Annotated in this window: 49 protein-coding genes, 3 tRNA genes and 1 other annotated feature (2 of these 53 running past the window's edge); of the genes, 37 read left to right on the top strand and 15 right to left on the bottom strand. The window is 58.9% G+C overall.

The genetic code is table 11. The annotated features are described in order from the left end of the window. Positions 1 to 368, bottom strand: partial view of an N-acetyldiaminopimelate deacetylase gene (locus tag F591_RS0102955; RefSeq protein WP_019533095.1) — the beginning only. 775 nt of this gene lie to the left of the window's left edge; only the first 368 of its 1,143 coding nucleotides appear in the window; its start codon is at positions 366 to 368; its stop codon lies beyond the left edge, outside the window. A gap of 79 nt (positions 369 to 447) precedes the next feature. Continuing rightward, positions 448 to 1,164, bottom strand: a complete 717-nt coding sequence (gene dapD / locus F591_RS0102960) for a 2,3,4,5-tetrahydropyridine-2,6-dicarboxylate N-acetyltransferase (protein WP_019533096.1) — start codon at positions 1,162 to 1,164, stop codon at positions 448 to 450. Between the two features lie 403 nt (positions 1,165 to 1,567). Between dapD and pyrR the strand changes: the two genes are divergently transcribed. The 7 genes from pyrR to pyrE all read left to right on the top strand — a co-directional run bounded on the left by pyrR (position 1,568) and on the right by pyrE (position 10,622). After that, complete coding sequence (pyrR, locus tag F591_RS0102965; RefSeq protein WP_019533097.1) at positions 1,568 to 2,152, top strand: bifunctional pyr operon transcriptional regulator/uracil phosphoribosyltransferase PyrR; 585 nt, start codon at positions 1,568 to 1,570, stop codon at positions 2,150 to 2,152. Then, positions 2,137 to 3,042 carry an aspartate carbamoyltransferase catalytic subunit gene (locus F591_RS0102970; protein WP_019533098.1) on the top strand — a complete coding sequence of 302 codons (906 nt, stop codon included), beginning with the start codon at positions 2,137 to 2,139 and terminating at the stop codon, positions 3,040 to 3,042. Before pyrR ends, F591_RS0102970 begins: the two co-directional genes overlap by 16 nt. Before the next feature lie 60 nt (positions 3,043 to 3,102). Beyond that, the gene (locus F591_RS0102975; RefSeq protein ID WP_019533099.1) at positions 3,103 to 4,386 is read left to right on the top strand and encodes a dihydroorotase; all 1,284 of its coding nucleotides are present in this window, start codon (positions 3,103 to 3,105) and stop codon (positions 4,384 to 4,386) included. Between the two features lie 181 nt (positions 4,387 to 4,567). Then, positions 4,568 to 5,746: a glutamine-hydrolyzing carbamoyl-phosphate synthase small subunit gene (gene carA / locus F591_RS0102980; RefSeq protein ID WP_019533100.1), complete on the top strand. Its 1,179-nt coding sequence runs from the start codon at positions 4,568 to 4,570 to the stop codon at positions 5,744 to 5,746. After that, complete coding sequence (gene carB, locus F591_RS0102985; RefSeq protein WP_019533101.1) at positions 5,733 to 8,948, top strand: carbamoyl-phosphate synthase large subunit; 3,216 nt, start codon at positions 5,733 to 5,735, stop codon at positions 8,946 to 8,948. Before carA ends, carB begins: the two co-directional genes overlap by 14 nt. Before the next feature lie 245 nt (positions 8,949 to 9,193). Then, positions 9,194 to 9,922: an orotidine-5'-phosphate decarboxylase gene (pyrF, locus tag F591_RS0102990; RefSeq protein ID WP_019533102.1), complete on the top strand. Its 729-nt coding sequence runs from the start codon at positions 9,194 to 9,196 to the stop codon at positions 9,920 to 9,922. Positions 9,923 to 9,965: 43 nt separating this feature from the next. Beyond that, positions 9,966 to 10,622, top strand: a complete 657-nt coding sequence (gene pyrE, locus F591_RS0102995) for an orotate phosphoribosyltransferase (protein ID WP_019533103.1) — start codon at positions 9,966 to 9,968, stop codon at positions 10,620 to 10,622. A 266-nt stretch (positions 10,623 to 10,888) separates the two neighbouring features. Here pyrE and F591_RS0103000 read toward each other — a convergent pair whose 3' ends face one another. From F591_RS0103000 to F591_RS0103010, 3 genes are read right to left on the bottom strand one after another with little or no spacing between them, the layout of a single operon-like run. Further along, positions 10,889 to 12,151, bottom strand: coding sequence for an ornithine--oxo-acid transaminase (locus F591_RS0103000; RefSeq protein ID WP_019533104.1), 1,263 nt, complete (start codon positions 12,149 to 12,151; stop codon positions 10,889 to 10,891). A gap of 16 nt (positions 12,152 to 12,167) precedes the next feature. Further along, on the bottom strand, positions 12,168 to 13,070 hold the full coding sequence (gene rocF / locus F591_RS0103005; RefSeq protein WP_019533105.1) for an arginase: 903 nt from the start codon (positions 13,068 to 13,070) through the stop codon (positions 12,168 to 12,170). Between the two features lie 36 nt (positions 13,071 to 13,106). Beyond that, complete coding sequence (locus F591_RS0103010) at positions 13,107 to 14,036, bottom strand: proline dehydrogenase family protein (RefSeq protein ID WP_019533106.1); 930 nt, start codon at positions 14,034 to 14,036, stop codon at positions 13,107 to 13,109. A gap of 174 nt (positions 14,037 to 14,210) precedes the next feature. On the opposite strand from F591_RS0103010, the gene pruA reads away from it, so the two are divergent. Continuing rightward, a complete protein-coding gene (gene pruA / locus F591_RS0103015) occupies positions 14,211 to 15,761 on the top strand; it encodes an L-glutamate gamma-semialdehyde dehydrogenase (protein WP_019533107.1) in 1,551 nt (516 codons plus the stop codon). A 388-nt stretch (positions 15,762 to 16,149) separates the two neighbouring features. After that, positions 16,150 to 16,728 carry a hypothetical protein gene (locus F591_RS0103025; RefSeq protein ID WP_019533108.1) on the top strand — a complete coding sequence of 193 codons (579 nt, stop codon included), beginning with the start codon at positions 16,150 to 16,152 and terminating at the stop codon, positions 16,726 to 16,728. Between the two features lie 93 nt (positions 16,729 to 16,821). Here the strand turns inward: F591_RS0103025 and mtnB are convergent, their stop codons facing one another. From mtnB to proB, 6 genes are all read right to left on the bottom strand, one after another. Then, entirely contained in the window at positions 16,822 to 17,466 is a 645-nt protein-coding gene (gene mtnB / locus F591_RS0103030) for a methylthioribulose 1-phosphate dehydratase (RefSeq protein WP_019533109.1), read from the bottom strand. A 306-nt stretch (positions 17,467 to 17,772) separates the two neighbouring features. Further along, positions 17,773 to 18,435, bottom strand: a complete 663-nt coding sequence (locus tag F591_RS0103035) for a 2-hydroxy-3-keto-5-methylthiopentenyl-1-phosphate phosphatase (protein WP_019533110.1) — start codon at positions 18,433 to 18,435, stop codon at positions 17,773 to 17,775. Then, complete coding sequence (locus tag F591_RS0103040) at positions 18,432 to 19,730, bottom strand: 2,3-diketo-5-methylthiopentyl-1-phosphate enolase (RefSeq protein WP_026326335.1); 1,299 nt, start codon at positions 19,728 to 19,730, stop codon at positions 18,432 to 18,434. Before F591_RS0103040 ends, F591_RS0103035 begins: the two co-directional genes overlap by 4 nt. Before the next feature lie 80 nt (positions 19,731 to 19,810). Beyond that, positions 19,811 to 20,689 (bottom strand): pyrroline-5-carboxylate reductase, encoded by an 879-nt coding sequence (gene proC / locus F591_RS0103045; protein WP_019533112.1) that lies wholly within the window; start codon positions 20,687 to 20,689, stop codon positions 19,811 to 19,813. A gap of 64 nt (positions 20,690 to 20,753) precedes the next feature. Then, the gene (locus F591_RS0103050) at positions 20,754 to 22,028 is read right to left on the bottom strand and encodes a glutamate-5-semialdehyde dehydrogenase (protein WP_019533113.1); all 1,275 of its coding nucleotides are present in this window, start codon (positions 22,026 to 22,028) and stop codon (positions 20,754 to 20,756) included. Between the two features lie 59 nt (positions 22,029 to 22,087). Further along, positions 22,088 to 23,215, bottom strand: a complete 1,128-nt coding sequence (gene proB, locus F591_RS0103055) for a glutamate 5-kinase (RefSeq protein WP_019533114.1) — start codon at positions 23,213 to 23,215, stop codon at positions 22,088 to 22,090. A 99-nt stretch (positions 23,216 to 23,314) separates the two neighbouring features. Continuing rightward, positions 23,315 to 23,538: a binding site (T-box leader), on the bottom strand. A gap of 163 nt (positions 23,539 to 23,701) precedes the next feature. Here proB and F591_RS0103060 point away from each other — a divergent pair. Then, entirely contained in the window at positions 23,702 to 24,262 is a 561-nt protein-coding gene (locus F591_RS0103060) for a DUF3231 family protein (RefSeq protein ID WP_019533115.1), read from the top strand. Positions 24,263 to 24,616: 354 nt separating this feature from the next. Here F591_RS0103060 and F591_RS0103065 read toward each other — a convergent pair whose 3' ends face one another. Further along, complete coding sequence (locus F591_RS0103065; protein ID WP_019533116.1) at positions 24,617 to 25,819, bottom strand: pyridoxal phosphate-dependent aminotransferase; 1,203 nt, start codon at positions 25,817 to 25,819, stop codon at positions 24,617 to 24,619. A 925-nt stretch (positions 25,820 to 26,744) separates the two neighbouring features. On the opposite strand from F591_RS0103065, the gene F591_RS0103075 reads away from it, so the two are divergent. Further along, positions 26,745 to 27,542 carry a carbon-nitrogen family hydrolase gene (locus F591_RS0103075; RefSeq protein ID WP_019533118.1) on the top strand — a complete coding sequence of 266 codons (798 nt, stop codon included), beginning with the start codon at positions 26,745 to 26,747 and terminating at the stop codon, positions 27,540 to 27,542. A gap of 127 nt (positions 27,543 to 27,669) precedes the next feature. On the opposite strand, the gene F591_RS0103080 is transcribed toward F591_RS0103075, so the two are convergent. Further along, positions 27,670 to 28,644 (bottom strand): LysR family transcriptional regulator, encoded by a 975-nt coding sequence (locus tag F591_RS0103080; RefSeq protein WP_019533119.1) that lies wholly within the window; start codon positions 28,642 to 28,644, stop codon positions 27,670 to 27,672. 234 nt (positions 28,645 to 28,878) lie between these two features. Here F591_RS0103080 and leuC point away from each other — a divergent pair, with 234 nt between their 5' ends. The 17 genes from leuC to F591_RS29395 all read left to right on the top strand — a co-directional run bounded on the left by leuC (position 28,879) and on the right by F591_RS29395 (position 53,940). Next, on the top strand, positions 28,879 to 30,297 hold the full coding sequence (gene leuC / locus F591_RS0103085; RefSeq protein WP_019533120.1) for a 3-isopropylmalate dehydratase large subunit: 1,419 nt from the start codon (positions 28,879 to 28,881) through the stop codon (positions 30,295 to 30,297). Positions 30,298 to 30,498: 201 nt separating this feature from the next. Continuing rightward, a complete protein-coding gene (gene leuD, locus F591_RS0103090; RefSeq protein ID WP_019533121.1) occupies positions 30,499 to 31,113 on the top strand; it encodes a 3-isopropylmalate dehydratase small subunit in 615 nt (204 codons plus the stop codon). Positions 31,114 to 31,295: 182 nt separating this feature from the next. After that, positions 31,296 to 32,168: a 3-hydroxyacyl-CoA dehydrogenase family protein gene (locus F591_RS0103095; protein ID WP_019533122.1), complete on the top strand. Its 873-nt coding sequence runs from the start codon at positions 31,296 to 31,298 to the stop codon at positions 32,166 to 32,168. Then, a complete protein-coding gene (locus F591_RS0103100) occupies positions 32,165 to 33,379 on the top strand; it encodes an acetate/propionate family kinase (RefSeq protein WP_019533123.1) in 1,215 nt (404 codons plus the stop codon). Before F591_RS0103095 ends, F591_RS0103100 begins: the two co-directional genes overlap by 4 nt. A 113-nt stretch (positions 33,380 to 33,492) precedes the next feature. Beyond that, complete coding sequence (gene asnS, locus F591_RS0103105; protein WP_019533124.1) at positions 33,493 to 34,791, top strand: asparagine--tRNA ligase; 1,299 nt, start codon at positions 33,493 to 33,495, stop codon at positions 34,789 to 34,791. A gap of 51 nt (positions 34,792 to 34,842) precedes the next feature. Continuing rightward, positions 34,843 to 35,511: a DnaD domain-containing protein gene (locus tag F591_RS0103110; protein ID WP_019533125.1), complete on the top strand. Its 669-nt coding sequence runs from the start codon at positions 34,843 to 34,845 to the stop codon at positions 35,509 to 35,511. A gap of 393 nt (positions 35,512 to 35,904) precedes the next feature. Continuing rightward, positions 35,905 to 36,735 (top strand): ABC transporter ATP-binding protein, encoded by an 831-nt coding sequence (locus F591_RS0103120; protein WP_019533127.1) that lies wholly within the window; start codon positions 35,905 to 35,907, stop codon positions 36,733 to 36,735. Beyond that, positions 36,713 to 37,783, top strand: coding sequence for an efflux RND transporter periplasmic adaptor subunit (locus F591_RS0103125; protein ID WP_019533128.1), 1,071 nt, complete (start codon positions 36,713 to 36,715; stop codon positions 37,781 to 37,783). Before F591_RS0103120 ends, F591_RS0103125 begins: the two co-directional genes overlap by 23 nt. Before the next feature lies 1 nt (position 37,784). Continuing rightward, positions 37,785 to 40,718: an ABC transporter permease gene (locus tag F591_RS0103130; RefSeq protein WP_019533129.1), complete on the top strand. Its 2,934-nt coding sequence runs from the start codon at positions 37,785 to 37,787 to the stop codon at positions 40,716 to 40,718. Between the two features lie 4 nt (positions 40,719 to 40,722). Further along, positions 40,723 to 41,592: an ABC transporter ATP-binding protein gene (locus F591_RS0103135; RefSeq protein ID WP_019533130.1), complete on the top strand. Its 870-nt coding sequence runs from the start codon at positions 40,723 to 40,725 to the stop codon at positions 41,590 to 41,592. Positions 41,593 to 41,652: 60 nt separating this feature from the next. Further along, a complete protein-coding gene (locus tag F591_RS0103140; protein ID WP_019533131.1) occupies positions 41,653 to 43,143 on the top strand; it encodes an ABC transporter substrate-binding protein in 1,491 nt (496 codons plus the stop codon). Positions 43,144 to 43,233: 90 nt separating this feature from the next. Then, the gene (locus tag F591_RS0103145; protein WP_245580971.1) at positions 43,234 to 45,450 is read left to right on the top strand and encodes a hypothetical protein; all 2,217 of its coding nucleotides are present in this window, start codon (positions 43,234 to 43,236) and stop codon (positions 45,448 to 45,450) included. 222 nt (positions 45,451 to 45,672) lie between these two features. Beyond that, the gene (locus F591_RS0103150) at positions 45,673 to 46,239 is read left to right on the top strand and encodes a GbsR/MarR family transcriptional regulator (RefSeq protein WP_019533133.1); all 567 of its coding nucleotides are present in this window, start codon (positions 45,673 to 45,675) and stop codon (positions 46,237 to 46,239) included. A 24-nt stretch (positions 46,240 to 46,263) separates the two neighbouring features. Next, positions 46,264 to 49,371, top strand: a complete 3,108-nt coding sequence (locus tag F591_RS0103155; RefSeq protein ID WP_019533134.1) for an efflux RND transporter permease subunit — start codon at positions 46,264 to 46,266, stop codon at positions 49,369 to 49,371. 51 nt (positions 49,372 to 49,422) lie between these two features. Further along, complete coding sequence (locus F591_RS0103160; protein WP_019533135.1) at positions 49,423 to 50,676, top strand: efflux RND transporter periplasmic adaptor subunit; 1,254 nt, start codon at positions 49,423 to 49,425, stop codon at positions 50,674 to 50,676. A gap of 70 nt (positions 50,677 to 50,746) precedes the next feature. After that, positions 50,747 to 52,477: a hypothetical protein gene (locus tag F591_RS0103165; RefSeq protein ID WP_019533136.1), complete on the top strand. Its 1,731-nt coding sequence runs from the start codon at positions 50,747 to 50,749 to the stop codon at positions 52,475 to 52,477. Between the two features lie 170 nt (positions 52,478 to 52,647). Further along, positions 52,648 to 53,940: a polysaccharide deacetylase family protein gene (locus F591_RS29395; protein ID WP_019533137.1), complete on the top strand. Its 1,293-nt coding sequence runs from the start codon at positions 52,648 to 52,650 to the stop codon at positions 53,938 to 53,940. A gap of 61 nt (positions 53,941 to 54,001) precedes the next feature. Here F591_RS29395 and F591_RS0103175 read toward each other — a convergent pair whose 3' ends face one another. Next, complete coding sequence (locus F591_RS0103175) at positions 54,002 to 54,517, bottom strand: 2'-5' RNA ligase family protein (protein ID WP_019533138.1); 516 nt, start codon at positions 54,515 to 54,517, stop codon at positions 54,002 to 54,004. Between the two features lie 188 nt (positions 54,518 to 54,705). On the opposite strand from F591_RS0103175, the gene F591_RS0103180 reads away from it, so the two are divergent. From F591_RS0103180 to F591_RS0103205, 6 genes are all read left to right on the top strand, one after another. Beyond that, a complete protein-coding gene (locus F591_RS0103180) occupies positions 54,706 to 55,254 on the top strand; it encodes a phosphatidylglycerophosphatase A family protein (protein ID WP_019533139.1) in 549 nt (182 codons plus the stop codon). Between the two features lie 96 nt (positions 55,255 to 55,350). Further along, positions 55,351 to 55,515: a hypothetical protein gene (locus F591_RS31900; protein ID WP_019533140.1), complete on the top strand. Its 165-nt coding sequence runs from the start codon at positions 55,351 to 55,353 to the stop codon at positions 55,513 to 55,515. Positions 55,516 to 55,611: 96 nt separating this feature from the next. Continuing rightward, positions 55,612 to 55,688, top strand: a tRNA-Met gene (locus tag F591_RS0103190). A gap of 12 nt (positions 55,689 to 55,700) precedes the next feature. Continuing rightward, positions 55,701 to 55,774, top strand: a tRNA-Ile gene (locus tag F591_RS0103195). A 9-nt stretch (positions 55,775 to 55,783) separates the two neighbouring features. Next, positions 55,784 to 55,869 (top strand) — tRNA-Leu (locus F591_RS0103200). A gap of 226 nt (positions 55,870 to 56,095) precedes the next feature. Beyond that, on the top strand, positions 56,096 to 56,314 hold the full coding sequence (locus F591_RS0103205; protein WP_019533141.1) for a spore germination protein: 219 nt from the start codon (positions 56,096 to 56,098) through the stop codon (positions 56,312 to 56,314). Between the two features lie 119 nt (positions 56,315 to 56,433). Here the strand turns inward: F591_RS0103205 and F591_RS0103210 are convergent, their stop codons facing one another. Further along, entirely contained in the window at positions 56,434 to 56,895 is a 462-nt protein-coding gene (locus F591_RS0103210; RefSeq protein WP_019533142.1) for an Hsp20/alpha crystallin family protein, read from the bottom strand. Between the two features lie 139 nt (positions 56,896 to 57,034). Between F591_RS0103210 and F591_RS0103215 the strand changes: the two genes are divergently transcribed. The 3 genes in view from F591_RS0103215 to gerPC are tightly spaced (at most 13 nt apart) and all read left to right on the top strand, a layout consistent with a single transcriptional unit that may run on beyond the window. Beyond that, positions 57,035 to 57,271, top strand: a complete 237-nt coding sequence (locus F591_RS0103215; protein WP_019533143.1) for a spore germination protein — start codon at positions 57,035 to 57,037, stop codon at positions 57,269 to 57,271. Between the two features lie 3 nt (positions 57,272 to 57,274). After that, positions 57,275 to 57,493 carry a spore germination protein GerPB gene (locus F591_RS0103220; RefSeq protein WP_019533144.1) on the top strand — a complete coding sequence of 73 codons (219 nt, stop codon included), beginning with the start codon at positions 57,275 to 57,277 and terminating at the stop codon, positions 57,491 to 57,493. A 13-nt stretch (positions 57,494 to 57,506) separates the two neighbouring features. Then, a protein-coding gene (gene gerPC / locus F591_RS0103225) for a spore germination protein GerPC (protein WP_019533145.1) crosses the window boundary here: on the top strand, positions 57,507 to 57,671 show its 5' portion. The gene runs 438 nt beyond the window's last position; only the first 165 of its 603 coding nucleotides appear in the window; the start codon lies at positions 57,507 to 57,509; its stop codon lies off the right edge, out of view.

The following is a 57,671-nucleotide window of genomic DNA, read 5'->3' on the forward strand; positions in this document are numbered from 1 at the left end:
AGGTCGTCGTCGATCGGATGCTCGGCAAAATGGGTCAAGATGCCGAGCGCGATCGCCATATGCATATCGTGGCCGCAGGCGTGCATGAAGCCGGGATGCTCGGAGCGGAACGGATAGCTCGTCTCCTCGGCGATCGGCAGTCCGTCCATGTCGGCGCGGTAGCCGAACCGGCGCTTGGGCGCCAGGCCTTTCACATTGACCAAAATGCCGGTTTTCCAGCGGCGCACCTCCAGCCTCTGCTGCGGCAGGCCGCCAATATAATCAAGCAAATATTGCTGCGTCTTAAATTCCTGGAATCCCGGCTCCGGAATCCGGTGAAGCTCGCGGCGGATTTGTACGAAGCGGTCGCCGGTCGAAGGAATAGACATGAGCGGCAAGCTCCTTTCATCGATGAAATGGAAGAAAGCCCGGCATGGACGCCGGGCCGTCGGGCAGCTGTTTGCGAAATTACAGCGTACGGAGATCTTTGAGAATTTCCGTCTTGGACTTTGTTTTGTCGTCCACTTTCTTGATGATGCGCGCCGGCGCGCCGGCAACGACCGTATATTCCGGCACATCCTCGACGACGACGGCGCCGGCCGCGACGACGGAGCCCTTGCCGATGCGCACGCCTTCGAGGATGACGGCATTGGCGCCGACGAGCACATCGTCTTCGATGACAACCGGCTGTGCCGAAGGCGGTTCAATGACGCCGGCAACGACGGAGCCTGCGCCGATATGGCACATTTTGCCGATTTGCGCACGGCCGCCGACGACGACGTTCATATCGATCATCGTGCCTTCGCCGATCGAAGCGCCGATATTGATCGCCGCGCCCATCATGACGATCGCATTGTCGCCGATGGATACTTTGTCGCGAATGATGGCGCCCGGCTCGATGCGGGCGTTTACGTTCTTCAGATCGAGCAGCGGAATGGCGGAATTGCGGCGGTCGTTCTCAACCACATAATCCTCGATGCTGCCGGCGTTGGCGTCGAGCACGGCTTTGATGTCGGCCCATTCGCCGAACAGCACGCCGCTGCTTCCCGAGATAAAGGATTTGATGGAGGAACCGAAATCGATCGCGTCAAGCTTTCCTTTGATATATACCTTCACCGGCGTCTTTTTGGTGCTGTTTTTAATAAAGTCGATAATTTCCTGGGTATTCATTTCGGATGTGGCCATAAGCAATGAATCGCTCCTTATCAAAATATTGGGGACGCGCGCCCCGCGACTACATCTTTTATAGCATAAAATAGGCCGGACAAGCAACGCACACTTGCTTCTTCAATCGACAAGAGGCGACAAGATAGTACCTCCGCCCGCCGAATGGCTATTGACATCCCATGTCGAACATGGGATAATGCTCGTAACTGAACAGCACCTTTAAATTCAGTCCCGTGAGGCTGGCAAGGTGAACGACAGGATGGAACGGATGTGGAATGCCGGGTCAGATCCGCATGGATCGGCGTGCCCTGCTCCGGAACACGTTTCGCCTCGCTATGCGCGCAAACCTTGCCATACCATTGTGGCAAGGTTTTTTTGCGTCAGCTCACGATGCTCATATCAGCCCGGGAGGTCGAAGGACATGGTTTCGCAGGAAGCGCATGTGCTTATGGACGAGGCGGCGATCCGCCGCGCTCTGACGAGAATTGCCCACGAAATACTGGAGAAGAACAAAGGCTTCGAGAACGGTCTCTTGGTCGGCATCCGCACGCGCGGGATTTACCTCGCCCGAAGAGTGGCGGAGAAGATCCGCGAAATCGAAGGGGTTCCGGTCGAAGTCGGAGAGGTCGACGTCACGAGCTACCGGGACGACCTGGCCGTGCCGAACGGCGAGCGCGGAAGAACGGAGGGCGCGGCTGGCGCGGCCGGAACCTTCAGCGTGCAGAACAGAAAGCTGATCCTGTTCGACGACGTGCTATTCACCGGCCGGACCGTTCGCGCCGCCATGGAGGCCCTGATGGACCGCGGCAGGCCGCAAATGATCCAGCTGGCGGTGCTGGTCGACCGCGGCCACCGGGAGCTGCCGATTCGTCCCGATTACGTGGGCAAGAACGTCCCGACCTCCAAGCTGGAAAGCATCGAAGTGCTGCTTCAGGAAGTGGACGGCGCTGACCGAGTAGTCATCGCCGGGCGGAGGAGGCCAAACGAATCATGCATATCCAAGTGAAGCCGGAGAAGCATTTGCTGGGCACCAAAGGCTTAAGCGCCGCGGAGATCGGTTCGATTCTCGACCGCGCGGCGCATTGGGAGCGCCACCCCGAGAAGGTGACGAACCAGCTGCAGGGACGGTTCGTGGCGAACATGTTTTTCGAGAACAGCACGCGCACCCGCTTCTCGTTCGAGGTGGCGGAGAAGCGGCTCGGCGCAGAGGTGCTCAATTTCTCCGCCGCTGTATCGAGCGTGCAGAAGGGCGAATCGATATACGATACGGTTCGCACGCTGGAATCGATGGGCATCGATGCCGGTGTCATCCGCATGAAGCCGAACGGGCTGCTGGCCGAGCTGGCGACGAAAATCAGCGTGCCGCTCATCAACGCGGGCGACGGAAGCAACGAGCATCCGACGCAAGCGCTGCTCGATCTGTATACGATGCGCAAGGAGTTCGGCGAATTCAAGGGGCTTAAGGTCGCGATCATCGGCGACATTCGCCACAGCCGCGTCGCCCGTTCCAATCTGTGGGCGCTCAAGACGCTCGGCGCCGAGGTCACCTTCTGCGCGCCGCAAGAGATGCAGGCCCCGGAGCTGGCGGAGCATGCGCCGTACGTGAGCATGGAGGAGTCGCTGCGCGCTGACGTGGTCATGATGCTGCGGGTGCAGCTTGAGCGCCACGAAGGCTCGCTCTTCGGCTCTGCCGAGCAATACCGCGCCGCATACGGGCTGACCGCCGAAAGAGCGGCCAAAATGGCGCCGCACGCCATCATTATGCATCCGGCTCCGGTGAACCGGAACGTAGAGATCGACGACGAGCTGGTGGAGTGTCCCCGGTCGAAAATTTTCGCTCAGATGAGCCACGGCGTTCCGATCCGGATGGCCGTCATCGAACGGGCGATGAGCTGAAAGAGGCAGACGAATATCGCCAAAGGGGCACAATACGATACGGTACAGGAGGCAGCACATATGGGCTTATGGATACTGAATGCGAGCGTTGCGGCTAACGGCAACGAGCGCTTGAGCAAGCATATTTTGACGGAAGACGGCATCATCGCCCAAATCATCGACGCAAGCGGCGGCCTGCCGGAGACGGCGGGGCACGAGACGATCGATGCCGCAGGCAGACTGGTTTCGGCCGGCCTGATCGACATGCACGTGCATTTGCGCGAGCCGGGCTTCGAGCACAAGGAGACGATTGCCACCGGCACGCGTTCCGCGGCGCGGGGCGGCTTCACGACGATCGCCTGCATGCCGAACACACGGCCGGTGATCGATACGCCGGAGACGGTGAAGCTGGTGCTCGATAAAGCCCGCAGCGAAGGCGTTGTCCGCGTCCTGCCTTACGGGTGCATCACGAAGAGCGAGCTCGGCCGCGAGCTGACCGACTTCGCGGCGCTGAAGGAAGCCGGTGTCATCGGCTACACGGACGACGGCGTCGGCGTGCAAAGCGCTTATATGATGAAGCAGGCGATGGCCAAAGCGGCGGCGATCGGGATGCCGATCATCGCGCACTGCGAGGACGATACGCTGATCGAGGGCGCTGCGGTAACCGATGGGGAGTTCGCCAGGAAGCACGGACTGAAGGGCATTCCGAACGAATCGGAAGCGATTCACGTCGGCCGCGACATTTTGCTGGCTGAAGCGACGGGCGTCCATTACCACGTCTGTCACGTCAGCACGGAGCAGTCGGTGCGGCTGATCCGCCAGGCCAAGCAGCTCGGCATCAAGGTGACGGCGGAAGTATGTCCGCACCACCTGCTGCTGTCGGACGAAGATATTCCGGGCCTGGACGCCAACTGGAAAATGAACCCGCCGCTTCGCTCGCCGCGCGACGTGCAGGCGTGCATCGAAGGGCTGGAGGACGGGACGATCGATATCGTCGTCACCGACCATGCCCCGCATAGCGCGGAGGAGAAGGCTAAGGGGCTGCAGCTGGCCCCGTTCGGCATCGTCGGGTTCGAGACGGCTTTCCCGCTGCTGTATACGAAATTCGTCGAGACGGGCCGCTGGACGCTGCAGTTTCTGATCGAGCGGATGACGAGCGAGCCGGCGCGCGTGTTCGGTCTGCCGTGGGGCAAGCTGGAAGTAGGCAAGGCGGCGGATCTGACGATCATCGATCTGCAGACAGAGCAGGAGGTAAACCCGGATACGTTCCTCTCGAAAGGACGCAATACGCCGTTCGCCGGCTGGAAGCTGAAGGGCTGGCCGGTTGCAACGATCGCAGGCGGCCGGGTCGTCTGGTCCGAATAGCCTGAACAGATAGACGAACGAAAGTCCGTGCAGAGTGCCCGGCGGTATCGCTGTACGGACGATTTTCTAACGGAAACGAGCGGCAGCAAGGCAGATCCGTCCAGCGGTTTCGCCTTTAACCTATTAGCATCCCGGCTTGCGCCAAGGGAGCAGGGATCACGTCATAAGGGAGTTGAGATCGATGCAGGCAAGATTGTTGTTGGAAGACGGAACGCTGCTTACCGGACAAGCATTCGGCAGCGAAGGCGATTCGGTCGGCGAGGTCGTATTCAATACAGGCATTACGGGGTATCAGGAGGTGCTCTCCGACCCTTCCTACTGCGGGCAAATCGTCACGATGACATATCCGCTGATCGGCAACTACGGCATTACGCGCGACGATTTCGAATCGGTGCGCCCCTTTATTCACGGCTTTGTCGTGCGCGAACACGAGACGGTGCCGAGCAACTGGCGGGCCGAATATTCGCTGGACAGCCTGCTGAAGGAGTACGGCATTATCGGCATCAGCGGTATCGATACGCGGATGCTGACAAGAAGAATTCGCCACCACGGCGTGATGAAAGGCATCTTGACGACATCCGCCAAGCGCGTCGAGGAGCTGATGGAGCAGCTCAAAGGCACTCCGCTCATGACGGATCAAGTGCCGCGCGTCTCGACCAAGAGCGTCTATAGCAGCCCCGGAACGAAAGAGCGGATCGTTCTCGTCGATTTCGGCTCCAAGAGCGGCATTTTGCGCGATTTGACCAAGCGCGGCTGCGACGTGGTCGTCGTGCCGCACAGCGCGACGGCGGAGCAGATTCGTCGCCTGGCGCCGGACGGCATTTTGCTGTCCAACGGGCCGGGGGACCCGAAGGACGTGCCGCATGCGGCGAAGATGATCGCCGAATTGCTCGGCGAGTTCCCGATCTTCGGCATCTGCCTTGGCCATCAGCTGTTCGCGCTGGCCAGCGGCGCCGATACCGAGAAGCTGAAATTCGGCCACCGCGGCGGCAACCATCCCGTCAAGGATCTGCGCACAGGACGCTGCTATATTACGTCCCAGAACCACGGTTACACGGTGAAGGAGGATTCGATCGCCGGCACCGAGCTTGAAGTGACGCACATCAACAACAACGACCGCACGATCGAAGGATTGCGGCACAAGAAATACCCGGCATTCTCGGTCCAATACCATCCGGAAGCGGCGCCGGGACCGTTCGACTCCAGCTACTTGTTCGATGATTTCCTGGAGATGATCCGCAAGCACAAGGCGGATCGCCCGCAGCCGCCGCGCCAGGCGCAATTCGCCGCGCAGGCGGCAGCGGACCGCAGCGGAGCCGCATCGTCAGCGAAAGGGGAACTGCACTATGCCGAAAAATAAAGAGCTCAAAAAAATTCTCGTCATCGGCTCCGGGCCGATCGTCATCGGCCAGGCGGCCGAGTTCGACTATGCCGGCACGCAGGCTTGCCAGGCGCTGAAGGAAGAAGGCTTCGAGGTCGTGCTGATCAACAGCAACCCGGCGACGATCATGACCGATACGAACATGGCGGACAAGGTGTATATCGAACCGATTACCGTTGATTTCGTCACGCAAATCATTCGTCAGGAGCGGCCCGACGGCCTGCTGCCGACGCTGGGCGGGCAGACCGGCCTGAACATGGCGGTCGAGCTGGCGCGGGCCGGCGTGCTGGAGCGCGAAAACGTGAAGCTGCTCGGCACACAGCTGTCTGCGATCGAGAAGGCGGAAGACCGCGATCTGTTCCGCGAGCTGATGCGCGAATTGGAGCAGCCGGTGCCGGAGAGCACGATCGTGACGTCGGTGCAGGAGGCGCTCGATTTTGCGAAGGAGATCGGCTATCCGATCATCGTCCGTCCGGCCTATACGCTCGGCGGCACGGGCGGCGGCATCTGCGCGACAGAGGAGGAGCTGCGCGAAACGGTTGCCTCGGGGATTCGCTACAGCCCGATCGGCCAATGTCTGATCGAGAAGAGCATCGCCGGTATGAAGGAAGTCGAGTACGAGGTCATGCGCGATGCGAACGACAACTGCATCGTCGTGTGCAACATGGAGAACTTCGACCCGGTCGGCGTGCACACGGGGGACAGCATCGTCGTCGCCCCGAGCCAAACGTTGTCCGACCGCGAATACCAAATGCTGCGCTCGGCGTCGCTCAAAATTATTAGCGCGCTCAAGATCGAAGGCGGCTGCAACGTGCAGTTCGCGCTCGATCCGCACAGCTATCAATACTACGTTATCGAAGTGAATCCGCGCGTGAGCCGTTCCTCGGCGCTCGCCTCCAAAGCGACGGGCTACCCGATCGCCAAGATGGCGGCCAAAATCGCCGTTGGCTATACGCTGGACGAAATCGTCAATCCGGTGACCGGACAGACGTACGCCTGCTTCGAGCCGACCCTCGATTATATCGTATCGAAAATACCACGCTGGCCGTTCGATAAATTCACTTCCGCCAACCGGAAACTCGGCACGCAGATGAAAGCGACCGGGGAAGTGATGGCGATCGGCCGCACGTTCGAGGAATCGATCCATAAAGCGGTGCGTTCCCTGGAGATCGGCGTGCACCGCCTGAGCCTGAAGGGCGCGGAACAGCTCGATCGGGAAACGCTGGAGCTGCGTCTGCAGAAGCCGGACGACGAGCGTCTTTTCCTGATCGCCGAGGCGCTGCGCCGCGGCTACAGCGTGCAGCAGCTGTACGACCTGACGCATGTGGACTGGTGGTTCCTGCACAAGCTGGAAGGCATGATCGCCTTCGAACAGGAGCTGCGCAAGCCCGAGCTGACCGCAGCGTTGCTCCGCGAAGCGAAGCGCAAAGGCTTCACCGACCGGGCGATTGCCGAAATTCGCCGCGAGGCGGAGGCGGCATTGAACTATACCGATGAAGCGGACATTCGCGCTTACCGCATAGGGCTCGGCATCAAGCCGGTATACAAAATGGTCGACACGTGCGCGGCCGAATTCGAGGCGACGACGCCGTACTATTACTCGACGTACGAGACGGAGGACGAAGTCAAGGAGACCGGCAAGCAGAAGGTCGTCGTTCTCGGCTCCGGACCGATCCGCATCGGGCAGGGCATCGAATTCGACTATTCGACCGTTCATGCGGTGTGGGCGATTCAAAATGCCGGATACGAAGCGGTCATCATCAACAACAACCCGGAGACGGTATCCACCGACTTCAATACGTCGGACCGGCTGTACTTCGAGCCGCTGTTCTTCGAGGACGTCATGAACGTGATCGAACGGGAGCAGCCGATCGGCGTCATCGTGCAGTTCGGCGGCCAGACGGCGATCAATTTGGCGGCGCCGCTGGCGAAGGCGGGCGTGCGCATTCTTGGCACCGATCTGGAAAATATCGACGCGGCCGAGGACCGCAAAAAGTTCGAAGCGCTGCTGCGCCAGCTGGACATTGCCCAGCCGCCCGGCGGCACCGTAACGTCGGTCGATGAGGCGGTCGGCATGGCTTCCCGCTTCGGCTATCCGGTGCTCGTTCGCCCTTCCTACGTGCTCGGCGGCCGGGCGATGGAAATCGTGTACTCCGATGAAGAGCTGCTGTCCTACATGGAGCACGCGGTCAAGATCAATCCGGAGCATCCGGTGCTGATCGACCGCTACATGCTCGGCAAGGAAGTGGAAGTCGATGCGATCTGCGATAAGGAAACGGTGCTGATTCCCGGCATTATGGAGCATATCGAGCGGGCGGGCGTCCACTCCGGCGACTCCATTGCCGTCTATCCGCCGCAGACGATCTCGGAGGAGATCAAGCGGCAGATCGTCGACATTACGACCAAGATCGCCCGCGGTCTGCAGGTTGTCGGCTTGGTGAACATCCAGTTCGTTATCTATCAGGATCAGGTGTACGTGATCGAGGTGAACCCGCGTTCGTCCCGTACGGTGCCTTTCCTGAGCAAAGTGACCAACATCCCGATGGCCAATGTCGCTACGAGAGCGATCATGGGCGAGAAGCTGGCCGATATGGGCTACACGTCGGGCTTGTGGCCGGAGGACGAATACGTATCCGTCAAGGTGCCGGTGTTCTCCTTCGCCAAGCTGCGGCGCGTCGATACGACGCTCGGGCCGGAGATGAAGTCGACGGGCGAAGTGATGGGCCGCGACAAAACATTTGCCAAGGCACTGTACAAAGGACTGATCGGCTCGGGCATGAAGGTGCCGCCGACGGGCGCGATCATCGCGACGGTCGCGGACAAGGACAAGCAGGAAGCCATCGGGATTCTCCGCGGCTTCGACCGCCTCGGCTACAAGATCGTGGCGACCGGCGGGACGGCGAAGGCGCTGGAGGAAGCGGGGCTCAAGGTCGAGCGGGTCAACAAGCTGAGCGAAGGCTCGCCGAACATCCTCGATCTGATCCGCGACGGGCAGGCTCATTTTGTCGTCAATACGCTGACCAAAGGCAAGACGCCGGAGCGCGACGGCTTCCGCATTCGCCGCGAGGCGGTGGAGAACGGAGTCGTCTGCCTGACCTCGCTCGATACGGTGAACGCGCTCCTGCTCGTGCTTGAGGCGATTTACTTCCAATCGACGCCGATGCCGGCGCATCAGGCATAATTTTTCGGGTAAGCATTAGCACAGTTTCTCCATGAACCCGGCGCGATAGGCCGGGGCATGTCCCGCAGCGCCGCGCAGCGAATCCCGCGCAGCCTACGAAAGCAGGATCGCTGCGGTTCCCCGCGCCGGCAGGCGGCTTAAGCCGCAGGCTGAATTTGCGGCGGGCATGCGGAGCAGCTGTGCTAATCGAATGAATGGGAGCCTGCATGGGCAGCGGCTCTGAAAGAGGATGGGGGGCAAGAAGCATGACCGAAACGACACAGACGGCCGAACGCATCATGGTCGCGCTCGATTACGCGACGGCGGCCGAGGCGGAGCGATTGCTTCGGATGCTGGAGGGCATTCCGTGCTATATGAAGGTCGGCATGCAGCTGTTTTACAGCGCAGGCCCGGATTTCGTCCGGCAGCTGAAGGAACGGGGATATAAAGTATTTCTCGATTTGAAGATGCACGATATTCCGAATACCGTCAAAGGGGGAGCGGAGAGCATCACCCGCCTCGGCGTGGATATGTTCAACGTGCATGCGGCCGGCGGCAAGCGGATGATGGAGGCGGCGCTCGAGGGCGTTGACAAAGCGCTGAACGGAACGGGCGCGAGGCCGATCGTCATCGCCGTGACCCAGCTGACCAGCACCGATCAGACGGTCATGAATCGGGAGATCGGCATTCCGGGCACCGTGGAGGATGCCGTCGTTCGATATGCCCGGACGGCTCAAGCTGCGGGGCTTGACGGGGTGGTCGCTTCGCCGCGCGAGGTGGTGCGGATCAAGAGCGTCTGCGGCGCACAATTCGCCACCGTCACTCCGGGCATTCGCCCTGCCGGTTCGGCAATCGGCGACCAGTCGCGCGTCATGACGCCTGCCGAGGCGTTCGCTCAAGGCACCGATTACGTGGTGATCGGCCGTCCGATTACGGGGGCGGACGATCCGCGGGCGGCGCTGGAAGGCATTGTCGCTTCCATCCACCAGGCATAAGGCCACTACGACCCATCGAACGAGAAAAGGAGCGGATTCGCACATGACAGCCAAAACGATTACGATCAGCCCCCAGCTTGCCGACAGCATTGCGCTGGCTTTGCTGCAGATCGGGGCGATTGCCCTGCGGCCGCAGGAGCCTTTCACCTGGACGTCGGGCCTGAAGGCGCCCATTTATTGCGACAACCGGCTGACGATCTCCTACCCGGCTACGCGGGAGCTCATCGCCGACGCCTTCGTATCGATTATCCGCGAGCACTATCCCGATGCGGAAGTCATTGCAGGAGCGGCGACGGGGGGCATCCCGCATGCCGCATGGGTAGCGCAGAAGCTGAATTTGCCGATGATTTACGTCCGCGACAAGGCTAAAGGACACGGCAAGCAAAACATGATCGAGGGCGTGCTGAAGCCCGGTCAAAAGACGATCGTGATCGAAGACCTCATCTCGACCGGCGGCAGCTCGCTCAAGGTAGCGCAGGCGGTGCAGGCCGCGGGAGCGGAGGCGCTGGGCGTGCTCGGCATCTTCTCCTATCAGTTCGAGAAAGCGAAGCAGGCGTTCGAGGAGGCCGGCATTCCGTTCGAGACGCTGACGAACTATTCGACGCTACTCGCCGTCGCGCTGCGCGAAGGCAGCATCCGCGAGCAGGACATGGCAGTGCTGAAAGCATGGCGTGAAAATCCGGCAGAGTACGGCAAGTAAGCAGCCGGCTCCGCGGGCGCTCCGTAAGCGTCTGAAGGTTAGCGAAAATAGAAAGAAAATAGAAAGCAGCTTCCGCCAGGGGAGGCTGCTTTTTGCTTAACGTTACGGAAAGTTTAACTTTGCTAAACCGATAAAGCGAAGTGCGGCTTTCTGTACCAAGAAAAACGACCGCTTAAGCCGCAGTCGCTCAACGAATTCGGCCAAAATGCGCCTTGCCCATTCGTCGAGCTCCTCGTACCATGAATTGACGTCGATCGACGTTTTTCTTATAACCTGGCTTCCCCTGTCCCGCCTTCTTTCCCCTTCGCACCGCTCGCTGCTTCCGGAGCAGGCAGGTCCGCGCCCAGCACCGAGCGAATGCGCTCGAACGCCCAATCCAGCTCCTCCTGAGCGATGACGAGCGGCGGCGCGAGCCGGATGACGTTCTCATGGGTTTCCTTGCAGAGCAGCCCGGCCTCCATCAGCTTCTCGCAATAAGGTCTGGCGGCTTCGGTCAGCTCGATGCCGATCAGCAGGCCGCGGCCGCGAATGTCGCGAATGCGGGGACCGCGGATCGTCCGCAGCCGCTGAAGCCACGCCTTGCCGAGCGCTTGCGCGCGTTCGGCCAGCTTCTCCTCCTGGATCACCCGCAGCGAAGCGACGGCGACGGCGCAGCCGAGCGGATTGCCGCCGAAGGTCGAGCCGTGCGACCCGGACTCGAACAGCGACAGCACTTGCCGCTCCGCGGCGACGGCCGATACGGGGAAGACGCCGCCGCCAAGCGCTTTGCCCACGATGTACATATCGGGGACTACCTGCTCCTCGTCGCAGGCGAAGCGCCGTCCCGTCCGTCCGAAGCCGGTCTGAATTTCGTCGGCGATCACTAGCACGTTATGCTTCCGGCACAGCGCCGCCGCCTCGCGGAGATAACCGGGCGGGGGCAGGACGACGCCGGCTTCGCCCTGAATCGGCTCGACGAGGAAGGCAGCCGTATTCGCGGCGATCGCTCGCTCCAGCGACTCGAGGCAGCCGTAAGGCACGAGGCGAAAGCCGGGGGTAAACGGCCCGAAGTCGCGCTTATACTCCTCGTTTGAGGAGAAGGAGGTGACCGTTACGGTGCGGCCGTGAAAATTGCCTTCGCAGACGATGATCTCCGCCGTCTCCGGCGGCACGCCCTTCACCCGGTAAGCCCAGCGCCGGGCGGCCTTGATCGCCGTCTCCACCGCCTCGGCGCCGGTATTCATCGGCAGAATCATCGGCTTGCCGGTATACGCGGCCAGCAGCTCGTAAAATTCCGCCAGTCTGTCGTTGTGAAAAGCGCGCGAGGACAGCGTAAGCCGCTCCGCCTGCTCCTTGAGCGCAGCGACGATGCGCGGATGGCGGTGCCCCTGATTCAGGGCGGAATAAGCGCTCAGCATATCGAGATAGCGCCTGCCGTCGGCATCCTCCACCCATACCCCCTCGCCCTTGACCAGCACGACGGGGAGCGGCCGGTAATTGCCCGCCCCGTAACGTTCGGTCCGGTGAATCCACTCGCTGGAAGCATCCATGATGCCGAGCCTCCTCTCATAAAATGGTTTTGCCCAGCAGCGAAGCGATCAGCTCCGCCGCGAGCCGCGCCGTTCTGCGGCTCGAGTCGAGGGCGGGGTTCACCTCGACAAATTCGGCCGAAGCGACGAGGCCCGAGGCGCGCAAAAGCTCAAGCGCCAAATGAGCCTCCCGGTAGGTAAGCCCCCCTCTGACGGGCGTGCCGGTTCCCGGCGCTTCCAGCGGATCGACGCAGTCGATATCGAAGCTGACGTGTACTCCGTCCGTTCCGTTCCCTGCGATGCGGATCGCTTCATCCATGACCCGGGCCATTCCGAGCCGATCGATATCATGCATCGTGTAGCAGGCGATTCCGGCGCTTCGGATATATGCTTTCTCTCCTGCGTCCAGGCTGCGGGCGCCGACGATCACAGTGCGTTCGGCCGTTACTTTCGGCTGGAAGCCTGCGATCCCGGTCAGCCGGGCTGCTCCCTGGCCCAGATGGACGGCAAGCGCCATGCCGTGAATGTTGCCGCTCGGGCTCGTGCTCTCCGTGTTCAGGTCGCCGTGGGCGTCGAACCAGATGAGCCCGAGCTTCCGGCCACTGCGGGCAAGCCCTGCCAGCGTGCCGATCGAGATGCTGTGGTCGCCGCCCACGATCAGCGGAAAATCGCCTCTGCCGGCGATCGCGGCCGTCTCGGCAGCAAGCGCGGAGGCGCACGCCTCCACCTCCGCCAGATGGCGGAGCGGGCTCTCGCGCTCCGTTTCGGCCCTGGATGCGGGCACGGTCAGCTCCGTCATCGTCCAGTCGAGCCCGATCTCCTCCATCATCTGGTCGAGGCCGGACTTCCAGATCGCTTCAGGCCCCCGTTCGGTTCCGGGGCGGCCGGCGCCCAGGCCGAACGGGACGCGCAGCACATGTATTCGCTTGTCTTGACGCATGCTTTGTTCGCTCCTTTCCGCGAGAGGATTTCCGAATTATCCTCTCATCCCGTTTTTCAGGACAAACCAAAGATTGGCAGGACGCTCGGCCAGTCTGCGGACGAAATAAGGGTACCATCGTTCGCCGAAGGGGACGTAGCAGCGCACCCGGTAGCCAAGCCGGGCCAACGATTGCTGCAGGGGCGTGCGAATGCCGTAAAGCATCTGAAATTCGAAGCGGTCTGAGGCAATGCCGCGGCGTTTGGCGTATTCGCAGGTCCAGTCGATGATTGCATCGTCATGCGTAGCAACGGCCGTATAGACGCCCGAATCGAGGCGCATCCGGATAAGCCGCCGCAAGCTTTCGTTCACGTCGGACATTGCCGGATAGGCGAGGGCGGCTGGCTCTTTGTAGGCGCCTTTCACCAGGCGCAGATTGATGCCCGCTTCGGTCAGCGACATGACATCGGCCTCGCTCCGCCGCAGATAGGCCTGGATGACGGCGCCGACATTGGCGAGCCCTTCCGCATGCAACTGCCGGACGAGGCGTATCGTGGCGTCCGTGTAGGGGGTGTTCTCCATATCGATGCGGACGAACAGGCCGCGCCGCTTGCCCTCCTGAACGATGCAGCGGATGTTGTTCAAAGCCAGCTCCTCGCGGATCGCCAGGCCCATTTGGCTCGGCTTCAGCGATACGTTGGCGTCCAGGCGCCGCTCGTCGATCGCCGCGAGCAGCCCAATGTACGCCTGGCGGGATTCCTCGGCACGATCCGGCTCGAGCACGCTTTCGCCGAGATAATCGAGCGTGGCGGCGATGCCCTGTCCGTTGAGGCGCGCGACCTGCTCCAGCGCTTCCGCGGCCGTCGTTCCGGCAATAAAGCGGTCCGCCCCGAGCTTCGGCCCGTATTTGACGGCCCACGCCTCCAGGGATGGCCGATTCGCCACGGCAAGCAGCGCCGTCCGGAACAGGCGGGTGCTCCAATCCATCGTCATCACCTTCTTTTTTTCTCGTGCCTCATGAGAACTTCAGGTTATCATTATATTCCGCTGTCCGTACGGATGACCTACCCGCAGCCGAAATCATGCCGCCCCGATGCTGCGCATACTTTAGGGTATAAGACGAAAGCTGCCGGGCTGGCCGGCCAGGAGGGGAAGAGGAGCATGATGGAACCGTTTCGCAATGAGCCGTTCACCGATTTTTCCGTTGCCGGGAACCGCCGCTCGTTTGACGCCGCGCTGCGCGCGGTCAAGGGTGAGCTCGGGCAATGCTACGAGCCGCTCGTCGGGGGAAAGCGGGTGTCGCCGCCGCCACGCTGGATCGATTCGTACTGCCCCGCCGATAAATCGCTGCTCGTCGGCAAAGTGGGCGCAGCGGACGCTTCGCTTGCCGCGCAGGCGGTGCAGGCGGCGTGGGACGCTTTTCCGTCCTGGAGCGCGGTGCAGCCGGAGGCACGGGCTCGTTATTTGTATAAAGCGGCTGCGCTGCTGCGCAGGCGAAAGCATGAATTTTCCGCATGGATGGTCTGGGAAGCGGGCAAAAACTGGGCGGAGGCCGATGCGGATACCGCCGAGGCGATCGATTTCCTGGAATTCTACGCCCGCGAGATGGAACGGCTGGCGGCGCCGCAGCCTCTGAATCGGACGCGGGGGGAGGACAACGAGCTGTACTACGTTCCGCTCGGCGTCGGCGTCGTGATCCCGCCGTGGAATTTTCCGCTGGCGATTGTGGCCGGGATGACCTGCGCGGCGCTGGTCGCCGGCAATACGGTCGTGCTCAAGCCGTCGAGCTTGACGCCGGTCGTCGCCGCCCGCTTCGTCCGGCTGCTGCAGGAGGCGGGGCTGCCCGACGGCGTGCTGCAATTCGTTCCGGGGAACGGGAGCGAGGTGGGCGATACGCTTGTCGGCCATCCGCTGACCCGCTTCGTCAGCTTTACCGGCTCGCGGGAGGTCGGCCTGCATATTAACGAGCTGGCAGCCAGAATCGCGCCGGGACAGCGGTGGATCAAGCGCGTTATTGCGGAGATGGGCGGCAAGGACGCCATCGTTGTGGACCGCAGCGCGGATCTGGAGCTTGCCGCGGACGGCATCGTCGCCTCCGCCTTCGGCTTCGCCGGACAAAAATGCTCCGCCTGCTCGCGGGCGATCGTCCATAGGGACGTCTACGACGAGGTACTGAAGCTGACGGCGGAGCGGGCCGAGCGGCTGGCGGTCGGCCATCCGGCCGATCCGGCAAGCTTCGTGGGCCCTGTCATCGACGCGAAAGCCTATCGCCGCATTCTCCGGTACATCGAGACGGGCAAGAGCGAGGGGAGGCTAGTGTGCGGCGGCGATGCGGGCGACCCGGCGGGGTATTATATTCGCCCGACGATTTTCGCCGATGTGGACAGCAAGGCGCGCATCGCCCAGGAGGAAATTTTCGGACCGGTGGTCGCTTTTATGCGGGCGAACGACTTCGCGCAGGCGCTGGAGCTTGCCAACGACACGGACTACGGCTTGACCGGCGCCGTCTATTCGCGGGACCGCACGCATCTGGAGCGGGCGCGGGAAGCTTTCCACGTCGGCAACCTGTATTTCAACCGCAAGTGCACGGGCGCGCTCGTCGGCGTTCACCCGTTCGGCGGGTTCAACATGTCGGGGACGGATTCCAAGGCGGGCGGGCGCGATTATTTGCTGCTGCTGACCCAGGCGAAGCTCGTGTCGGAGAAGTGGTGAGCAGGGGCGTTGACCTCGGGTCGATGAGACGGTTCGCTCCCCGATCGCCAGGTTGTACGCCCCGCCACAGGCACACCCGGGCACATAAGACGACAAATCCTGCAAAAAATGCAACATTATCCGCACTCTGCGCCCAGGGGGAAGGGCAATGCTGTATGTTGTGCAACAATTTGGGCTAGAATGGCTTCTAACCCGGGAACATCGCCCAAAATGTTATACTTTCTGCAACATTGAGCCGCTAATGTGGTTGATTGCTCCGTTTATTGAGTACAAAATACAACATTTTCCCGCTTTCTAGCAAATTTGGCGGCACCGCATAAAAAATAATAGGCACATCCCCTCATTTTGTGGTAATATGTAGCAATATGCGATTTGAGGGGGAGACGTTTTGAAAAAAATTAGAGACATTGCGGCAGGTACTTTCATTGGGGCGCTGCTGATGGCCGGCGCGACTGCGGGATATGCGGAGGTAAAGCAGTACGTGCTTACGAATGCATCCTATCCGATCTTTGTAAATGGAACGGAGTATGCCGATGCGGAACATCCGATTTTAAATTATGAGGGGAGCACCTACATTCCGTTAGCGAAACTGGGCGACATAACGGGCGTAAACTACAAGTGGAACGAGGAGCTGAAGCGGGTAGAGATCGATGTGCCTGCGGTTAAAGAGCAGCAACAGGTTTATAGCGACTATACGCAGGATGTTCCCAATTATGCGTATGTGGCAGGAATCCCCGACGGAAAGCGCATTGAGCTGTCGGACGGCATCACCGTTCTTTATAAATACGATGTAACGGATATTAAAGACTCAGGCTTGCAAAAGTATGATGCCGCGCTTGAAGCGGCAGGATACGTTTTTGAAGAGCATTCATCATCGGATCATATGCTCTTTTATTCTAAAGGGAAAACGGTAGTCGGATTATGGTTCGAGGGCTACGATTTTTATGTGATGATCACGACAGACTGACAGGATAAAACCCCCGTGGACGAAAAAATTCGTTCTGCGGGGGTTTTCTTCGTTATCGCCGTCGATTCGGCCAAAGCGCCGCAAGGCGCATGATCATTTCTTCAAAAGCTCCCAGCGGTAAACGTATTCGAACAAAAATTCGAACGCCTCCAGGTGCCGTTTCGCCTCGAACGCGTTGGCGCCCCAGGCGTAGATGCCGTGTTTGCGCAGCAAAATGCCGGGAATGCGCGGCTGAATCGCCCCCTCCACGAGCTTGGCGATGCGCGGGATGTCGGCATAGTTCGGGAGGATCGGAATGTCGATATGCGCCTCCTCTTCCCAGATGTTGAACGCCTTGATCAGCTCCACGCCGTCGACCGGCACGCTGCCGCGCTCCCAGAACAGCTCGGACACGAGATTATTGAATACGGTATGTACATGGAAAATAGCTCCGGCGCCCGTCAGGCGGTATATTTCGCAGTGAATGAGCGTTTCCGCCGACGGCTTGAGGCCCGTTGTTTCGATCGGGCGGCCGGTTCCATCAACGAGTAAATAATCAGATGGCGTATGGACCGATTTGTCCTTGCCGCTTGCTGTAATGGCAAAGGCGAATTGGGCGGGATCGAAGCCGCCGACCCGCACCGACAGGTTGCCGCTTGTGCCCGGGAACCAGCCGCGGGCCGCCAATACCGATTTGATCTCCTTCAGCTCGGCGTAAGCCTGCTGCTTATCCTCCAAACGAAGCTCGTTAAAGCTCACGATGTTTTCATCTCCTACTTTGTGAAGTTTGCGCCGGCTGCAGCGGCATGTACGGTTGGCCGCCCTCGCGAGGCCGGCCGGTTGCCGTAAAATGCCGCACGGCATTCATTCAGGCGCCGCGAGCCACTTGCCGGCCGCCGACCACCCGGACGCTGACTGTCGCTCACCGGATGAGGGCGGGCGAAAACGCACGCTGACTGTCGCTCACCGGATGAGGACGGGCGAAAACGCACGCTGACTGTCGCTCACCGGATGAGGACGGGCGAAAACGTACGCCGGTTGCTGGCTCCCGGATGAACGCGGGCATTAACGTACACCCGCTGCCGCCAAGCCCCGGATGACATCATGAAACGTCTCGAAGCGGTTGTAGCTCAGGCCGAGCTCCTCGCACAGCTGGACAAGATGCGAGCGGGCAAATACGACGTCGGCCAGCTTGGCCCCCTCGAAGTCGGTGACGCTGTCGCCGATCAGGATGCGCTCGTACGCCGATGGCGGGTAGCGGCGCATGATCGTCGTCTTGCACATGCCGCAATCGTTGCTGCATTCGGGGCCGCAGGCATGCGGCCATTCGATGCGAATCGTGCTGCCGCTAAAATCGCTGGCATTGCAATAAATGCGATCCTTCGGAATCGCAAATCCGGACAGCAAAGGGTATACGAAAAAGTCGATGCCCCCGCTCGTCACGAGAAATTCGATGTTCTCCCGGGCGCAGTACTCAACCAGCTCCCGGAACCCGTCGCGGATCTTCGCATTGCCGATCGCGTAATTGACGATCTCCTCGCGCCTGGAGGTCGGCAGCAGGGCGAACATGCGGCCGACGCCGTCGCGAATCGAGATTTCTTTGTCGATCACTTGGCGGATCAGCTCGTCAACTCCCGGCGGTTGAAAATGCTTCATAATGGCGACGATGTTGTCATTCACGGTGATCGTTCCGTCAAAATCGCAGAAGATGACGCGCTTCCGGCTCATTGCTTCAGCCCCCAGGCGTCGAGGGCGGCCTTCAGCTCGGGGCGTTCCGCGGCATACTCGTCCAGCCGCTCGCCGGCGAGGCAGCCGTCGATCGCCTGCCGGAAGGCGCGGCCTCCCGCGGCGGGACCCATCGGATGCCCGTGCACGCCGCCGCCCGCGTTGACGACGACGTCGCGGCCGAAATCGCGCAAAATTAGCGGCACAAGGCCCGGGTGAATGCCCGCAGACGGAACAGGGAAGCTCGCTTTCAGCGGAACCGCGCCGGAAGCGCCGGCTGCGCCGCCGCCGAAGCCGGCGAAGGTATAGGCCTGCGGATCGCTCGTCAGCAGCGCGTCCTTAATCGCCATGTTCTCGTCGCGCGGCATGACGACGGAGCCGTAAGGCGACGGGAACAGGACGAGATCTGCGCCGGCGAGCCGCATCAGCTTGCCGAGCAGGACGTTGGCCGCGATGCCGTGGTACGGGGACGGGTAGTAGGCCCCGGCCAGCGCCGGATGCGCCATGATCGGCACGGTCACGTCCGGATGGCGCGCAAGCTCGGCCAGCGCGTCGAAGCCGTAGGCCAGCACGTTGAACAGCAGGGCGTTGGCGCCGGCGCCGATCGCCTTGCGGGCCTGGTCCAGCAGGCCGAACGTCGGCCCGGTCAAATTCGTGGCGTAAAGCAGCTTTTGCCCGGTCTCCGACTCCGCCTGGCGGGCTGCCTCCAGGCACGCTTCGACGCGCTTCTCGAGCGGCGTCAGCGGATTTTCGAACAAAATTTCGTCGTCCTTGATCAGATCGACGCCGCCGGCAGCCTGAGAGTAAAACTGCTCGCGCAGCGCCGCCAGGTCGTGGCCGATAACGGATTTGAAGATGCTCATCAGCAGCGGCCGGTCGTGCACGCCGAGCAGTTGGCGCACGCCTTCCATGCCGAATTTCGGACCGGGGAAGGCGGACAGGAAGCGGTCTGAGAACGCGAGATCGACCAGCTTGATCCGCCCGTCCATCGACAGCTTGCCGAATACGGTCACCAGCAGCGCGGGGATGTCGCGGCTGAAGTTGGCGTCAGGGTAAGCGATTTTGATGTCGGCATAGCGTTCCGAGGCGGACTCGCCCGGGCCGGGCTCGTGCACATCGACCTGGACGACGCGGCCGAGATGCTTCTCCATCGCCGCCTTTTTCGCTTCGGGCAGATCAGTCCAGCTGCCGACCGTCAGGCCGACGGCGATGCCTTGTGCTTTTTTGTCAAAATCGGCTTTTTCGTCATAGCAGCGGTAAGTGGCCAGGCAGTAGCCGCCTGCTGCGTTGTTGTTCATTTCTGCATTCACCTGCTTCGTAAATGAATTGGACAAGCTGCCTCGCTGCTTCGCTGCTGCGAGGCTCGTCTGCAAGCGGATTATGGGGCCGAAGTCCGAACGGCGTCGCCAATCGCCTTGCCCAGTTCGCCGGCCCGTTCGGTGCAGCGGGCAATCGCGCTGAGCATCGCTTCACTGAACCCGTGGCGGTCAAGCGTCTCGATGGCCGCCTGCGTCGTGCCGCCCGGCGACGTTACCTGGCGCCGCAGCTCGGCCGGCGATTCGCCGGTCGACTCGACCATCCGGGCAGCCCCGAGCACGGTCTGCACCGTCAGCCGCCGTGCTTCGTCTGCGCTCAAGCCGCCGCGCAGGCCGGCTTCGATCATGGCTTCCATCATATAGTAAACGTACGCCGGCCCGCTGCCGGACACGCCTGTGACGACGTCGATCAGCGGTTCGTCGACGACGGCGGTGATGCCGATCGCCGCGAACATTTCCTGCGTAAGCTTCCGCTGCTCCTCCGTTACCGAGGGGGAGTAGCTGATGCCGGTCGCCCCGCAGCCAATCGTGCTGGAGGTGTTCGGCATCGTGCGGACGATCGCCCGGCCGCCTCCTCCAAGCAGCGCATCCATGGTCGCGATGGATACGCCGGCCAGCACGGATACGATCAATTGCTTGCAGTTCAGATACGGGCGAACGCGCTCAAAGCCCGCCTGCGCATCCTTCGGCTTGAAGGCCATGACGACGATGTCGGCTTCCGCAAGGGCGGCGTTGTTGGCCTCGGCATCCTCGCGCCAACATATGCCGTACTTGGCCTCCAGCGTTTTCAGCTTGCCGGAGTCCGACCGGTTCATTACCGTAATCCTCTCCGGCGGGCACACGGAGCCTTTCACCAGCCCGCGAATCATGGCTTCGGCCATCGATCCGGCGCCGACAAAGACGATTTTTGCTTCCGATAAAGCGGTTAAGGTACGAGACATGTTTTTACGCTCCTTAATTAAAGCATAAGATACCCGGCGAGCCGGGACGACGCGGTCGCGGTCGTCAGCCCCGGATTTGTCCGTTCCCGACGATGCGGTATTTGCTCGAGGTCAAGGCCGGCAAGCCCATCGGCCCGCGGGCGTGCAGCTTTTGCGTGCTGATGCCGATCTCCGCACCGAAGCCGAACTCGAAGCCGTCGGTAAAGCGGGTGGAGGCATTGTGGTATACGGCCGCTGCGTCCACCTCCTGCAGGAAGCGCTCGGCATGGTCTGCGTTCTCGGTAACGATGCATTCCGAATGCTTCGTGCCGTGCCTGCGAATATGCTCGAGCGCCTCGTCTATATGGCTGACGACGCGGATATTGAGAATGTAGTCGTTATATTCCGTATCCCAGTCGGCCGCCTCCGCCTTGTTCATGGAAGGAACGAGCCGGCGGGCTTCGTCGTCGCCGCGCAGCTCGACGTTCCGCTCGGTAAATGCTTGCGCAAGCGACGGCAAATGCCGCTCGGCGAACTGCTCGTGCACGAGCAACGTCTCCATCGCGTTGCAGACGGAAGGGCGCTGCACCTTGGCGTTCAGGGCGATCGCAAGCGCCATCTCGTAATCGGCGCTGTCGTCGATATAAGTATGGCAAATGCCGGCCCCGGTCTCGATGACGGGCACGGTGGCGTTCATAACGACGTTCTGAATGAGCGAAGCGCCGCCCCGCGGGATGAGAACGTCCAGCAGGCCGTTCAGCTTCAGCATTTGATCGACCGACGAACGGCTTGGATCCTGCACGAGCTGCAGCGCGTCTTGCGGCACTTCCGTTCGGCGAAGCGCCTCGTGGAGCACCTCGACGATGCGCTTGTTGGAGCTGATGGCCGATGAGCCGCCGCGCAGAACGACGGCGTTGCCGGTCTTCAGGCACAGGCCCGCCGCGTCCACCGTAACGTTGGGTCTTGCTTCGTAGATGATGCCGACGACGCCGAGCGGTACGCGCACCTGGCGGATCTTCAGACCGTTCGGGCGCTCGAATTCGGCCAGCGTTTCGCCGATCGGGTCGGGCAGCGCGACGATTTGGCGCAAGCCTTCGGCCATTGCGGCGATCCGCTCGCGGCTTAGCGATAACCGGTCGAGAAGCGACTCGCTGATGCCGTTCTTCCGGCCGCGGCTTATATCTTCGGCATTGGCAGCTACGATTGATTCATATTCGGCTTCCAAAGCATCGGCCATGCGCAGCAGCGCTTCGTTTTTCTGCTCTGTCGCCAGCCAGCCGAGACGCGGCGCCGCTTGGCGGGCCAATGACGCCTTGGCGACAACTTCGCTTGCTTCCGTCTCCTGTTTAAGCATGGACATGATCTATGACTCCTCCTCAGATTGATCAGATTGAGATGAAAATGCGCTGACCGGCGCGGTTATTGGGCCCGGTCATTCGCCGGGGCCGGACCGGCCAGCGTGATCCATTCGTCCCTGTGGATCACTTCGATACGGGCGACTTCGATGCGCTTTTGTACCTCGTCGCTGCTCAGGCCAGCCGCCGCCGTCAGCTGCCAGGCGGCATAATTGACGACGCCGCGGCCGACCAGGCTGAGCGCTTCGTCGACGACCTCGATCACGTCGCCGGGATGGAAATCGCCGTGCACTTCTGTGACCCCGGCCGGCAGCAGGCTCTTGCCGCCCACGACGAGTGCCTGCACGGCGCCGCGGTCGACGACGATGCGGCCCTGCGGCTGGGAGTGAAAGCCGAGCCATTGCTTCTTCATCGGCAAATTATGCTCGCTCGTCTCAAAATACGTGCCTTTGCCGACCCCGTCGACGGCCAGCTGCAGATCGCCGGGCTCGGCGACCCGGCCGACGAAGACGGGGACCCCGCCGCGCATGGCGATGCGGGCGGCCTCGATTTTGGAGCGCATGCCGCCGGTTCCCACCGACGAGCCGGAGCCGCCGGCGATGCGGGAAATTTCCTCCCCGATCTCCGTGACCCGGTCGATCCGGCGGGCGTCGGCGTTTTTGCGCGGATCGTCTGTATACAATCCGTCCGTATCGGTAATGATGATGAGCCGGCTGGCCCGCATCAAATTCGCCACCAGAGCCGACAGCATATCGTTGTCGCCGAATTTCAGCTCATCGACGGAGACGGTATCGTTCTCGTTGATGACGGGAAGGTAGCGGCGTTTGAGCAGCTCCTCCATCGTCATTTGGGCATTGTGGATTCGCTTGCGGTTGGCAAAGTCGGAGCGGGTGAGCAAAATTTGCCCGACGCCGATGCCGTGCGCCGCGAACGCCTCGTGGTAAGCCTGCATGAGCAGCGCCTGGCCGACCGAGGCGGAGGCCTGCTTTTCGTGCAGCGATTTCGGCCGGGTACTGTAGCCCATCTCGCGGAAGCCTGCCGCTACCGCGCCCGATGTGACCAAGATGACCGGGCCTTGCCGGTAAAGCCCGGCGATCTCGGATGCAAAGAAGGCGATCCGGCTGCGGTTGATTCCGCCTTCGTCGGAGGTTAGCGAGCTGCTGCCGATTTTAACTACGATCGTATGCTCCATCTCTTGTCACTTCTTTCCTTACGAACTCCTTGTGCGGAAGCGGGCGGGAGCCGGGACGTTCGCGGCGGCACCGGTCCGAACGCAAAAAAAGCCCCCGTCCTTAAGGACGAAAGCCTTGACTTCCGCGGTACCACCTTACTTGATGAATCGAGAAGCGATTCATCCGTCTCACGCACCCTCTTAACGGCAGGGAGGCCGTCCAACTCGTCGCTGGCCGTTCCGGGGCGGGTTCGGCAAGGCTTCGCGGTAAATTCTCGCAGCCTAAGGAATTTACTCTCTGAACGCTCCATACGCTTGCCTACTGTTCCCATCATCACGTTTGCTTTTCTTATTAGCATAGCATCGGGCCATTCGTTTGTAAAGGGCGGCTGCAGCCGCGGCTAGAGCGCCTGTCTTCCCACGGGAAAATGGATCGCGCGCGAATGAAAATGCTGACAGCGGTTCATTATAAACATAAACCAGAGACGATGGGAGCTTTAGAGACCTATGAATCTAATGGAGATTTTTACGGATGCCATAAAGCCTCTGCTGGACGGAAAGAAGCCGCCGCTGAACGTCGGGGAAGCGATGAATCTATGGTTTTATTTGCTGGCGACCGAGCAATCGATGCGCGGCGAGCAGGTGTCCTACAACACGGTTCACGACGACGAACTCAGGGCAAAGCTGAAGGACTTGATTGACAATGTGCACAAGCCCATGTATCAGGAGCTGACCGATTTTATGGCTGCCGAAGGGGTGCCGCTGCCGCAAGGAACGCCCGGCAAGCCGGTCGGCGATTTCCGCGGCATTCCGGAAGGGGGGCGTCTATCCGATGAGGAGGTGGCCAATCTGACCGTATTCAATCTGGTGCTTGGCATCAACTATGCCTGCCGCGGCATGACCGAGGCCGTCCGCCCGGACGTCGCCGCGATGTTTGCCAGGTTTATGATGAAGAAGGCCGCTTTCTCGATCACGTTCAAAGATTTGCTGACGCGAAGAGGCTGGCTCCGCACCCCACCGCCATACTTTGCGGCCAATTACGCTCCCCAGCCGCAGCCCGCACCTTGACATCGACGGCGCGCGATGCCATACGCCTTTGTTGTCGTCCTCACCCGCTGAAAAAAGGCTTTCCGACACGGATAGCCTTTTATTTACGTTGCGGAAAGTTGAACTTCGCCAAAGCGTTAAAGCGCATCTGGTAGCGTCAGCAAATGTTGTATTTTGTCCAGCAAAAACGGGGGATAAACCCTAATTGCGGCTCAATGTTGCACAACGTGCAACATTTCGGGCGATGCTTCCGGGATTGAAGCCAATCTCACCCGAATTGTTGCACAAAATGCAACATTCCCCTTCCTCTTGCACGAAAGATCCGGAAAATGTTGCATTTTTTGCAGGATTCGCTGCCTCATGTGCCCGGGCACCTCAGAACAAATTCAGCTTCGCGATGCGCTCCGCCGCTTCCGCAAGGCGCTCCTCGGCGGTCAGCAGCCCGAGCCGAACGTAGCCTTCGCCCGATTGGCCGAAGCCGTTGCCCGGGGCAACGACGATTTTGGCCTGCTCCAGCAGCAGATCGGCGAACGCTTCCGAGCTAAACCCCTTCGGCACGGGCAGCCAGGAGAAAAACGAGCCCTGGGGCTTGGCCGCCTGCCAGCCGATCCGCTCGAGCGCTGCGAACAAGGCGTCGCGGCGCGACTGGTACCGGGCGACCAGCTCGTCCACGCATTGCTGCGGACCGGTCAGCGCTTTGGCCGCGGCTTCCTGGATGCCTCCGAACAGGCTGCAGTAATAATGGTCTTGAATCAGGTTGATCATGCGCACGATCTCGCGGTTACCGAGCGCGAAGCCGACGCGCCAGCCAGCCATGTTGTACGTCTTGGAGAGCGTGTAAAACTCAACGCCGACGTCCTTGGCCCCGGGAAGCTGCAGGAAGCTGACGGGACGGCGTCCGTCGAAGCCGATCGCGCCGTAGGCGAAGTCGCTGGCCACCGCGATGCCGTATTTCGCCGCGAAGCGAATCGTCTCCTCGTAAAAGGAAGCCGGAGCGGCGGCGCCGGTCGGATTGTTCGGGTAATTGACGAACATCAGCTTGGCCTTGTTCGCATCATCCGGGGAGATGGCCGAGAAATCCGGCAAAAAGCCGTTTTGCTCCAGAAGCGGCATGAATGCCATGCGAGCGCCGGATAATGCGACACCCGACCAGTAGTCCGGATAGCCGGGGTCCGGAACAAGGCATACGTCTCCGGGATTGAGCAGGCATTGACTGATTTCCACAAGACCGGTTTTGCCTCCGAACAGGATGGCGACTTCCGTCTCGGGGTCCAGCTCAACGCCATAGTCTTCCTTGTAACGGTATGCGACCGCTTCCTTCAGGAACAAATAGCCGTTGAAGGGCGGGTAGCGATGGTACTGCGGATTTTCCGCCGCTTCCTGCAGCGCCTTGACGATGTGCGGCGGAGTCGGCTGATCCGGATTGCCCTGGCCGAGATTGATCACATCGTGCCCCGCGGCAACCTGCTCGCTTGCCTTGCGCACCAGCTTAGCGAAAAATTGCGTCGGCAGCTGCTGCAGACGGTTGGCCGGCCGAATCGAAAACGCGGAAGGCGTTTGCCGTGTCGTAGAATTCATCGTTTTCACTCCATCTATGCTTGTAGAATTGCACGAATCATGCGGTCATGTCTTCGTATGGCACTGGGCAGCAGCCGGCGAAACGGCTCCGGCTCGTCGCATACGGCCGCCGCCGCCCGCTCCAGCCAGCCGATGTCGCCGCTCTCGCTGCCGATCGCAAGCAAATGCCTCAGTAACCGAAAGCGGACGACGGATGACGAAGCATTCGCTAGCCACGAGCGTCTAATACAATAATTTATCACGAATCGCACCCGCGTGTATACCCGCCACTTCCTCTATAATCAAGATCAAGGGCCTTTGCCGCTCGGGGAAGTCTATCTTGAAAATAGCCCAAGGTACGTGGCCCATTTTCATCATCTGATGGTGCCGTGCCAGCGGCATGGGCGTCTATCTTGAAAATAGCGCGGGGCCCGCTGCCCATTTTCACCATCTGATGGTGCCGCGCCAGCGGCATGGGGGGCTATCTTGAAAATAGCGCCCGGGGCGGGCGGCCCGTTTTCATCCTTCTGATGGTGCCGTGCAAGCCGCATGGGCGTCTGATCTGCCCCTTCCTGCGCTCCCCGCCGAAGCTTCCGAAACTTAACGCAAGTGACAAACGCTATTTGACTGAATCGGACCTTTTTTAAAATGTAACGAAACGTAGTAACGCTATTTTGGCAAAAACGCGGAATCGGATAGCCCAAAATGCGGAATAAGGCTGCTCACTTGCGTTACGATTTCAAATCGGTTGTTTCGAGTGAAATAAGAATAATTCGTGCTAGCCTTTCCGCCCGCTCTTCCGAGAGCGAGAATATTCATATCGTGATATTGCAATACATGCCTTTTAATCTTTGGGCATAGGCAGTACGCGATATTTAAAGTAATATAAATGAGTCAAGAATCATCGCTCAATCACGACAGAAGATTAACTTGCGGGGTGAACGGATTGGAACAACAGAGCTGGAATGTCGCGCTGCTGCAAATGGATATTGCCGTCGGCGAGCCGGATGCGAATTTTGCGAAGCTGCAGCGGATGCTGGAAGAAGCGATGGAGCATAAGGAGAGGCCGGACGTCATTTTGCTTCCGGAGATGTGGAATACCGGCTACGCGCTGGAGCGGATTCACGAGCTGGCTGACGAGGAAGGCCGCAGAACGGAGGCGTTTCTCGGCGAATTCAGCCGCCGGCGCGGCGTCAATCTCATCGCCGGCTCGATTGCCGAGAAGCGCGCGGACGGCGTATACAACACGATACTGGCGTTCGACCGGGAAGGGCGGAAGACGGCGGATTATTCCAAAATCCACCTGTTCCGCTTGATGGATGAGGAGAAGTTTCTGAAGAGCGGGGAGCGGGCCGGGACGCTGAGCGTCGACGGCACGGATGCGGCGATGATGATATGCTACGACATTCGTTTTCCGGAGCTGGCCCGCAAGCTGGCGCTCGGCGGAGCCAAAGTGCTGTTCGTGCCCGCCGAATGGCCGCATCCGCGGCTTCATCATTGGCGCACGCTGCTGACTGCTCGGGCTATCGAAAATCAAATGTACGTCGTCGCCTGTAACCGGGTAGGCACGAGCGGCTCGACGGACTTTTTCGGCCATTCCATGGTGATCGACCCGTGGGGAGAGGTGCTGGCCGAGGGCGGCGAAAGCGAGCAGATCGTGCGGGCCCGGATCGAGCTGCCGCTAGTTTCCGAGGTGCGCGGCAAAATTCCGGTATTCGAGGACCGGCGTCCGGCGCTTTATTAGCCGGCAGGGAGGGATGCCTGCGCATTTTGGAGGCGGTCGCCGGCAATTTAGCAGCAGCCCCTGGCAATTTAGCAGCAGCGCCGGCAATGGGGAGCGGACAGCGCTGCGTTAGAGGCGGCCCCCGAAATCAGCCTGTGCCCGGAGCTGCGCCGCTAGCGGCGATAACCTCCCGGAACGTCGCAAGGAACGCTTCGACTGCCTTCGACAAGTACCGGCCTTTGCGGTAGGCGACGACCAGCGTCCGCGTCGGTCTTCCGGACAAAGGGAGGTAGACGGGGGCGAGCTCGCTCCAGGCGCCCCGCGACACCATTTGCGGTACGAAGGCGATGCCCATGCCTGCGGCGACGAGCGACTGGACGGTCTCGATGTTGCTGCTCTCGAACACGATGCGCGGGGCGAAGTCGGCTTTCCGGCACAGCTCCAGCGTAATTTGCCGAAAGCCTTGTCCCTTCTTCAAGGCGATGAACGGCTCATCCCGCAGATGCCGGAGAGCGACCGCCGACGCCTTTTGGTTCGGATAATGCCCGTCCTGCCGGGGCGAATCCGGTTCGCCGGGCCGTCGGGGGGCGCTGGCGGCAAGCGGATGCTGCGGCGGAACGGCAAGCATGATCTCTTCGTCGATAAGCGGCTCGTAGGCCAGCGCCTCGTCGGCAAGCGGCAGGGAGAGCAGGCTGATATCCGTTTGGCCGTTGGCGGTGAGCTGCTCGAGATTGCTTGTCGTCTCCTCGACCAGCACGATCTCGATTTCCGGATAGCGCGCCTGGAACACCGGCAGCACGCGCGGCAGCATGTGCGCGCCGGTGATCGGCAGGCTGCCGATGACGAGCCGGCCTTTGCGCATTTGCGAGATGTCCTCCATTTCCTGCTTCAGCTGCTCGACCATGTCGAGTATTTTTTGCGCTTTCTCCATAAACAGCGAGCCGGCATGCGTAACCTCCACCGAGCTCGTCGTCCGTTGGAACAGCAGAACGCCGAGCTCCTTCTCCAGCTTGGCCAGCTGCTGGCTGAGCGAGGGCTGGGCGATGTGCAGCTTTTCGGCGGCGCGGGAAAAATTTTTTTCGACGGCGATCTGCAATGCATATTGAAGTTGCCTAAGCTCCATCAGATGAGCTCCTTTCCGTATCTTGCCGCAATGGCAGTCTGCTCCAGTCTTGTCGCAATGGCAGTCTGCTCCAGCGCATGAAGAGCGGGCGGCCCCTGCACTCGGGGAGTGCGTATTTATATTTGAATCCTATCAAGCTTATAGATATTATATCTTGGAACAATGAATAAAGAAATGCTAGTATTATTGACATAACTAATGCTTATGCATTCATAATCGATCGAGGTGGAACCGATGGCAAAAACAATGTTCGAGAAAATTTGGGACAACCACGTCATTCATTCCGAACCGGGCAAGCCGAGCATCATCTATATCGACCTGCACCTGGTTCACGAGGTGACGTCGCCGCAGGCGTTCGAAGGCCTGCGCCTGTCCGGCCGCAAGGTGCGCCGTCCCGACCTGACCTTCGCGACGATGGACCACAACGTGCCGACGAAGGATCGCTTTAACATTACAGACCCGATCTCCAAGCAGCAGATCGATACGCTGTCCAAAAACTGCGCCGACTTCGGCGTGAAGCTGTTCGACCTGAACAACATCGACCAAGGGGTCGTTCACGTTATGGGTCCGGAGCTCGGCCTGACGCATCCAGGCAAAACGATCGTGTGCGGCGACAGCCATACGTCCACGCACGGCGCGTTCGGCGCACTGGCGTTCGGCATCGGCACAAGCGAGGTAGAGCACGTGCTGGCCACGCAAACGCTGCAGCAGGCGAAGCCGAAGACGATGGAAGTGCGCGTGAACGGCAAGCTGCCGACCGGCGTAACGGCGAAGGACCTGATTCTCGGCATCATCGCCAAATACGGCACAGATTTCGCTACCGGATACGTTATCGAATATACGGGCGAAGCGATCCGCAGCCTGTCGATGGAAGAGCGCATGACCGTCTGCAACATGTCCATTGAAGCGGGCGCGCGCGCAGGGCTGATCGCTCCGGACGAGACGACGTTCGAATATCTCCGCGGCCGTCAATACGTGCCGCAAGGCGCAGCGTTCGACCGCGCGGTCGAGAGCTGGAAGCAGCTGGCGACGGACGAAGGCGCCGTCTATGACCGCATCGTCGAATTCGACGCGACAAGCCTCATCCCGCAAGTTACCTGGGGCACGAGCCCGGGCATGGGCACGGACATTTCGTCCTGCGTGCCGAATCCGGCCGATTTTGCGACCGAGAACGAGCGCAAGGCGGCGGAGAAGGCGCTCGAATATATGGGTCTGACACCGGGAACGCCGATGTCGGACATCGAGATCGACTACGTGTTCATCGGCTCCTGTACGAACGGCCGGATCGAGGACCTGCGCGCGGCAGCTGCCGTAGCCGAAGGGTACAAGGTCGCGCCGAACGTGACGGCGATCGTCGTACCGGGCTCCGGCCGCGTCAAAATGCAGGCGGAGAAGGAAGGGCTCGACAAAATTTTCAAAGAAGCCGGATTCGAGTGGCGTGACGCCGGATGCAGCATGTGCCTGGCGATGAACCCGGACGTGCTGCAGCCCGGACAGCGCTGCGCATCCACGTCGAACCGGAACTTCGAAGGCCGTCAAGGCCGCGGCGGACGCACGCATCTCGTATCGCCGGCGATGGCTGCGGCTGCGGCGATCAAGGGCCGGTTCACCGACGTCCGCGGCTGGGAATTCAAAGTCAAGCAGCAAGCTTAACGATAAAATACCGGTTTCGAAAAGCGCCGTAGCCGTATAGATCAAGAGGTTGACGGCGCGGAGTTGATGCGTTTCCTTGGCCTGCGCGCTGCAGCCTTGGCGAGTGGACAGGCCATCGCGCGGGCAGGAGAAGCGTAAAAGGGGCATTCGCTTAACGCGGATGCGGAACTTTTTCAAAATCAGCCAAAGGAGACGAACTACATGGAAGCTTTCAAACAGCATACCGGCCTCGTGGCGCCGGTTGACCGCGTGAACGTGGACACGGACGCGATTATTCCCAAGCAATTTCTGAAGCGCATCGAGCGCTCCGGCTTCGGCCAGTTCCTGTTCTACGAATGGCGCTTCGACGAGCAGGGCAACCCGATTCCCGAGTTCAGCCTGAACCAGCCGCGCTATCAAGGCGCTTCGGTGCTGATTTCCCGCGCCAACTTCGGCTGCGGCTCGTCCCGCGAGCATGCGCCGTGGGCGATCCAGGATTACGGCTTCCGCGTGGTGATCGCGCCGTCGTTCGCCGACATTTTCTACAATAACTGCTTCAAAAACGGCATTTTGCCGATCAAGCTGAGCGAGGAGCAGGTCGAGGAACTGTTCCAGCGCACGGCGGCAAACGAAGGCTACAAGCTGACAGTCGATCTGGAGAACAAGACGATTGCAGACGGCCAGGGCCTGAGCATCGCCTTCGATCTTGACGAGCACCGCCGCCAGTTCCTGCTTCTCGGACTCGACGATATCGGTTTGACGCTTCAGCACGAGGACAAGATCGCAGCTTACGAGGCGGCTCATCAAGAGCGCCTGGCTTACAACGCGGCTCAGTAATCCGTTTGTGCCGGGAGGCAGGCCCGCCACTTGCGAGCTTTGACGAAATATGTCATAAAACCGTCGATGTTCACAAAAGTGTCGTCCCTTGCGTGGGGCGGCTCTTTTTCTTTTTGCGCGTTGCTCCGATATAATGTAGGTGAAATCGTGCTAAGAATGTACATGGGGGGCGGAGAGCGGCAATGGCACACCATACTATCGGGGTTGTCGGCGGCGGTACGATGGGCCAAGGCATCGCCGAAATGCTGGCAGGCAAAGGTCTCGAAGTCGTGCTGGTCGAGCGGAACGCGGAGAAGCTGGCCGAGGCGAGAGAAAGAATCGAGAACCAATTGGACAAGCAACTGGAGAAATGGGCGATTACGAAGGCGGAGAAAAAGCTGATTTTGGGCCGCATTCATCTGGCGCCCTCGCTGGAAGATCTCGGCGAGTGCGGCATGGTGATCGAATCGATCACCGAGGATTTGGAAGAGAAAAAAGAGCTGTTCGTTCAGCTCGATGCCATATGCCCGGAGCATGTGATCCTGGCCAGCAATACGTCGACGCTGAGCTTGACGGAGATCGCCGCGGCGACGCAGCGGGCCGAGCGGGTGATCGGGCTGCATTTCGTATATCCCGTATCGAAAATTCATATGGTCGAAATCATCCGGGCGCTGAAAACGAGCGAAGAGACGTTCCTGCGCACCAAGCGGTTTGTGGAGGATACGATTCAGAAGCACGGCATCCAGGTATACGAGTCGCCGGGCTTTGTGACGACGCGGCTTATTTGCGTGCTGATCAACGAGGCGATGCACGTGCTGAGCGAAGGCGTTGCGAGCGCCGAGGATATCGATACGGCGATGCGGATCGGCTACGATTTTCATTACGGCCCGCTGGAGATGGCGGACCGGTTCGGGCTCGATTCGGTGCTGGCCGCCATGGAGCGGATGTTCCGCGAGTTCGGCGAGCTGAAATACCGCCCGGCTGTGCGCCTGAAGCAGCTTGTGCGCGCCGGGCATCTCGGGGTGAAGACGGGCCAGGGCTTTTTCCGGTACGATAAGGACGGTGACCGATTGTGAACATACTTGTCATTAACGCAGGCAGTTCTTCGCTGAAATTCCAGCTGTACGCCATGAACAACGAGGCGGTGCTGGCCAAAGGCCGCGTCGAGCGGATCGGCATGGATTCCGCCATCCTGACGTACGAGCCGAGCAATGGGTCGGAGGTGCGCGAGGTGCAGGAAATCCTCGACCATACGGCAGCGATCCGCAAGGTGCTCGATATGATTCTGCATTCGGATTACGGCGTGCTGAAAAGCTTAAGCGAGATTCAAGCGGTCGGTCACCGGGTTGTGCATGGCGGGGAGTCCTTCACCGGGTCGGTCGTGGTCGACGATGCGGTCAAGCGCGAGATCAGGCAGCTGTTCGATTTGGCGCCGCTGCACAATCCGGCCCATATGCTCGGGATCGTGGCCGTCGAGGCGAACATGCCCGAGGTGCCGCAGGCGGTCGTTTTCGATACGGCGTTTCATCAGACGATGCCGCCTGTCGCCTACTTGTACCCGATTCCCATGGTTCTGTATAAGAAGCATAAAATTCGCCGTTACGGCTTCCACGGCACGTCGCATATGTACGTCAGCGAGCGCGCCGCAGCCTATCTCGGCAAGCCGCTTGCCGAGCTGAAGCTGATCACTTGCCATATCGGCAACGGCTGCAGCTGCACGGCGGTGCTGCACGGCCGCTCGGTCGATACGAGCATGGGCATGACCCCGCTCGAGGGGCTGATGATGGGCACGCGCAGCGGCGACATCGACCCGGCGATCGTCCCTTACGCAATGGCCAAGGAAGAGCTGACGCTCGGCGAAGTCAACTCGATGCTGAACAAGCACAGCGGGCTGCTCGCCATCTCGGGCCTGTCGAGCGATATGCGGGAAATATTGGAGGCTTCGGAAGCGGGGGACCGCAACGCCCAGCTGGCCTTCGAGATGTACGAATACCGGCTGCGCAAATATATCGGCGCCTACGCCGCCGCGATGAACGGCGTGGACGCTATCGTGTTTACGGCCGGCGTCGGGGAAAATTCGGCCGCGCTGCGGGCGGCGGTATGCCGCAATTTGACTTATTTGGGCCTTGAGCTCAACGAAGAAGCGAACGTCCGGCGCGAATCCGCGGACCGGGCCATTACGACGCCGGAGTCCAGGGTTCAAGTGCTGGTCATTCCGACGAACGAGGAATTGATGATTGCGCGGGAAACGCACAAGTTGATTTTGCAGCAAAATGATGTAGTATAAAGTGGATAGCATTTCTTCGGCCGAACGATCATATCCAGGTGATCGTTCGGTTTCGTTAGGCGAACGTTTCAGGCGCCGGCAAGGGCCGGCCAGACGCCAGAAGGAGGTTAACCATGAGCCGTTCATTATGCACGATCCGCGAAGCGGGCAAGCGCACGGGCGAGACGGTCACGATCGGCTGTTGGCTGCATCGGGTGCGCTCCAGCGGCAAAATTCGATTTTTGCAGCTGCGCGACGGCACCGGCTACATTCAAGGGGTCGTCGCGAGGAGCGAGGTTAGCGACGAAGTATGGGAAGCGAGCGGGAAGCTGACGCAGGAAAGCTCGCTGTACGTTACCGGCCAGGTCCGGACCGACGAGCGGAGCAAGAGCGGTTACGAACTGACGGTGACCGGCATCGAGCTGATTCAGCTGGCCTCCGACTATCCGATTACGCCGAAGGAGCATGGGGTCGATTTTCTCATGGACCATCGGCACCTGTGGATTCGCGCTCCGCGCCAGCGGGCGATTCTCGTCATTCGCGCGGAAATCATTCGCGCCATCCAGCGATTTTTCGACGAACGGGGCTTTACGCTGGTGGATCCGCCGATTTTGACGCCATCGTCCTGCGAAGGCACGACGAACCTGTTTCATACCAAATATTTTGACGAAGACGCTTTCCTGACGCAAAGCGGCCAGCTGTATATGGAAGCGGCGGCGATGGCGCTGGGCAAAGTGTATTCGTTCGGCCCGACGTTCCGGGCGGAGAAATCGAAGACGCGCCGGCACCTGATCGAGTTCTGGATGATCGAGCCGGAGATGGCGTTCGTTGGTCACGAGGAAAACCTGAAGGTGCAGGAGCAGTTCGTGGAGCACATCGTGCAGTCGGTGCTGGTCCATTGCCGTCCCGAGCTGGAGCTGCTCGGGCGGGACATCGCCAAGCTGGAGAAGGTGAAGGCGCCGTTTCCGAGAATAACGTACGACGAAGCCGTCCGGTTTCTTCAGGAGAACGGCCATGCGTTTGAGTGGGGCGAAGATTTCGGCGCGCCGCACGAGACGGCCATCGCGGAGCATTACGAGAAGCCGGTGTTCATCACTCATTACCCGACCGCCATCAAGGCGTTCTATATGAAACCGGACCCGAACCGTCCGGAGGTGGCGCTGTGCGCCGATCTGATTGCGCCGGAGGGCTACGGGGAAATTATCGGAGGCAGCCAGCGGATCGACGACCCGGTCTTGATGCAGCAGCGGTTCCGGGAGCACGAGCTGTCCGAGGAAGCGTATCAGTGGTATTTGGACCTGCGGCGTTACGGCACGGTGCCGCACTCGGGCTTCGGGCTCGGGCTGGAAAGAACGGTCGCCTGGATCTGCGGGCTGGAGCATGTGCGGGAGACGATTCCGTTTCCGCGTCTTTTATATCGTTTGTATCCTTAAATTCGGTGCGGGCCAGTGGAGAAAGGCCGTCTTCTGGAAAGAGGGGTTGGGATGAAACGCAACGATTACGACGCAAGCGATATGCCGTCCGTGCTGCTGGCGGCCTGGCACGAAGGGAACGCCGACGTGCCTTACTGGCTGCTGAAGTATTACGCCGAGCTTGGCATGAACGAGCTGGACGTCATGCTTATCATTCATGTGATGGCCTTCAAACAGAAAGAAGGAAAAGATTTCCCGACGCTGGAGGAGCTGCAGTCGCGCATGTCGGTCTCTCAGGAGAAGGTGATCGCGGCGCTGCAGCGTCTGATGAAGGGCGGCATGCTCGCGATCGACGAGGAAGCCGACCCGGTTACCGGCGTTCACGGCGAGAAATACAATTGGCGGCCGCTCATGGAGCGGCTTGCTGTATGCCGGCTCGAGGAGCTTCAGCGCGATGCGGACGTCCAGCCGACGCAGCAGGAGCGCAGCGACATTTTCACGATCTTCGAGAACGAATTCGGCCGGCCGCTGACTCCGATGGAGCTGGAATCGATCACGAACTGGATTGACCGCGACGGGTACCCGGAGGAGCTCATTTTGGCCGGGCTCAAGGAAGCCGTATTTGCGGGGAAGGTGCATTTTCGCTATATCGATCGCATCTTGCTGGAATGGAGCCGCAATCGCATCAAGACCGTCGAGCAGGCGAAAGAATACGCGCAGCGGTTCCGTTCGGGCCGGTGACGAACATCAAGCCCCTGTGCCTTATGGCCGGGGTATTTTTTGCCTTCTGATCCCTCCGAATTTCCTGTTACTATACACCAGCCCGAAGCGCCGGAACAGCTCCAAAACTTGCGCCGCAGCCTGAAATCAGCGCAGCCCGCGGCAGAGCGCGCTTCTGGCGGCGAGAAAAATGCCCTGCCCGGTATCGATTGCGCGGCCGCAGGCCGAACGGCGACAAGCCGGCGGCTTATGCATGCCGGCAAGCGCGGCGTCGTCAGCAAATGACTTTTTTCGAGCTTTGCATAAAAATCTTTAAATATTATTTATTTTTTTGTAACTTTCCGCAAAGGAAAACCGTCTATAATCTGGAAAGTAAAATAGAGTAGTTTTTGTCGGAAGGAGTAGAGGGGGCCGATGATCGGATGGCTGCGCAGGAAGAAGCCTGCGCGCGAGCAAGCAAGTGCGGGGTCGAAGGCGCTCCTGGCGGATACGCCGCCAAAGCAGGCAGCCGGAGCGAATCCGGCGGCGGACGGCGGCGAGGAAGCGACTAGCGCCAAGCGCGACCTGTCTGAGCCTTTGCTGACGGTCATGGGAGTCGAACGCTCGTTTTCCGTAGGGGGAACGCAGCTTCACGTGCTGCGCGGCATCAATATGGAGCTTTATCCCGAGCAGCTTGTCATGTTGAAGGGACGTTCCGGCTCGGGCAAGACGACGCTGCTGAATTTGATCGGCGGCCTTGACCAGCCGAATCGCGGGGAGATCGTATTCAAGGGACATCCGTTCCACCGCTGCAGCGACGACGAGCGGACAATCATCAGGCGCAAGGAAATCGGCTTTATTTTCCAATCGTTCGCCCTGATGCCGCTGCTGTCCGCGCGGGAGAACGTGGAGCTCGCCCTGCGCATGGCCGGCGTTCCCCGCTCGCAATGGAAGCAGCGGGTCGAGCACTGTCTGGAGCTTGTCGGCTTGGCCAAGCGGATGGATCACCGTCCGTTCGAGCTGTCCGGCGGCGAGCAGCAGCGGGTGGCGATCGCCAAGGCGATCGCGCACAAGCCGAGCCTCATTCTCGCGGATGAGCCGACGGCCGAGCTGGATTCGCAGATGGGCGCTCAAGTGATGTCTGTCTTTCGCGACATCATCCGCACGGAGCACATAACGATCTGTATGACAACCCATGACCCGACAATAATGGAGGTAGCCGATCGTGTCTACGAGATGGTGGATGGAAAGTTTATCGCAAGCTAAGGGAAAGGCCAAGCCGTGGCTGGCCGCATGCGTTGCCGCCTCGCTCGTCGTCGGAGCGGGCTGCTCGCTGCTGCCTAAGGAAGAGGAGGAGGAGGTGCTGCCGTCCATTACGGTGCCCCAGCTTTCGAAGAAGCCGGAGTACGAGGTGAAGACGAAGACGCTGGAGCAGAAGGCTCGCGGCTCCGGCAGGCTGCTCTCGACGGTGGAGGAAGTGCTGTATTTTACGGTTGACGGGAATCGGCGCATCAAGAACATCGCTGTCAAGGTCGGCGATACGGTGCAGCAGGGGCAGCTCATTGCCGAGCTGGATGTGACCGAGCTGGAGAACCAGCTGAAGCAGGAAAGGCTGCAGGCCCGCAAGGACGAGCTGGCCATGATCGAGGCTTTGCGCAAGTCCGACGAGATGAGCGCGGAGCAGCTGGAGCAGGCGAAGATCGATTTCGAGCTGAAGCGGGAAAAGTTGATCGAGCTGGAGCAGACGGTCGCCTCCGCCAAGCTGACGGCGCCGTTCAGCGGAACGATCGTGGCCGTGAACAAGAAGAAGGGCGATACGGCGGAGCAGTACGACGCGATCGCCACGATTGCCGATCTGTCTCAGCTGACGGTGGCCGCGAAATTCAGCGCGGACGATCTGAAGAAGATCGCCGTCGGCATGGAGGCGATCGTCGATATCAACGCCGCCGGACAGCATAAGGGCAAGGTGGTTCAGCTTCCCGTGCCGAAGGACGAGAATAGCGGCGGCTCGGGGATGCGGGGAGATGAGCAGCGGGAATCCATCGACGACTATTTGATCGTCCAGCTCGACGAATTTCCGCAAGGGCTGAGCCGGGGCACGCCGCTCAGCGTATCCGTCATTATCCAGCGCAAGGAGAATGCCATCGTCATCCCGCCGTCGACTCTTCGTACATATGCAGGACGCAACTACGTTCAAGTGGTGGACGAGAACGGCAACAAGAGGGAAGTGGATGTGGAGATCGGGCAGCAGACGTCGACGGATGTGGAAATTCTCAAAGGGCTTACGCCGGGACAGAAAGTAGTGGGTCGCTGATATGCCGATGCTTCGATTCTTGTTCCGCAAAATGTGGAACACGCGCTGGTTGACACTCAGCTCGCTGGCCGGGCTGATTATGGCGGTGGCGTTTACGACCAGCATTCCGATGTATGCCGACGGCGCCTTGAAGCGGGTCGTATCCGCTTCGCTGCAGGAGAAAAGCGATGGCATGCCCGCCGGCTCGGTGCTGATCCGGTATCAGGCCGCAGGCAGCGAGAGGGCCGATCTGAACGCGCTGAAGGACGCGGATACTTACATCAGGGAACAAGTCCCGAATGATATCCGCTTTCCGCATCAAACCTACGTGCGCAGCTATTCCTTGCGAAGCGCCGCTTTGACGCCGGTGGACCCGTCCAAGGTGGACCCGAGCAAGCGGCGGACGATGACCTTGGGCGCCCAGAGCGGGCTTAAGGACAAGGTCGAGCTGACGCAGGGCGAATGGTTCAAGGACCAGCCTCGGAACGGCATCGTGGAAGTCGTCATCTTCGAGGAAGCGATGTTCCGCAACGACATTCACGTCGGAGACGTCTTCAACTATCCGATCGCCGGAGGTCTCGGCATTGCGCCGCTGAAGGTGAAGGTCGTCGGCGTCTTCAAGCCGAAGCTCGATACGGACCCGTACTGGTTCCAGGGCTTGGAATCGCTGCTGACGAGCTTGTTTACAAGCGATCAGACCTTCGAGGAATATGTGCTGCAAAACAAAAAAATCCCGCTCAATCTGGCGAACTGGTATTACGCCTTCGATTTGCGGGATATTCAGACGAGCCAGCTGTCGCCGCTGGAGAGAACGCTGGAACGGCTGGACATTACGCTGTATCAGAAGCTGAAAAACACGCGGGTCGACATTTCATTCATTCCGCTGCTGCAGGAATTCAAGGTGCAGAGCTTGCAGCTGCAAGTGCTGCTCTTCACCTTGGCGGCGCCGATGATCGCGATGGTCTTCTATTATATCGTGATGAATTCCCGCCAGGCGCTCGACCGGCAGCGCACCGTCATCGCGGTCATCCGCAGCCGCGGCGGAAGCACCCGCCAGATCATCTGGATCTATTTGCTGGAGGGGCTCATTCTGGGAGGAACCGCGCTTTTGCTCGGTCCGCTGCTCGGCTGGCTGATGGCCAAAAGCATTGGGTCGTCCAGCGGCTTCCTCACGTTCGTAGACCGCAAGGCGGTGCCGGTCGGCTTTACGCTGGAAGCGATGATGTACGGCTGCGCGGCGGTGCTGATCGCGCTGGCGGCCAGCGTCATCCCGGCCGTCGTCTTCGCCCGCTCGTCCATCGTCAGCTACAAGCGGGAGTTGGCCCGCTCGGACAAACGGCCGTTCTGGCAAAAGTGGTTTGTCGACGTGCTGCTGATCGCCTTGGTCGGCTATGGCTATTATTTGTTCAGCCAGCAGCAGATGCTTTCCATGCAAACGGGGCTGACGACAGACCAGCTGCAGGTGCATCCGCTTCTGTTTTTCGTGCCGGCCTTATCGATTTTTGCGCTCGGACTGTTCTTCCTGCGGATCTTCCCGTGGCTGCTGCGCTTGGGCAATTGGCTGGGCAAACGGTTCTTGCCGGTGCCGTTCTACTTGACGCTGACGCAGCTGTCGCGCTCGGCGGCGGCCTACTATCCGCTGATGCTGCTGCTGATTTTGACGCTGGGACTTGGCGTCTACAATTCGTCGGCGGCCCGGACGATCGATCTGAACTCGACCGACCGCATTTTGTATAAATACGGCACGGATGTCGTTATGCAGGCGGTGTGGGAGACGCGGGCTGACGAGATGCCTTTGAACCCGGGCGACGGCCAAAACGACGGCCAGTCGGGAGGCCAGCCAGGAGGAGGCCAGCAGGGCGGCGGCTCCGGTGGCGGCTCCGGCGGCGGGCCAAACGGCGGCCAGCCGGGAGGTCCCGGAGGCGGTGGTCAGGGCGGCGAAGGGCCGCCTCCGAAGCTGCGCTATCTCGAGCCGCCGTTCGAGGTGTTCCGCGAACTGGAAGGCGTCAAGCATGCAGCCCGGGTGCTGCAGACCAAAGGCAATGTCGTCGTCTCCGGCAGATCGACGGGCCAAGGCATGCTGATGGGCATCGACAACAGCGACTTTGCGGAAGTGGCCTGGTTCCGCCGGGATCTGTATCCGGTGCACCCGAATCATTATTTGAACGCGCTCGGGCAGTTCGAGCAGGCGGTTCTCGTCTCGACTTCTTTTGCCGAGAAGCATCAGTTAAAGCCGGGCGACCTGCTAAGCATCACGATCGCCCAGCAGCCGGTCGAATTCGTGATCGCCGCGACGGTCCCTTACTGGCCGGCCCAGTATCCGGATCAGACGCCGTTTTTCATCGCGAATTTGGACTATGTGTACGATCAGGCTCCGCTGTTGCCGTACGAGGTGTGGCTCAAGATGGAGGACGGCGCCAAGGTCGCTCCGCTCCTGGAGAATCTGCTTGAGCACAAGGTCGAGATCGCTTCGGTGCGCGACGTTCGCAACGAGCTGATTTCCCAGAAGAAGCATCCGGCCAGAGGCGGCGTATTCGGCATCTTGAGTCTCGGATTTCTGGTCTCCGTCTTCATCTCGCTGATCGGCTACATCTTGTACTGGTTTTTCAACCTCTCCAGCCGCGTCGTGCAGTTCGGCGTGCTGAGGGCGATGGGGCTGTCCCGCAAGCAGCTGACCGGCATGCTGCTGCTGGAGCAAGGCTTCACGGCAGGACTGTCGATCGCCCTGGGAATTGCCATCGGCAAGCTGACGAGCTACCTGTTCCTGCCGTTTCTGCAAACGGCGGACAATGTGAGGACGCAGGTGCCCCCGTTCCGCGTCGTCTTCGACGCCAGGGATACCGATCAGCTGTACATGGTCGTCGGGTTCATGATGCTGACCGGCGCCGTGCTGCTGATGGCGCATATTCGCCGCCTGCGCGTGCATCAAGCGGTCAAGCTGGGAGAGGAGAAGTGATGCAGTGATCCATTGCGAAGGACTCGTCAAAATCTATAAGACCGACGACATCGAAGTCGTTGCGCTGCAGGGCTTGAACATCTCGGTGGCCAAAGGCGAAATGATGGCGATTATCGGCAACAGCGGAAGCGGCAAGTCGACGCTGCTCAACATCCTGGGCGGCCTCGACCGTCCGTCGGCCGGACAGGTGCGCGTCGGAGAATGGAATCTGCTCAAAGTTACCGACGATGAGCTCGTGCAGTACAAGCGCAAGACGGTCGGCTTCATCTGGCAGAACAATGCGCGCAATCTGGTGCCTTATTTGACGGCGCTGGAGAATGTGGAGATGCCGATGATGCTAAGCGGCAAGTACGACCGCGCCTACGCCAAGCAGCTGCTGGAATGGGTCGGCCTCGGGCACCGCTTGGGCAACCGGCTGCAGCAGCTGTCCGGCGGCGAGCAGCAGCGGGTCGCCATCGCCATCTCGCTGGCCAACCGGCCGGAGCTGCTCCTTGCGGACGAACCGACAGGCTCGGTGGACACGAAAACCTCCGATATGATCATGGACATCTTCCGCAGGCTGAACAAGGAGCTTGGCGTCACCATCGTCATCGTTACCCACGATTTGGCTCTGGCCAGCAAGGTGGACCGGGTCGTCGCGATCCGCGACGGGATGACGAGCACGGAGTTCATCAAGCGCAATCCGAATCTGGATGAGGCGGGCGGCGGCAAAATCCACGACGTGCACGAGGAGTACGTCGTCCTGGATAAGGTCGGCCGCCTGCAAATCCCGAAAGCGTATCTGCAATCGCTCGGGATTGACGGCAAAGCGTCGATGGAATTCGACGGAGAGAAAATCATTATCAGAACGCCGAAATCGCTGGAGGAAGCTTGAGCGGGCGGCGGTCACACAGAGATAAAAGCTTTTCGAATTGAAAATCGGAGGGATCCCGAGATGAAACGGTTAAACAAGAAGGCGGTACTTGTATCGCTGTGCGCAGGCTTGGCGGCGCAGACGCTCGTTGCCTGCAGCAATCAGCCAGGCGCGAATTCGAATACGGAGCGGACGCTGCGCATCGCCACCAGCATGGGGTATGGACCCAATGACGAATGGTTCCGCCAGCGCTTTACGGAGCTGTTCGAATTCGCCAATCCGAATGTCAAGATCGAAATCATTCCGACGATGGATGAAAGATACTACTACGGTTACGGCAGGCGCAACACTGACGAAAAGCCGCAGGACCCGATGGAGAAGCTTAAAGAGCTGATGCAGGGCGACAATCCGCCCGACATCGCGATGGTCAGCTTCGATGAGCTGGACAGCCTGATCGCGGAAAACTTGCTGACGCAGCTCGATCCGATGATCCAGAAGGACAAATTCGATACGTCGGACATTGTGCCCGCTGTCATCGACGGACTGAAGCAGAAGGGCGACGGCAAGCTGTACGCGCTGGCTCCGACCTTCAGCGCCTCGGCGCTGATTTACAACAAGCAGATGTTTGACGAGGCGGGAGTAGAGTATCCGAAGGATAAAATGACCTGGGACGAAATCTTCGATCTGGCGCGCCGCGTATCGAAGGGCGAAGGCGAAAACCGCAAGTACGGCTTCGGCTTCTCGACATATTCCGGAAACGATCTGTTCTACGCGGCGCAAACTTATTCCGAGCCGCTGCAGCTGCGCATGTTTGACGACAAGGCCGAGAAAATGACCGTCGATACGGATCAATGGGAAAACGTATGGAAAACGATCCTGCAGCTGAAAACCGAGAAGATCGTTCCGGAGCCGATCGATTATGAGAAATTGCGGCAGTCGATGGAATCGGACGATTTTAACCCGTTCCAGCATAACGACTTCATGATGGGCCGTGTGGCGATGGCGCCGATTCATTTCTCCGGACTAAGCGAAATTATCAATGCCAACAAGAACGCCGACAACATTCCGGGCTATACGGCGATCGATTGGGACGTCGTCACGATGCCGGTGCATCAGGAATATCCGAACATCGGCGGCAGCATGTATATGGACGGCATCATGGGGATTAACTCGCGGGCCCAAAATCCCGAGGATGCGTGGAACTTTATCAAATTCATCAACGGCGAAGACTGGGCACGGCTCAAATCGAGCAGCGAGCACAACCTCGTCGCCCGCAAAAAGTATATTAAAAACATGAAGGACGGCGTCGAATTCCACGTGGATGCCTTCACGACGCTGATTCCGGCGCCCAGCGTGTACGACGCCCAGCTTTACCGCGAGAAGGAAGGCCTGTATCAGGTGTACGATCTCGGCCGCCAGGCGTTTGAGGAAGCGGAGCAAAACAAAATGACGGTGCGCGAAGCGCTGAAAAAATGGCAAACGGACGGCGACGCTTTACTTCAGCAGCTCAAGGAGAATCCGAACGGCTCAGTCGAACAAGACGGAGGAGCCGTAGTGATGCCTGCAGGATGACCGGCGTGCGCTCGGCGCCGCAGGTGACGGCCGATGACGAAGAAGCTTTCGTCATCGGCGCCTATCTTTTACTACCGGAGGTATCGACTGATGAACAAGCAACTGCGTAAACGCCGCAAAAAGTACAGAAGCTGCATATGGCTGCTTGCCGCCGCGTTGACATTCTCGTCTGCTCTTCCCGCAATGGCGGCGGAGAACGGCAGCGGAGACGCTCCGGGCACTTCCACATCTTACACGACAGGGACGGCTCCGGTGATCGGCAAGGTCGCGATCAATGGCGAGAGCTATTTCGAGCTGAAAAATGTCATGATGCACCCGGAGACTGACAACAATACCGTGATCTTCACGGTTCGCGTCAATAACGGCGGAGCGAGCGATCTGCTCTTCGTCGATTACTGGGTGCGCATCCGCACGAAGGACGGTAGCCGCATTTCGGTGCATACGCTGCCCCAGGACAAGGACAAGAACCGGATCACGGCGAAATCAAGCCAGGACATCAACTTTTACGCCACAGTGAACTCGTCCACCCGCCTGAACGATCTCACCTTTGATTTCATCAAATGGGATTTCAGCCAGCCGGGATACGAGCGCATCATCGGCTCTGTCGCGGTGCCGCAGGACTACACGACGGTGACGGCCGCAGGGCAATCGCGCGAAGTGTCGATGGGCGGCAGCCCGATCAAGGCGACGATCGAAAAGCTGTGGATGACCAAGAACGAGAAGAACTACACCCCTACGGTCGTGCTGAATTTGCAGAACGTCGGCAGCCGCAGCGTGACGCTGCCCGACTACCAATATTTGCTTCGCACGGCGGACGGGCTCATGTATCCGCTGAAGGCCAAAGGAATCAAGGATTTGGCGATTAATCCGCAGGTGGACAAGGATGTCGAGCTGACCGGCACCGTGCCCGTATCCGTCTCGACAGAAGGATGGCAACTGGTCATCGTGCAGAAAGCAGAGGATCTCAAGCTGAACCTGCCGATCGCTTCGTTTGCGCTGCCGCAGGTCAGCGAGCCCGATACGGTCGCCGTCGGCAAGCAGTATCAGTTCACGAACGAAGACGGCATTTATACCGCCCAGCTCAATTCGCTGCTGCGGCTGCCGTGGGAGGATCAAGATATTTTAACGGCGGATTTCACGCTCTCGAATCAAGGGCAGGAGTCGCTGCCGATTCCCGATTTGACGGGATACTTCATGCTGGACGACGCGGTCAAGGTGGAGGCGAAGCTGATCCGGACGGATCAAATTATCGGCTTGCCGGCCGGCGCTTCGGCCCGGTTCCAGTTCATCGGCAAGATGCCTTACACGTACGATTTCGGCAAGGTGAAGCTGGTGCTGCAGGAGAAGGACAGCGGGGATTCGAACGGCGAGGGAACAAGCGAATCCTCCGGCAAAACGACCGATCTGCTGGAGTTCGAGCATCGCACCGATCTGATGAACGTTCCGTTCCATTTTATCGGCGAAAGCTACAAGATCGACAATATCGGCCGCAGCACGTCCTATACGGTCCGCGTCCTGGACAGATATACGGGGGATACGGCGGATACGCTGGTCGTTCAATTGGAAGCGACGAATCTGGAGAAGCGTTTCACCGACGTGACCCGGCTCATCTCGCACTTCCAGACGACGGACGGCACCGTCTATCCGGCGACGATCGCGAACATCAAGAAGAAGGTCAGTCCGAACGGCAAGGCGATCCTGTTCCTGCAGGCTGTCGTGCCGAAAGGGCTGCCGACGGACGGCATGCATATTATGATCGGCGAAGCGGTCACCGAGGACAAGCTGACTCCGGAGGACGGCAAGCCGGACGCCTACGTCAATGCCGCTGCGTTCTGGCTGCCGAAGGAGCGCTCGGAAGTGCAGGACAACCTGAAGGAGATCGATCTGACGCCTTTCCGCCTGTCCATCAGCAAAGTCCGCACGCTGTTGACGCAGGAAGGCGTTACGCTGAAGTTCAATTACGAGCTGAGCAAAAATTTGATGGTCGAGACGAACAACGAAGGCCGGAAAATCGTGCTGGAGCTGAAGGACGACCAGAACAAGATCGCCTTCTCGCGCGAATACGACTTCAAGGATTTCGACGGCTCGGGCGGAGACGGGCAGGGCAGCGGCAGCTCCGACAACAGCAGCGGGAAGCTGAAGCTCGGATCGCACGATGATTTTGAAGTGAAGGAACAGGACCCCGATCTGATTTACCTGGTGGAAGTCATGAAGAACAACTACAGTCTGAATGTTTACGACTCGTTCAACGGCCAGAAAAAACTGCTGGCTACGAAGAAGATTCGCTGGTTCTCGACGACGGACTGATTCGACTTTACTAAAATTTGATAGAATGAAGCGCTTTCCATTGCAACCGTCCCCCCCGCAATTACGTTGTAGTAATTGTGCGGGGGCGTTCTTTTTGTCTAAATTGTGAATTTATGGCGGAACGATTAAGAAAAGATTGACACCTTTGCCAGATCGATTTAATGTTATTATCGTTAACAACCTTCTTAACGATATTAATACTCGATCAAGGAGAAAAGTAATATGACGACGGGGAATACATTTTCCGAGTTGAAGAGGAGTGTGATCAACGAACTCTCTCTTTCGTTCGAAGCCGAGGGCTTCAGCCCGCTGTGTGGAAAAATATATACCCTCCTGGTCTTCGCAGCCGACCCTTTAAGCCTGCAGCAAATCGCCGATGAACTCGGCGTCTCCAAGGCTGCCGTCAGCGTGCAGGCGCGAATGCTGGAGAGGGTGGCCATGTGTCAGAAGCTGGCCGTCGGCAATGACCGCAGAGATTACTATTATATTCCCGATAACTTCAGCCTGACCGTCATTCACAACGCCACTCGCAAGATCAATGAGATGAGCGACCGAATGGCGGCCACCATCGAATCGCTGCACAGACTCGAGCATGTGGAACCGGACGAGAAGGCGGAATATGAGGCGGCGAAAAGGAGGTTTACCGAGATTTACGAGCTGTACTCGATGATTAATGCCAAGCTGGAAGGCTTGGAGGAGGAGTGGAACGAAAAGAGGCAAAAAATTTTTCGAAAATTTTCCGATCATACTGAAGGGGAAGGGACGTTTCGCGCGTCTAAGAGTCAGTGACGCTATTCATGGAGGAGTAGAGAGATGAACCGATTAACCGCTTTTTCGATGAAGAACATTACCGCAATATTCATCATCATCCTGCTGCTGGCGGGAGGGGGGACTTACGCCACGTCGACGCTGAAGGTCGAAAGCATGCCGGACGTAACGCTGCCGATGGTCTTCGTCACCACTCAATACATAGCTCCTCCCCGCGATGTGATGGAGGATATTACCGAACCGCTGGAGAGCGCGATTTCCGGGCTCGAAGGACTCAAAAATATGACCTCCACATCCAGCGACAACTTCTCGACAATCACCGTCGAGCTGGAATCCGGGGAAGACCCTGAGGAAGCGAAGCGGGATATCGAGAGTCTGATATCGAATGTGAAGCTGCCTTCCAGCGCGGAGCGGCCGAAGGTCTCGACGTTCGGATTTGCGTCCCAGCCGGTGTATTACCTGGCGGTATACGCCGAGAACGGGATGAACCAGCTGGAGCTTGACAAGCTGTACAAGGATGTCATTCTGCCAGGCTTCGAATCGATGAAGGGCATCGACCACGTCGACTCCATCGGCAACCAGGAGACGATCCTCAACATCAAGCTTGACTTTAATTCCATCAACAGCTACGGCTTGACGCCGCAGCAGGTGTCTGACAGCATCAAGGCGGCACTGGCCAGCAGCCCGGCCGGCACCGTCGACTTCAGCGGCAATACCCAGATGGTCCGGGTGAAGAACGATTTCAATTCGATTTACAATCTGGAGCATTTGAAAATTTCGACGCCGAACGGAGATACGCTGCTGCTTAATCAGGTCGCCAAGGTCGAGCCGGTCGTGGAATCGGAGTTTCTGGCGCGCCTGAACGGCAAGCCGGCGATCGGCGTAATGCTGTTCAAGACGAAGCAGGCCAATGCCGTCGAATTCGGCAACGAAGCCGACAAGCTGATGGCGCAGTGGATGCAGGATTATCCGAATGTCAAATTCCATGCGCTGTACAACTCCGCCGTCGATATCAAAAACTCGATCAACGGGATGCTGAAGGAAGGCGTGCTCGGCGCGATCCTGGCATCGATCATGATTCTTGTGTTCCTTAAAAACGTTCGGATGACCGCGATCGTTTTGGTCTCCATTCCGTTATCGATTTTGATTACGCTGCTGGTCATGGCGCCGCTCGACATCTCGCTCAACATCATGACTTTGGGCGGCATGACGATTGCCGTCGGCCGGGTCGTCGACGACAGTATCGTCGTTATCGAGAATATTTACAGCCAACTGCAGCGTTCGAAGGAACGCAACGAAGAAGTCATCAAGGTAGGTACCGCGCAGGTCGCCTCGGCGATCACCTCGTCGACGATTACGACGGTAGGGGTGTTCGCTCCGATCGCGATGGTCAGCGGCATTCTCGGAGAGATTTTCCGGCCGTTCGCCATCACGCTGGCCGTATCGCTTCTCTCGTCCCTCATTGTGGCTGTGACGGTCATTCCGGTGCTTGCCAAGCTGCTGGTGCTCAACAACAAAAACATCAAGCATCATGACGAGGCGCCTGTTGGGAAATTGTCGACCGGTTATAAGCGGACTCTTGTCTGGTCGCTGAACAACCGGAAGAAGACGTTTTTGATTTCCATTCTTCTGTTTATCGTCACGGTCGTCGGCACGGTGCCGTTCCTGCCGAGCTCCTTCATGCCGGAGAGCGAGAGCGACAACCTGATGTATTTCACCATCAAAATGCCGCGCGAAACCAACATGGATACGATGAACGAGAAGGTCAAGGAGATCGAAGAGATGATGCTGGGGGCGAAGGACGAAGCGGGCAACCCGGTCTTCGAAACTTTGGAATCCCTCATCGGTTATAACGACAGCTCCGACCGCGTGCCGTATCGGTCCCAGTTTTTCGCCGCCGCGTCGAAGACGGTAGATGCCAAAAAAGTCGTTGATGAGTACAAGGACAAAATCATGTATCTCCTGCCGAAAGGCTCGGAGGTGAACGGCTCGCTGATCACCGGCGCAGGCATGTCTTCCGGCGTAGATTTCTCTTATATGCTGAAAGGCAACGACCTGGACAACCTGATTCGCGGGGCCGAGCTGATCCGGGAGAAAATGAAGGAATTCCCTGAGCTGAAGGACATCAAGGACAGCTTGAGCGAGCAGAAGACCGAAGTGGAGATCAGCGTCGACCAGAACAATGCCAGAATTTACGGCTTGTCTACAACTCAAATCGTGGGGGCTGTCAGCGGACTGCTTGCCGAGGAAAATATCGGCGATCTGAAGCTGGACGGCGAGAAGTTCGAGACGAAAGTGATGCTCGATTCCGATTTCAAGGATTCTCTGGACAAAATCGGAAGCTTCCTGATCAAGACGCCTACCGGCGCATCCGTGCGGTTAAGCGATGTGGCCAAGGTGAGACAGGTTGACTCTCCGGCCTCCATTACCCGGGAAATGGAAGAGCAGTACGTCAGCGTAACCGCCAAAATCGACAGCCCGAACAAAGGCGGAATCAGCGCGCAGGTAGGCGCGGCGCTCAGAACGGTAGAGCTGCCTCCCGGCGTGCGTGCGGAAGTCAAAGGCGTGTCCGACGATATTCAGGAAAGCTTCTCGCAAATGTTCGTTGCGATGGCGGCAGCCGTCTTCATCGTCTATCTGATCATGGTGCTCGCTTTCGGCAACGGCAGCGCGCCGTTCGCTATCCTGTTCTCGCTTCCGCTTGCGGCTATCGGGGGACTCATTGGCCTGAGAGTCACCGGCGAATCGTTGAATGTTACGTCGCTCATCGGATTCCTGATGCTCATCGGTATCGTCGTCACGAATGCGATCGTGCTTATCGACAGAGTGCAGCAGCTGCGCGAGCAAGGCCTCTCGGTTCGCGAAGCTTTGGTCGAAGGGTCAATGGCCCGTCTCAGACCGATCATCATGACGGCCGGTGCTACCATCTTCGCGCTCATGCCGATGGCTTTGGGGCTTTCCAAGGGCGCGCTGCTTTCCAAAGGGCTGGCCATTGTCGTTATCGGCGGGTTGACGACATCGACGATTTTGACGCTTATTGTCGTGCCGATCGTGTACGAGATGATCGAAAACTTCAAAAACCGGGTTGCGCGCCTGTTTAAAGGAAAAGCGAATGCTCCGGCCGACTCGAATTCGGCACCGGCTGCCAACTAAAAAGATACGGGGAATCCGAAAGATATATAGGGAAAGGGAGAATCGCCACTCATGAAACCGACGATCGCGAAAACGATGAAGCACAGTACGAAAGTTATGGGAGCCGTCGTCATCAGCACCGCGCTGATGGCCGGCTGCTCCGCTCCGCCAGCCGCGCAGCCGAACGCAGCCGATACCCAAAACCAGGTTAAGACGGTCAAGACGGCGCCGATCGCCAAGCAGTCGATCGGCGATCCGATCGAACAGGTCGCCGACGTCATCTCTTCCATTCAGCTTGACATCACGACGAAGGCGGGGGGCGATGTGCAGGAAATTTTGAAGAAGCGCGGAGACATGGTGGAAAAGGGCGATGTTATTTTCCGCATGGACCCGACCGATGTGCTGCTTCAGAAGGAGAAGGCGCAGATCTCTCTGCGCAGCGGCGAAGCGCAGCTTATCAAGGCGCGTGAAGAGCTGGCCAACTCCAAGCAGGAGCTGCGCAACGGCATTGCCAAGCTGGAGGCGTCCGTCAATGAAACCGAGAAATCGTATAACAAAATGCGCAACGATTACGATCTCGGCCTCGTGACGGAATTCCAGCTGGAACAGATGGAAACGCAGCTGAACAATTTGAAGCTTGATTTGGAAAATTCCAGACAAAAGCTGCATACGCTCGAAAACACCAATCAGCTGTCCCAGCTCGAGCAGGTTCTGGAGACGTCCAGCGTGACGCTGCGCGAGCTTGATCGGACCTTGGAAAATATGGAGGTCAAAGCATCGGTCAGCGGCGTGCTGACGGATTTGCCGATCGAAGTGGGCATGACGCTGCCCGCCGGATTCCGGGCGGCCCAGGTGCAGCAGCTGGACCCGATCAAAATCAAGGCGGAGCTGACGGAGGATGCAGCCAAGCTTGTCCGCGGCAAGACGGAGCTGAGCTTCTATGTTCCGGGCGTGGTAGACAAAACGCAAGCGAAGATCAGTTACCTGGCGGACGTCATGAGCTCAGAGACGAGATCGTACACGCTGGAGCTGGAAGTGCCGAACGCCGACCGCAAGCTGAAGCCTGGCATGAAAGCGCAGGTGCTGCTGACGGATGAACAGGAGCAGGTCGTGGTGGCGATTCCGACCGCAAGCATCGTCCGCGAAGCCGGCGAAACGTACGTCTTCGTGCTGAACGGCGATACGGCCGAAAGAAGAAAAGTGCAGCTTGGACGCATGCAGGACATTTATCAAGAAGTCATCAGCGGCGTCAGCGAAGGTGAACAGCTCGTCGTCTCCGGCCAGCACCAACTGAAAGATCAGGAGAAGGTTCAAGTATCGCAATAATTCGCTGCAACAACAGCAAGCATTTATTCATGTCATCCCATTTATTTACGGACTTTAGGAGGAACGGCAAGTGAACAAGAACTGGAAAAGAACCGTAACGTCCGTTGTCATCACCGCTTCGCTGATGACGGGCAGCATCCCTGCCCTGGCAGATGGAACGCCTCTTGATGCGAATGCGCAAGTCGCCGCTACATATAAGCTGACGGATTTGCTCGATGTGGAATTGAAAAGCGTGCTGAATGAAAAGGTGCTCGGGGGCACGCGCATCGGCGTCGTCGTCCGCTTGAAGAACAAGGGCGACGCCATTACCCGCGTTCCGGAATACGAGCTGCGGGTCAAAACGGCGGAAGGCGTCGAATATACGCTGCAGCCGAGCGCCTCGAACCCGAAGGCGATCCAGCCGAAGGCCAATTCGGAGCTGAGCTTCATGTCCGTTATCGATCGGACGGATGAAGTGAAGCTGGCGGAAGTGAACTGGACGGATGTCGATTATTACGTCTATCCGAAGAAAGAAACGCTCATTACGGCGATCCCGGTAACCGATACGGTATGGAACGGCAGCGACACGGTCTTTACCGACCCGGCTGCGATCAAGAAATGGTCGGACTCGTTCGTCATTCCTTCGCTGCAGTCCCCGATTCAATACACGCCTGTCGGCATCAGCAAGGAATCGACTCCCGAAGGAACGGTGCAGGTCGTGCAGCTGCTTGCCTATAACCCGTCGGACAAACGGGAGACAGTGCCGGATTTCGTGATCGAGGGCAGGACGGAGACGAAGGTGTATTCCGGGAAGCGGGTCGAAGAAGGCGCGATCGCGCTGGAGGCGAAGGAAGAGAAGTACATTCATTACGCCATCCCGACCGATCAGGATACGTCGCTGCTCAGCCTGAATCTGCTGACGCCGGAGAAGTTCGCCCAAGGCGGCGGCACGGCTGACGGAGCGGCTGCGGGGCTCGTGCAGTACAATGTCGGAAGGCTGAATATTCTGCTTCCGGCGCAATCGCTTGCCAGCACTTATGACCTGTATAAGCTCGGAACGCCGATGGTGTTCGATATGCGCAGCGAGCTGATTCATCCGGATATCGACGTGTCGCTGGTCGAATTCCAGATGCATGAGAACGAGGAAGAGGGCAACAATACCGTCACCGCCAAGGTCAAGCTGTTCAACAAGAGCGACCGTCCGCTCGCCGTTCCGGTATTCCAGCTCGACCTGCTCAGCTCCGACGGCTACGAATACAGCGGCCAGCGCCAAAGCATGTCGACCGCGTCCATCCTGCCGAATTCCGGCGTCGTGGTCAACTATTCGGTCACCGTTCCGAAGTCGGAGACGGGCAAAGGGCTCGCATTCAAAATTCAGGATACGAAAACCGCCGCTCCGTACAAATCGACGATCGCCGCTTACCGCGCCGAGCTGGAGGAGAAGAAGAAGGGCGACAGCTTCAGCGTATATCCGTTCAGCATCAAGGTAAGAAATTGGGACGTATCTTACATGTTCAACGCGATGAACCAAACGTATTCGTATAAAGGGAAATTTTTCCTTGATATTAAACGCGAAGAGCAAATCCAGGTGGACCAAAACTTCTCGAAGCTGCAATTTGAAATTTATGACCAAGGCGGCCGCCTGCTGGCTACCAGCGTCAACCCGCTGATCGGGGCAGGACGTATGGTTTCGGGTGAAAACAACATCGTGTTCAACGGCACCTCGGAGCAGTTCGACTCGCCGATTACGATCAAAATCTTCGAGGTGTTCACGACCGATAACGGAGAAGCGAAGCGTCTGCTGACGGAATTCGTCAGATAAGATAGCATTATCCTTAGCACAGCATTAACTTGCGGGCCGAAGCCCTGGCAGCAGCCAGGCTTCGGCCTTTGCTGTTTTCCGTGGAATGAACCTTTCCGCCGCTTGCTCGGTCTAATGAATGAGACATTGGCCCACACTAGAAACAGGGCTTGAGGAAAGGAGATATTCCCTTGTCCAGGAAACGGCAAGCCTTGCTTATATGCGCATTGGCGCTGTGCGCGCTTCTGTTCGCCAGCTGCAGCATCAAGGCGGAATCGCCTGCTTATGCGCCGGACAGCGCTGCGGATCGTCCTGCCGCGGCACAAACGGAGCAAAGCGTGGAGTCGCTTCCGCTTCAGATTATGAATTATGCGAAGGAAGGCTCTCTGCCTATAGCGAAGTTCGTCGTCGGGCAGACGACGATCCGGGAAGTGGAACGGCAGCTTGGCAAGGCCGCTCGAATCCGGCAGGAACGCTCCGGCTATTACGCGGTTTATCCGGAACAAGGCATCGCTGTCGGATACAATGAGGCGGGAGTGGTATTCGCTCTGCGTTCCTTCGATTCTTCCTTGCGGGCGCTGACGGCGCCGGCCATTGAGGACGCGCTGGGCAAGCCTGCGAAGCAGACGGCTCACGGAGAGAAAGCCATTTATACGTACCGCGTCGACGGGAATGTTCTGCTTAAGTTCGTCATTCCGGCTGCGACCGGCAGAGTCGACCATATCTCCGTATTCCGTCCGCCGGCGGAGGCAGATCCGTATCTTCTTGCGATCGAGGGCGAATCGGATCGTTTGTCCGCCTCCGCCTGGGAGAGCATGACGGCGTGGCGCAAGAAAATCGTCGCCTTTGCCGGCGTCTATCCGAACCGGGTATGGATCAACGGGCCGAACCGGAAGCAGGTCGCATTGACCTTCGACGACGGCCCCGACGAGCGAAATACGCTGGCCGTAGCGGACATATTGGACAGGTATCAGGTGAAAGGGAGCTTTTTCTTCGTCGGCGACCGCGTCCGGCAATATCCGGAAACGGTTAAGCAAATTTACGATGGCGGCCATCTCGTCCTGAGCCACAGCAACAGCCATAAACAGCTGATACAGCTTGCGGAATCTGACGTCGCTGCTGATCTGCAGGAGGCGGGGAAGGCGATTGAGGCCGTGATCGGGCGTATACCGGCGCTGCTCAGAACGCCTTACGGCGAGACGAATAATATGGTTGTGCGGGCCGCAGAACGGCTCGGTTATTCGATCGTCTTGTGGTCATTGGATACGCTGGATTGGTCCTCGAAGGATGAACGGCAAATCGTCGGCAATGTGCAGAACTACGCCCGCAACGGAGAAATCATTCTGATGCACAGCAGCCAGGGCAATGGTTCAACGGTGGCGGCGCTGCCCGCCGTGATCGAGACGCTGCGGCAAAAAGGATTCGAGATGGTCGATTTGGCCACTCTTCTGGGCGTTCCGGCGTACCAGGAGCCATCATCATGAAGAAGAAGCGCTGTGCCTTCGCTTAAACGAAGGACACAGCGCTTCTTCATTGACGGTCATGTTAGCCTTCAAAGAGAAAGGTCCGAACCGATTGCCAGGGGCTGTCGTCGTTCTCGCGGCCAAGCAACTCCATGCGATCGGCCGTAAACGCAAGATCGATCGGCTTGTGCCGCAAACTGGCAAGCACGTCGTGCATCTCGTCTGCGGTGAGCCGCTGGGCAACCGTCAAATGAGGCGTATATACATAAGGCTTGCCTGTTTCGACAAGCGGCCCGCTGCAGACGCGGCGGTACAACTCCAGCATCGGACCGGGATCGGCGAGCGCCAAATAGACAGTATGGTTAACGGGATAAAAGCTGGAAAAGCGATTGAAGCGAAGCTTGAGCGGAGGGGTTTGCGCTGCGGCGCGTTCCAGGTGCGCTTCAGCTTCCTTCCGTTTCTCTTGCGACCACAATTCCGTCTCGCGGACCGTCAGGTGCGGGGCGATGAACGGATAATGGGGATCGTATCTTTTTCGGTAATGGTTGGCAAAGTCTCGAATCTCTTCCGGCGGAAACACGGCGATGCCATACTGCATACGTATCCCTCCCGCATTCAGTGTGTGTCTGAACTGCTCTGCTTTATACATTATACCGCTTTCTTCGCGATGAAGCCAAGCGCGGCTTATTTTTGCCCCTGCCGGTCAACGATCTACACGTTCCGACACATTTCTTCATATTATGCTATATCCCCATCAAACCCGTTGATTGAGAGAGGAGCCCGCATATGGACAGCCGCGTACACAGCAAAGATGTCAAGCATGCCGTCTATCAGAAGCTGCAGGAACGCGGAGTCGGCATCGAGGAAATAGCCCGCATCGTCATGGAAATGCAAATTGCCTATAATCCGCTGTTGACGCTTGCGGCCTGTGTCGAATCCGTTCATGCCGTACTGAACAAGAGAGAGCTGCAGCATGCCATTCTCATCGGTATCGAGCTCGACTCGCTTGCCGAACGGGGACTGCTGTCCGAGCCGATTCAATCGATTGTAAGCTCGGATGAAGGTTTGTTCGGGTGCGACGAAACGTTAGCTCTCGGGTCTGTCTTCGGCTATGGCAGCATTGCCGTTACGACGTTTGGCTATTTGGACAAACGTAAATCCGGCATTATCCGCAAGCTGGATACGAAGGCCGGCAGCCATGTTCATACGTTTCTGGACGATCTGGTGGCAGGCATTGCCGCGGCGGCTTCCGGAAGGCTGGCGCATCAGCAGCGGGACCGGGAAGAAGGCACGCCGGCTTCGGCGCCCGGTGCGGATTCGGCTTCCATGGAATGATCTGGAGGAGACCCCATTCGAAAATAAGGCGTATTTCGATTGGTTACAATACGAGTACCCGAACAAAACATACAATGTGTGTTGGAGTGAGCGCTCGTGAATTGGATTTATTGGGCCAAATTGTATGAAAGCAAGTTTCAGGCAGGCTGTTTGGCAAAACGCATGGAAGAAGACTGGTGGATTTACGGCTACGAATGTCCGACAGAGGTACAAGTATACCGCTCCAAAAAAGGACGCTTCGGCGTACGATATATGCTGTAACATTTTACAGCCATGCATGCAATTTATACTTGACGCGAAGAAGGCAGTTGGTGTATAGTTAGATTTGTCGCTGTTTGACAGCATCTTGCCAACTGACGCGGGGTGGAGCAGTCCGGTAGCTCGTCGGGCTCATAACCCGAAGGCCGCAGGTTCAAATCCTGCCCCCGCAACCAATATCTTCGCGAGGGCCTATAGCTCAGTTGGTTAGAGCGGTCGGCTCATAACCGATTGGTCGGGGGTTCGAGTCCCTCTGGGCCCATCATCCAGTGCCGAAGTGGCGGAATTGGCAGACGCACAGGACTTAAAATCCTGCGGTAGGTGACTACCGTACCGGTTCGAGCCCGGTCTTCGGCATAGCTCGCAACAAGGCGCCAGCCTATCGTTAGACTAACGGTAGCCTGGCGTTTTTTCGCGTGCGCATCGCTTTCAAACAAAGGAATTAACCGCGCGACCGATCTGCTGGAATGGGCCCGGCCTTCGCAGAAGCACCCTATGTTTCCTTCAGCAAATTAACCTTTGATGGGATATTCGCCGTTCTCCGGCCATATAATAAATCACTATCCCCTATGAGGTGATTGCCATGCCGTCCATTATCCTGGCGCCATTTAAGATTGTGGGAGCCGCCGGGGAAGTCGTCTTTGGCGATGTGCTGCAGGTGAATCCCAAAACGACGGAAAAATCGTACTCCGGATCGGGAGGCAACGTGACCGGCGATTTTACGGTTACGTTCTCGCTGGTGAGCTTGACGAACACGCTTGATACGGATGCTATCGACTCAAGCAATACCGCCAACAATTGACCGTGAAGGACCGAGGACCGTGCCACAACAGCGACACCGGCTGCCATTTGACCGGCTTGCGCTGTTCATGGCGCGGTCCTTTTCCTTGCGGCGTATCGGCGTATAGCTTCAAGCGGCGATTAAGGAAAACGAACGTCGACTTCGTGGAACAGATTGTCGTTGACGAGCTTGCGCATATGAAGCTGAAGCACGCCGTTTCGGTAAACCGCTTTGCAGCTGGACGGAACGACCAGGCTGCTGAGCCGGATGGTTTGCGCCGTATCGTCGGGGGTCCCTTCCAGCCTGATCTGATTGGAGCTGAGCATGACGCGCACTTTGCGGGCCTGCGTTTTGTCCGGGATGTGCACTTTGACGATGACGTTATTGTGCGTATCGAACAATTCCGTATGGTAAGTCCGCTGCTTGACCGTTGCCAAATTGACGGTCGGCAGCGCCTGCTTCAGCACATTTTGCACATATTCCTCTATCCACGAGGCGCTGTCCCCTTTTCCGACCGGAGGCACCGGCAGCTTGCCCCCAAAAAATTCTTCGAAGTTGCGCCAGTTGAAATCGAAGAACGGGTTGTTTTTCGGTTGATCCATCGCGCGCTCGCCTCCCCATTTGCTTGCTACTTATGATATGAAGCAGGGAGCCAAACGATGATAGATCGTGCGAGCACATAAAATTGAAATCCCGTACATATATATGAAATGACCTCTACGAGAAATTAGGTGTTCGACCATGCCGGCCATCGTAGGCGCATTGAAAATTTTGACTATCGGCTCGGGCTCCATCGTTCATATCGGCGATTCCGTCCAGCTCGCTCCGAGGAGCTCGGCCAAAACGTACGCCGGGGCGGGCTCGTTCATTACGGGCGATTATGTGCGCATCTATAACCACTACAGCAGCACGAACGTGCTCGACAAAGATGTTATCGATTCCTCGCCGATCTCCTTCGATAAGGCAGGTGGACTTTAAGCGATGCAGTTGACTGTTCATCAGAGCATTGTCATTCACCAGTTGCGGGTCGAATCCGTTAGCAATTCGTCCGTCCTGCAGATCGGAACGGCCGGAATCGTCAAAGCGCTGTCCAATTTGTACAATACCGGCGGATTTACCGGGCCGGCGCCGCTGCCTATGGCTCCGCTACCCGCAACTTCTACGCCGCTCGTTCCTCTGGCGGGTCCGGGCGCTAGATAACGGAGGTATGTCCATGCATTCGTCCTTCAATTCGTCCTACTTCGCGCAGCTCCATCGGTACATGCAATGGCAAACGGACCGAATTCGGCAGTTGGAGCAGAAGGTCGATTTGCTGGAAAAACGATTGGAGGCTCTCAAGCAGCAGAGGGCGATTACCGTGGAGAAAATCGAATACAAC

This window comes from Paenibacillus ginsengihumi DSM 21568 (assembly GCF_000380965.1).
Classification (GTDB): Bacteria; Bacillota; Bacilli; order Paenibacillales; family NBRC-103111; genus Paenibacillus_G; species Paenibacillus_G ginsengihumi.

Bases quoted from the DNA above. Each gene is read 5' to 3' on its own strand.
- dapD (WP_019533096.1), bottom strand. From the start codon at position 1,164: ATGGCCACATCCGAAATGAATACCCAGGAAATTATCGACTTTATTAAA.
- pyrR (WP_019533097.1), top strand. From the start codon at position 1,568: ATGGTTTCGCAGGAAGCGCATGTGCTTATGGACGAGGCGGCGATCCGC.
- F591_RS0102970 (WP_019533098.1), top strand. From the start codon at position 2,137: ATGCATATCCAAGTGAAGCCGGAGAAGCATTTGCTGGGCACCAAAGGC.
- F591_RS0102975 (WP_019533099.1), top strand. From the start codon at position 3,103: ATGGGCTTATGGATACTGAATGCGAGCGTTGCGGCTAACGGCAACGAG.
- carA (WP_019533100.1), top strand. From the start codon at position 4,568: ATGCAGGCAAGATTGTTGTTGGAAGACGGAACGCTGCTTACCGGACAA.
- carB (WP_019533101.1), top strand. From the start codon at position 5,733: ATGCCGAAAAATAAAGAGCTCAAAAAAATTCTCGTCATCGGCTCCGGG.
- pyrF (WP_019533102.1), top strand. From the start codon at position 9,194: ATGACCGAAACGACACAGACGGCCGAACGCATCATGGTCGCGCTCGAT.
- pyrE (WP_019533103.1), top strand. From the start codon at position 9,966: ATGACAGCCAAAACGATTACGATCAGCCCCCAGCTTGCCGACAGCATT.
- F591_RS0103000 (WP_019533104.1), bottom strand. From the start codon at position 12,151: ATGGATGCTTCCAGCGAGTGGATTCACCGGACCGAACGTTACGGGGCG.
- rocF (WP_019533105.1), bottom strand. From the start codon at position 13,070: ATGCGTCAAGACAAGCGAATACATGTGCTGCGCGTCCCGTTCGGCCTG.
- F591_RS0103010 (WP_019533106.1), bottom strand. From the start codon at position 14,036: ATGGATTGGAGCACCCGCCTGTTCCGGACGGCGCTGCTTGCCGTGGCG.
- pruA (WP_019533107.1), top strand. From the start codon at position 14,211: ATGATGGAACCGTTTCGCAATGAGCCGTTCACCGATTTTTCCGTTGCC.
- F591_RS0103035 (WP_019533110.1), bottom strand. From the start codon at position 18,435: ATGAGCCGGAAGCGCGTCATCTTCTGCGATTTTGACGGAACGATCACC.
- F591_RS0103040 (WP_026326335.1), bottom strand. From the start codon at position 19,730: ATGAACAACAACGCAGCAGGCGGCTACTGCCTGGCCACTTACCGCTGC.
- proC (WP_019533112.1), bottom strand. From the start codon at position 20,689: ATGTCTCGTACCTTAACCGCTTTATCGGAAGCAAAAATCGTCTTTGTC.
- F591_RS0103050 (WP_019533113.1), bottom strand. From the start codon at position 22,028: ATGTCCATGCTTAAACAGGAGACGGAAGCAAGCGAAGTTGTCGCCAAG.
- proB (WP_019533114.1), bottom strand. From the start codon at position 23,215: ATGGAGCATACGATCGTAGTTAAAATCGGCAGCAGCTCGCTAACCTCC.
- F591_RS0103060 (WP_019533115.1), top strand. From the start codon at position 23,702: ATGAATCTAATGGAGATTTTTACGGATGCCATAAAGCCTCTGCTGGAC.
- F591_RS0103065 (WP_019533116.1), bottom strand. From the start codon at position 25,819: ATGAATTCTACGACACGGCAAACGCCTTCCGCGTTTTCGATTCGGCCG.
- F591_RS0103080 (WP_019533119.1), bottom strand. From the start codon at position 28,644: ATGGAGCTTAGGCAACTTCAATATGCATTGCAGATCGCCGTCGAAAAA.
- leuC (WP_019533120.1), top strand. From the start codon at position 28,879: ATGGCAAAAACAATGTTCGAGAAAATTTGGGACAACCACGTCATTCAT.
- leuD (WP_019533121.1), top strand. From the start codon at position 30,499: ATGGAAGCTTTCAAACAGCATACCGGCCTCGTGGCGCCGGTTGACCGC.
- F591_RS0103095 (WP_019533122.1), top strand. From the start codon at position 31,296: ATGGCACACCATACTATCGGGGTTGTCGGCGGCGGTACGATGGGCCAA.
- asnS (WP_019533124.1), top strand. From the start codon at position 33,493: ATGAGCCGTTCATTATGCACGATCCGCGAAGCGGGCAAGCGCACGGGC.
- F591_RS0103110 (WP_019533125.1), top strand. From the start codon at position 34,843: ATGAAACGCAACGATTACGACGCAAGCGATATGCCGTCCGTGCTGCTG.
- F591_RS0103120 (WP_019533127.1), top strand. From the start codon at position 35,905: ATGATCGGATGGCTGCGCAGGAAGAAGCCTGCGCGCGAGCAAGCAAGT.
- F591_RS0103125 (WP_019533128.1), top strand. From the start codon at position 36,713: ATGGAAAGTTTATCGCAAGCTAAGGGAAAGGCCAAGCCGTGGCTGGCC.
- F591_RS0103130 (WP_019533129.1), top strand. From the start codon at position 37,785: ATGCCGATGCTTCGATTCTTGTTCCGCAAAATGTGGAACACGCGCTGG.
- F591_RS0103140 (WP_019533131.1), top strand. From the start codon at position 41,653: ATGAAACGGTTAAACAAGAAGGCGGTACTTGTATCGCTGTGCGCAGGC.
- F591_RS0103145 (WP_245580971.1), top strand. From the start codon at position 43,234: ATGAACAAGCAACTGCGTAAACGCCGCAAAAAGTACAGAAGCTGCATA.
- F591_RS0103150 (WP_019533133.1), top strand. From the start codon at position 45,673: ATGACGACGGGGAATACATTTTCCGAGTTGAAGAGGAGTGTGATCAAC.
- F591_RS0103155 (WP_019533134.1), top strand. From the start codon at position 46,264: ATGAACCGATTAACCGCTTTTTCGATGAAGAACATTACCGCAATATTC.
- F591_RS0103160 (WP_019533135.1), top strand. From the start codon at position 49,423: ATGAAACCGACGATCGCGAAAACGATGAAGCACAGTACGAAAGTTATG.
- F591_RS0103175 (WP_019533138.1), bottom strand. From the start codon at position 54,517: ATGCAGTATGGCATCGCCGTGTTTCCGCCGGAAGAGATTCGAGACTTT.
- F591_RS0103180 (WP_019533139.1), top strand. From the start codon at position 54,706: ATGGACAGCCGCGTACACAGCAAAGATGTCAAGCATGCCGTCTATCAG.
- F591_RS0103205 (WP_019533141.1), top strand. From the start codon at position 56,096: ATGCCGTCCATTATCCTGGCGCCATTTAAGATTGTGGGAGCCGCCGGG.
- F591_RS0103210 (WP_019533142.1), bottom strand. From the start codon at position 56,895: ATGGATCAACCGAAAAACAACCCGTTCTTCGATTTCAACTGGCGCAAC.
- F591_RS0103215 (WP_019533143.1), top strand. From the start codon at position 57,035: ATGCCGGCCATCGTAGGCGCATTGAAAATTTTGACTATCGGCTCGGGC.
- F591_RS0103220 (WP_019533144.1), top strand. From the start codon at position 57,275: ATGCAGTTGACTGTTCATCAGAGCATTGTCATTCACCAGTTGCGGGTC.